Source organism: Flaviaestuariibacter flavus, from assembly GCF_004337505.1.
GTDB classification, from domain to species: Bacteria; Bacteroidota; Bacteroidia; order Chitinophagales; family Chitinophagaceae; genus Flavisolibacter; species Flavisolibacter flavus.
Genome location: NZ_SJZI01000044.1, coordinates 1 through 57,671, shown reverse-complemented (window position 1 = coordinate 57,671; position 57,671 = coordinate 1). Strand labels below are relative to the sequence as shown.

Here is a 57,671-nt window from a genome sequence, read left to right as displayed (position 1 = left end):
GGGTTGGCCAGGTAAGCATAGAGGCTGATGCCCGACGAGCCCGGGAAAAACTTGCTGAGTGCGTGCTGCAGCTCGCCTTCGAAACCGATCGTTGTAAAGAAGGTAAGCCCCTGCCCGATCGTCGACGGCAGGCGCGAGGGCGGGTTGGCCAGCTGCACCGACGGGTTCCGGATCGAAGAGATGATGATACCCGTCTTCTGAAAATTGATGTCCTTGCAGATAGTGCCGAAGGTGTCGGGCCATTGCTGCGCCGGCGACCAGGTCCAGTTGGTGGTCCAGGCGCCGGCCACCACGCCCCAGCCATCGGGACTTTTCTCCAGCTCGAACACCAACCCTACATCCACACCGTTGATCTGCACGGTAGACGTGATGCTGAAATCATAGGTGGTGCCGCTCACCTGGTTGGTGCTTCCCCTGGTGATGCTAAGTGTAACGGTGGTGTTTTTCAGATCGAGCGTAGGGAAGCCGTCCGGAAGGTAGAGCGACGCCGCGCCGGCAATCGACTTCGCCAGCTCGGTGAGGTTGATGTCGGGAAAGCTCCCTTGCAGCACAAAGCTTTTGCGGATGTCCCAGTTGACCATGAACGATGCGATCTCGTGTCCGTCATCACCGCCTTCGAAGGTGGCGACCGCCAGCAGGCTGCCGTTGGTAGCGGGATCCTTGGTGCCGTCATAAGTAAGCGCAAGCGTGGCCTCGTCGAGGCGGATAGTGCGGATGCCGGCGTTGATGTTCCAGTCGCCGGTGAGCCCCACCTGCAGGCCGTAGTTCTTCGAGCCCGGCTGTCCGCTCAGGGTGAGCTGGTTGCACACCAGCTGCGGAAAGCCGCTTGCGGCGGGATAGAACTTTTTAAATAGTTGCGACAGCGGGATGGTGCTGCCATCGTAAAGCTGCGCATCGAAGCTCGGGTTGGGAAAGCTCGCCGACACGGCCACCTTGGTTTGTTCAAACAGCATCGCGGTGCTGCGCACGAGCGTAAACACTTTGGGCGACGAGGTGATGCCATTGACCATGAAGGACGCCTGGAACGTATCAATATCGAGGTAACCGGGCAGGAGGTCCCAGTCGCTGGCATTGACCACATCGATGGCAACGGCATCGAAGGCTTTTGCGGGGCTCGTGGAAAGCGCGCCGGTGGCGAAGTAGAGTCGGATCGCCTTTACCGTCATGATGGTACTGAGCTTCGTCACGTACTGCTTCAGCTCCTCGCCGATAGGCACACCGTTGAGAAATGCGGCGAGCGACTGCAGCTCGTAGGTAACTACATGAGCGATATCCGCTTCGAATACGAGCAGCTTACCGGGATCACTGATGTCGACGCTGATGCCGATGGGCGGCTTATCGCCGATCGTCACTTCGCTCGCGAGCTTTACTGCGGTTTCCAGCTTTCCCTGCGCTCCCAGGTCGGTTTCGGCAAGCAGCCACACCGGCAGGTCGAGAAAGTCGGCAGGTTTGATGTGCTGTGCGGCGGTGGCGATGGCGACACCTGGCTTCAGAGCGGACAGATCGGCCACGGAGCCTTCCAGGATCCTTACCGGTCCCCATGCAGCAAGGGTAGTGCTGCCGCCGAGCAGGGATCCCACCACTTCGAGCAGGAGGCTGCGGGTATGCAGGGTACCCGAATAAAAGGTGAGGCCCGGCGTCAGCCCGGGGAAGTCACCGGCGGGACGCGGCGACGAAGACAGCAGAAAATGGGTGTCGGAAAAGGACAATTGCAACAGGTCGGTCCCGGCAAGTACCGGGAAGGATTTTTCAAGCCCCCAGCCGGCGGGCAGCACATAATCGATAAAGAGCGCCGGCGTTCCGTCGGCAACGGGAGTTCCCTTTGAATCCACCACCGAAAAGCTGATCCCGCTGACCTGCTGCGCGGGCACGCCCAACAAAGCCAGCTTGCCCGGTGCATGGATGGCGGCGGCATCCTTCTGAAGACCGCCGGTGATATTGGTGATCACCAGCTCGCTGCCTACCCAGGTGCGGATGAGCGTGGCAATGGGGCCGCCTTCGCCGTCTATTGCTGCAGCGGGAAGGGTCAGTTGCCCGTTCTGGAAATAGCGCGCGTCGGAAAGCTGCGTATAGAGTTGTTCAAGTGTCATGATCGGTTCGTTTAATCAGAGTCGGCTTACCTCCACCATATAGTTGACCCCGTCGCAGCGGAAGCGGATATCGCCCTGCGTGGCGGTCAGGAAAACACCGAGGTCGTTGTGCTCGAAGACGTAGTTACCCAGGTCGGAGCGCCAGCAATCGATCTGGTGCGATTGTATCGTAACGCCGTTCTTGCCGTTTGCATCCACGTAGCCCTGAACGTAGTTGAGCAGTTCGCAGCGCGGGTGGCCGTAGCCCATATGCTCGGCGCTGGCCGAAAAAACGCCGATGTTCGGGTTAACAGCGGTGATGAATTGCGGGCTGCTCGAATGGTTGGAACCGTGGTGGCCGAAAGAAAAGATGGTGGCAGCCACCGCCGAGGAAGCCCATTGCGACAGGATAAAATTCTCCGTCGTCTGCGTGGCATCGCCGGTGAGCAGGGCATTGTTCTTTCCATAGTCGAGCGATATCACGAGGCTTTGTGTATTGGCATCGCCGGTAACGTTGGCCGCCATCACGTACACGTTTACCATCGGGTCGCCGTCGATATTCGAAGAAGGCTTCGTGGATGAATAGTTGGGTCCGTAGGTGACCCAGGTGGTATTCTTCGGCAGGTTTTTTATCCAGCTGTCCAGCACGTCCTCGTAGTCGCTCTTCTGCCCGCTGATATGCACAAAGGTGGGCTTGGCGGCCTCCGTGATGTAGGGAAGAATGTTGATGTGATCGGCATCGGCGTGCGAGAGAAAGACCGTGCTGATCTGCGCGCCGCCGGTGATGGTTCGGATGCGGCCGGCAACGACGTTCTTGTCGATCTTCGAGGAAGTGGAGCCGGCATCATAGAGCATGAATTTGCCGTTGGGTAGCTTGATGAGGACGCAGTTGCCCTGTGCGACGTCGAGGAAATAAACGTCCATCATGTTGCCCGAGGGCGCGGTGGCGGTTGTGAGTGCCGTAACCTGCGTAAAGCCACCCAGCGAAGCCAGCAGCAGCAGGGCGAGCAGCAGGTGCCGCAGCAGCGTGCGCGCGGCAGTTGCGAATTGTTTCATATGGTGATTTTGGGTTTAGGAAACCTGGAGATTACCGGTGATGCGCACACGGCCCGGCACCGTATCCACCCGCTCTACCTGCGGGGTGAACTGCAGGGTGTGGCCCTGGATGCTCACCGAATAATCAGGCAGGCGATAGCTGGTGAAGTTGATATTGTGCAGGCTGGTGGTAACGATGGGCGCAACCACGGCGGTGATGGCCTGTGTGATGGGCCAGGTGATCGCCGAGAGGATCTTGTCGAGCACGCTGCCCGACGGCTTGAGCAGGAAGGTGAAGGCGTTGAGGCTGCGGGCCACGATGTTCATATTGCTGCCCGACGCCGGCCCCAGCGCGGTATAGGCGATCGGCGCCGGGCCGCCCAGCACGTCGTAGTTGACGCCGATCTTTACAAACAGCACTTTTACATGTGCCGACACATTGCCGTCGATGCCGAAATGGATCTCGATATTCGGTCCGCTGAAAGCGATCGTCGGGTTGCGGATGTTGATCGAGTAGCTGTAGTCGGCGCCGCCCACATCGGTGCCTACGTCGCCGCCGCCGGGAATATTCCTGGTGGTGCCGATGGCTGCGTTGGTAACGGCCTGCATCGCGTCCTGGCTCATTACGGCAAAGAAGCCGCCGCCGGGCCAGTCGAGCCCGTCGAAACTGGCAGGCCCCTTCCATCCCAGGTTGGCAAGACCGAGCACGTACCCGTTCTGGATGGTAGCGGTGATCGGCGTCAGCTGGATGCCGGGCATCTGCGGCGCCGGCACCTTGAGCCCGGCAAGCGTCTGCTTGACGGTTTCGAGCAGTTGCGGCTTTACGAGGTACTGAACAAAGAAGTCCTGCGTAGGATCGGATTGCTGCGGGATGGTGACGCTGTTGGCCACAAACTGCAGGTCGCCGCCGCTCACCTGCAGCAGGCAGGCAATGGTGGCGGGGATGTCGAGTGTTGTTTGCTCGCCGCCGGGCTGCTGCAGCACCACGTGCAGGTTGGAAAAGGTAAACTCGAAAGCCGGCATGTTGTTCAGTGCGGAAGCCACCAGCTCTGTTGTCAGCACATCGTGATGCGCATCGGTAAGCTGCCCGCGGGCGGCATCGTGCAGGCACTTCACCGTAGCCGCCGAGGGCGACAGGTTGAAGGTCGGCGCGGCGGAGGCCGACCAGGTCATCGTGATACCCGGGAATTTCGGGTTGCTGCCCTGTCCCTGGAAGAGGCCGGGCACACGGCTGTAAAGTTGCTGGCTGCAGGTATTCAGTTGCTGTTGCTGCACGCCGATAGCGATGTCGTAACTCATAAGCAGGGTTTTATTTTGGTTGAAAGGGTTATCCGAAAATTTTGCGGATGGCATCGTTGAGGCGGCCGCTCAGGTAGGTTTTCACGTCATTGGAATTGATGGCGTTTTCCACCTTCGTCTTCATCAGGCTTTGCATAAAGCCCGCGTTGGCAATGCCGTTCTGTACCCTGGTATTGAGGTCGGAGGCCTTGTCGGGCTGCAGCTCGATATTCAGGGCGCCGATATGGGCCTGTATATCGGATATGCTTACCGTCAGGTTGCCGCCCGTGGTGCTGATGCCGGCGATGAGGGTAACTGCAGGTATCGAAAAATTGTCGGTAAAGTGACCGGTAAGCTGTACGATATCGTTCACAGAAGCGAAGCGCGCAGTCGTATTTAGAAATTCCTCATGGCGGTCGTTGGCGATCCAGTCTTCATAATGCGCCTGCGCCGCGGCCCGCGCATCTTCGTAAAGCGATTGCTTCCGTTGCAGCAGTTCGGGTGCGATGGCGCGTGCCTGCATCCGGGCGGTGACACCGCCTTCTTTAACGTAGCCCATGAAGTCGCCCACGGAGCTGCCGGTATAGCCCTTTGCATGGTCTTCGAGCGACTCCGAACCGTTGGAGGAATTCGACTTGATGGAGTTGTAAAGCGCTTCCCCGCGCGGGTCGCCAAGATTACGCAGGTTGACGGCTTCGTACGTGAGCAGGGTTTCCATATAGAAGCCATGCGAATTATAATCGTCGTCGTTAAAGCCGGATCCGCCGCTGTCTGGATTTTTCGCAGCGTTGGAGGTATTGTTCATATAATAGGACGTATCCTGCCCGTTGGTGGTGTGCTTCAGCCAGGCGTTATGAAACATCCCGTTCGTCTTGTTGACCTTTCCGCCGACCATCGCGTTTTGCGCCAGCACCACTGTGTTGATGGTGTCGTTCTGGTCGTAAAATGTATTCACCAGCAGGTTGCCGTTGGGGTTGTCGGGCTGTGTCAGGCGGTCGCGGTATTGATACGCCAGGTTGATATTGGGATCATCTTCACCGGTGGCTTTGAGACTGCGGAACACGTTGAGCACCGAGTTGGCCGAAGCAATGGCGCAGCCGGTGACGCCGCCCGATGCGACTTCATAGCTGCCTTTGAACGACAGGCCGCCAAAGCCAACGGTGAGGCGCAGCGTTTTTGTGCCGTCATTGTAATCGAGCCCCCCGTCGGTGATTGACGAAAGTCCGCTTACCGTGTTGTTCATCATACGCACCGTGATGTAGCCGAGCACATCGTCCTTGAACAGGTTGATGGGACCGATATCGCCCACCGCAGCCCCTTCAAGCGCGGGGATGTTGATGTTGCCGGAATGAACGCCGTTCCGGAGTACGTCAGGCAGGTAATAGGGCGTATTGGGTGTCCAGACAAGCTTCCAGGCGGCGCGCAGGATGATTTCATCAGTGCTTTGTGACATGTGGCGGGTTATTTATGGTTAAGTAATCGGTGGATACAGGTTCGCGCAGGGGCACAGGAGCAGCCTGTCCGCTGCCGGCTTCGGTCCGGGCGGCTCAGCAGGATCTGCTGCAATGTTTTTCGAGGAAAAAGAGGTTAAGGAAAGACGTTAACGGGCCGGCGTCTTCAGCCCGGCGGCGCTGCCGGGTAGCCTGGTTTCGATCTCATAACAGTGGTTTGTAAGCCAAAGCTACTGTGCAGGAAGGACCCGCGCAATCCGTATTAATACTGAATTTTCAACCCCGTTTTGAGCGTATAATTACGGCAATTCACACCATCCGTAGCAGGCCGGGGCACGTATGTTTGCGGCTTGCCGGCAAGCCGCGGAAGACGCAGCCACCTGCATTGAGTTGAAACTGAATGCCGTGAGCTTACGGCGTAAAAAAGGAGGCCTTTCGTAAAAGTACGCGCTGCTTCAGCGACCGAAGGAATCATAGTATTTTTCGGCGTGTTGTTCATAGCGCTTGATGAGCGCGATGTTCTTTCGCTCCAGCGGCGTCAGCTCGCCGGTAACGTCTGCGGACACGGGCACGTACCAATCAACCGAGTGGTCAAAAGCGGTACGCATGCGCGGGTTGCGGAAGCTGTAGCCATGGCGGGCATAAATGGCGTTGCGCAGCAATTCGAGATCGGCCTTATAGAGGTTCTCGAGGTCGGATGGCTGCAGGGTGCGCGTGGAAGCGTTGAGGCGGAACACAGCGTCGCTGAAGTATTCGCCCACCAGTGCTTCTTCCTCTTCCCTTTTTTCGCCATTCCGGGTAGCGTACAGAAAGGCTTCGCGGATGGAGTTGTCGGGCATCAGCTTCGGATCGTAGCGAACCGTGCGTCGCGTGAGCTCGTACCTGCGCTTCGGAAATTTCACCCTGTTGTCGAAGCACTCCCAGCCGCCGTCGAGCACTTCCTTATCGATATAAGCGGTGAAGGCGCCGTCGTGGGGGTCGTCGCCGGGCTCGCGGGCTGTGAAGGTCCAGCCAGCGCCTTTGCGTGTGAGCGTACCTTGAAAAGGACGCAGGTTTCCGGCAACGATGGTGTTGCCAAATATGGTTCCCGCCCGCACTGAATCAATGCGGAAGGTGATGCGCGTGTTGCTCATCCAGTCAACGTTCTCACCGTCTGTAATGAAATCGCCCGAACAATAACCTTCGATGCCCGTTTCTACTTTCGGCTGGTAGGAGCCGGGAGCTTTCTTATCCTTTCTTGCCTGGGCCACCGGAGCCGGTTGCTCGGCACAGCCGGCGGCAAGCAGTGCGTCAAAGGAGCCGCGGCGCGCTTCCTGCACCGCGCGGAAGCTGCTGTACCACCAGAGCAGCGCCAGCCCGCAAAAGGAGATACGCGACGCCACGCCACCATTGGCAACAAGGCCAATCGCGAAGCCCGAGGGCGCCCCCACCGCAAGAATCGACACCACGTAGATGCGCCCCTGCCAGCGGTGCAGGGCAGGTAAGCGCCGGCGCAGCACGGCAAAAAACTGCGTGATCCCCGCGGGCAATGCCAGGACGGCGATAAATACATGGAGATAAAAAGCAGGGAGATACCAGGGCCGCGCTACATACTGCTGCTTGATGCCGAGGAAGGCCGTGTCGGTGCCGGCAGGAATATATTGCAGCACGATACCCGCCATGGGCACGCAAAAGGCTGCATACAGCAACACGAGCAACAGGGGCAGCGGACGGGGCAGGTATGAGGCGACGGCGGGCATACAGTCGGTTTACGAATATAGGCAAACCGGCGCAGCCCGTCAGCGCGCGAGCCGGGAGCGGCAGTGACCCACGATGCGGCGGGCTACCTGCTCCATGCCGTCGAACAGGAGCGGCTTTGTGATGAGCTCCACCTGCCACTGCGCGGCGAAGCGCAGGTCGAGCACGCTGTTGGATGTGGTGAACAGCACTACCGGGATACTGTTCCAGGCATCATTGGCGCGGAGCTGCATGAGGGTCTCCCGGCCATCGAGTTGCGGCATGTTGAGATCGAGCAGGATGAGGCAGGGCCAGGCGCCGGGCACGGTGCGCGCCAGCGTCTCGAGCAGCAGCTGCCCGTTGGCGAAATGCCGGAGCGACACCTCGGGATAAGCCTCCATCACCTCGCTCAGGATGTAGAGGTCGTCGAGGTCGTCTTCGGCATAATAGATCGTATAGGCTGCGTTCATAATGGTTCGGGTGGAAAAGGATTAAGGGCGGTCGTTGAGGCGGCTGTTCAGGTTGCGGAGCTGCTGTTCCAGGTCGGCGATGCGGCCGTACACCTGGCTCATCGGCGGGGCGAGGTTGGCGCTGATCACCCACTCTACCGACCAGAGCTCGAGGAGGTCTTCGCGGCGCACATTGGTGGGCGCCGAAGGCGGCACGGCGGTGGGATCGTCGGCCACCAGCTGCAGGCCGCCCTGCTCGGGCAGGCGGTTGAGCACGCGGCGCAGCCAGAGGCCAGCCTGCGTCACCACGAGGTAGGCATGCCCGTCGCGCAGGTCGTCGAGGCCGGCAAGCCAGCGGCATACGATGCGGTCGCCGGGCGTGAAGCGGGGACTCATGGCGCCGTCTGCCACCTCGAACATGCGGTGCGTCTCGGGCTGCAGGCCTGGCAACGCATAAAGCGGCAGGGAGCCGAGCCAGGCGCTTTCCTTACGTCGCTCGCTGTAGAGCACCGCTTCTTCTTTCGGCACGAAAACAATCTTCTCTTCGCCCTGGCTGTCTACAACAATGACGTTCGGCGTACCCATGGAATGATGCAGTTTTAGGGTGGTTTCGTAAAGCACCTGCCGGCGACGGACGAAGTCGGTAAGCGGCGATGGCGGAGGAGCCGCGGCCGCCGTTCGGTTCGGTGCCGCGTTGGAAAATGCCTGCGACAGATCGCGCGTCAGCAGTTCGTCGATCGAAACGCCGAAGACGTGCGAGAGGCGGATCAGCACCTCCGGGTCGGTAGGACTCGAAAAGCCGGCCTCGTAATTGGCGATCGTGGTGCGGCCCAGCCGGATATCCTGACCCAGCTGCTCCTGCGTTTTCGCAGACCGCTTTCTCAGATGCTTCAAATTTTGGGCGAAGTAGCTCAAACCGTTGCTTTTTTTGCTGGATTATGTCAACCTTTTTGACGTGCAGGCACAGGTAAATGTCAAATGGGTTGGACAAAGTTGCAGAATTATGGGTTCCGGCCGCTATATATTTCAAAATTGTGCAATAGAAACTGTCCGGATTGGCGAAAGATTAAAAAATTATTAGAAAGCGCCGGGCTTTGTTTTATTTTCACCTGCCCTTTCCCGTTATAATGTCAAGCTATGCAACAAAGCGCTCCCGGACCGCTCATTTCGGCCACTGATTTCTCCGAACTCATTTTGGAAAATATGGTGGAGCGCATCATCGCCTTTGATTGTAATTTCAAGGTGCTGCAGGTGAACCAGGCTTTTGCCCGATGGATGGGCAGCAGCGTCGATGACGCCGCCGGGCGTTCCCTTTTTGAACTGCTTCCCGAGCTCGACACACCGGCGCGGCGGGCCGTGCTGGAGCAGCTCTGGACGGGCGCCGCGCATTTCAGCAACGAGCGCTACCGCTCCGAAGAAGGTTTTTTTGAGTGGCGCGCCAACCCGCTGCGCAATCACGGGGGCACCATCATCGGCGGCCTGTGCCTCCTGCGCGACATCACGCCGGTAATGAAGCAGTTCAATGAGATCGGCAAGCTGCGCACGGCCCTGCACGAAAAAGACGTGCTGCTGGAAAGCAGGGCCCGCATCGCCGAAGCGATCCTCGACCACACCCACGACTATATCGCCGTGCTCGACACCGGCCTCGTATACCGCGCCGTCAACAAAGCTTTTCTGAAGTATGCCGGCAAAACCTCCGAAGAAATGATCGGAAGGCAGGTGCTCGAAGTCTTTCCCTGGCTGGAAACTTCGGTTTTCTATACCGGCATGCAGGAGGCGCTTACGGGAAAGCCGGTGGAGTACAAGAACATCCCCTTCTCGCTGAGCGGCGGCTATGCCAATGCGTATTTTATCCCGCTTACATTTGGCGATGGGCTCGTTTACGGGGTGATGCTGATGACGCAGGACATCACGGAGCTGGTGCAGCGGCGGCAGGAGCAGGAGGCGGCGGCAAACGCGATGCGCGGGCAGCTGCAGGCAGTGGTGCGCCACCGTTCGGCCCTCCGCTCGGTGTTCGATGCCAGCCGCGATGTGATCCTCGTGTTCAACCGCGAATACATCGTCCAGGAAGCCAACCAGCGCTTTATGGAGTATGTAGGTCGCAGCCGCGACGAGGTGCTGGGGCGAAGCGTATATGATATCTACGGACCCGGGTTCCGCGACAGCGACATCTTTCAGCAACTTGAACAATGCTGGACCGGCGAAGTGGTGGTGAGCGACAACTACCGTTTCCTGCAGGGTGAAGCCCGGGGGCGCGTCAGCCTGATGCCCCTGCACGATGAGCAAGGCACGATCACGAACGTTATGGTGGTTGCGGAAGACCACACGGAGCTGCTGCAGAAGAACGAAGAACTGGCGCGGGTGAACCGGGAGCTTGCCGAGCGCAACCAGGAGCTCGACAGCGTACTCTATGCCGCTTCGCACGACCTGCGCGCGCCGGTACGCAAGATCCGCTATTTCCTCAGCGCGCTTGGCGCGCTGGCACCCGGCAGCAAAACGGGCCCCGAGCTGCTCGAAAAAGCCGGACGCGCCGCCGAGCGTATGGAAAGCCTCGTGAACAGCCTCGCCGACTTCCAGAAAAACCTTCCGCAGGAATCGCGCAGCCCTACTGATCTTGACACCTTACTGCGCACGGAAGCAACGCGCCTTGGCCTTGCCGGCAATATTCATTGGACGTCCCTGCCGGAGATACGGGCGTACCCGGCGCAGCTGCGCCTGCTTTTTGAAGAACTGTTTACCAACGCGCTGAAATTCCGCCAGCCCGACCGGCCGCTCCGGGTGCAGGTGAGCGCCGAGGAGGTGCCCCGCGGAAACGGGCCGTCCATGCTGCTGCTAGCGGTGACGGACAATGGCAGCGGCTTCGACCCTGCCTGCAACGACCGGGTGTGCGATCTCTTTTTCCGGGCGCACGACGCGGGCTTCAGCGGCAATGGCCTCGGGCTGCCGCTTTGCCGCAAGATCATGCACGCCCACCAGGGAAGCATTTCCGTTGCGGGCCGCAAGGGCGAAGGAACCACTGTGTGCCTCCACTTTCCCTGCATTTCGGTTACGGCTGCCGGTTAGTGCCCTGCCCGACAGGCTTGCCATTTATTAAAGTGAAAGCACAGCCATAGCGTATTAACGAATCCTTGCTGCAGGCTCCGTGCAAAGACTGTCAATGCTTTCCGCGCCTTTCCGGCCCGGGTTTGTTTTCGGAAAGCCGGATTTTGTTAATTCTGGTTTCACCGCGTGCAGAAAGGCACCCCGTTTGCGCCACCGGCGACGAACGAAAAAGCGCGGCTATGAAAAATACTCCCCTTCACGGCACTTATGCCGTCCCTGAGTTTTTGCAAGGCATTACCGATCTCTGCTCGCTGCTGCTCGATGGCAACCCGGAACCCGTGCTGGCCATCGATAAAGAGTACCGCATCGCCGTGCTCAACAAAGCGGGCGAACGCTGGCTGGGCCGCACGCGCACCGCAGCGCTCGGCCAGCGCCTCTTCAGCCTGCTGCCGGCGATGGGCAACAACGGCCTGCTGGAAGCACTCGACGACGCCCTGCGGCGGGGACGCACCGCCAACCTGCAAACCTCTTCGGGTGATACGCATTACCAGTGGCGCATCCAGCCGCTCACCGACAAGTTCGGGGCCCGGCACGGCGCGCTTTGCCTGCTCCGCGATGTCTCGCGGCAGCACCGGGCCGAGCAGCATGCAAATCACCTGGAAGGACAATTGCAGCAAAGGGATTTCCTGCTCAGCAACCGTGCGCATATGGCCGAAACCATCATCGATGCCAGCAAAGACCTCATCGTAGTGCTCGACCGCGACCTGCGTTTTTGCGCCGCCAACAAAGCCTACCAGGAGTATTGCCGCCTGGAGCACAAAGCACTAATGGGAGAGCTGATCACCGATGTGTTCCCGCAGGCGCAGGGCAGCAGTTTGCTGCAAGCGGTTCGGCGGGCGCTTGGCGGTGGCGGCGCGGAAACACTCCGCGATGTTCCCTGTCTTTTGAAGGACGGCTACTGCGATATCGCGGTCACGCCGCTGCAGTACGCATCGCTCGTATACGGTGTGCTGGTGAACGCTTCCGTGCCGCAGCCCGGTGCCAACTAGCCCTGGCGGCGCACGTATTTTGTCAGGATAACGATTTGCTGGCCTTCCACGCGTCCCTCGATCTGTTCGGTGTTATCGGGCACGAGCCGGATGTTGCGCACCACGGTGCCCAGCTTCGCGGTGAGGGTGGAACCTTTTACATCGAGCGACTTTACGAGCACGACGCTGTCGCCATCAAAAAGCTGGTTACCGTTGGCATCGCGGTGCAGCTCCACGCTGCCGTCGTTCTCGTGGTCACCGGTGGCTTTGGCCCAGGCGAGGCGTTCCTCATCGAGGTAAAGCATATCGAGCAGGTCGGCGGCCCAGCTTTCGTTGCGGAGGCGATTGAGCATGCGCCAGGCCAGCACCTGCACACCGGGCACCTCGCTCCACATCGTATCGGAAAGTACGCGCCAGTGGCCCGGATCGAGCTCTTCTTTTTTATCGATCTGCGCACGACACTTGCCGCAAAGCAGTACGCTGTTGCCGGCGTCGGCGCTATCCTGCGGCGGCACGGCGTAAACCAGCAGTGCATCGGTGCCGCCACATAGCTCACAGGTTCCGCCGCTGCGCTGGCGGATCACTTCTTCTGATTTCATCTTCCGCGATTTAGGGTCCGAAGGTAATCTTTCCTCAGCGCTGCTGCCGGCGCCAGGCCCGGTAGCCCGCAATAGCTACCACGAGGGCGAAGAAAGACCAGAGGAGCAACTGCAGGCTCACCAGGTGCCAGCCGCCGGCATCCCAGCAGGTAACGCCCATCCAGGTGCCGATGGCGCCACCGGTAAAGATGCAGGTCATATATACCGTATTAATACGGCTGTGCGCCGACTCGTCGAGCGAATACACCTGCGCCAGGTTGTTGACCTGCGTGGCCTGCACCCCGATGTCCAGCAGCAGGGTGGTGACTATAAAGGCCGTCGCGGACAGGGGAAAGAAATAAACGCCGAGCAGCGAAACGATCACCAGGCACACGGTGAACAGCTGCAGGCGCGCCGGCGGCTGCTTATCGGCAAGCCGCCCGAAAAGCGTGGCGGCACCCGCGCCGCCGATGGCCAGGAAGCCAAAGAGGCCGATGATATCGGGACCATAACCAAAGGGAGGTCCGCTCAGGTGAAAGGTGAGCGTCGTCCAGAAAGAGCAGAATGTGCCGAATACGAGGGCGCCGAGCAGCACGATCCGCCGCAGGCGGGAGAAGCGCCCGAGCTGCGCTACCGTGGAGCGGATCAGCGAAGCATAGCTCCCCGCATAGGAGGGCACCACGCGCGGCAGGCCGGTTGCCACCAGGATTGTTGTGAGCACGAGCAGGCCGGCGGAAATAAAATAAACGGCCCGCCAGCCAAACCAGCCGGCGATGGCGCCGCTGAAAATGCGCGCGCCGAGGATCCCGACCAGGGCACCGGTGAAAACAATTCCAACGATCTTTCCTTTATCACGGCGGGCGAGCACAGCCGCCATCGGGATGAGCACCTGCGTTGCGGTAGCAAAGGCGCCGATGAGGAAGCTGAGGGTGTAAAGACCGGCGCGGCTGTTGGCGAGCCCCGTCATCGACAACACGATGATCAGGGCAGCCTGCAGGATCATGATCAGCGCCTTCCGGTTCACTTTGTCGCCGAGCGGCGTCAGCAGCAACAGCCCGATGCCATACCCGGCCTGGGTGAGCACGGGCAGGTAACCGGCCGCATTCTGGCTGATGCCCGTGTCGCGGGCGATGTCGGCCAGGATGGGCTGGTTATAGTAGATGTTGGCGACACAAATACCGGAGGAAACCGAAAGGATGGCGATCTGGGTGCGGGTGATGCCGGCGTCGTTCAAGGCTTGCATGGGGCGCAAAAGTACGGGCCCGCCAGGCGCCGCGCCCGCGGCTAGGAGGTAGCGGCGGCGGCTTCCAGGTCGGCCAGAACGATCTTACTCATCCCCATCATGGCCTGCATGGCGGCAGGATGGCGGATCAGCTGGGGAAGGCGCGAGGGCACCACCTGCCAGGAAAGCCCGAAAGGATCCTTCAGCCAGCCGCAGCGGCTTGGCGTACCGCCTTCTGCCGTAAGGCGGTCCCAGTAGTGATCAATCTCGCCCTGGTCCTTACAATCGATTACGAAAGACACCGATTCGTTGAAGGTAAACTGCGGCCCGCCGTTGAGTGCGGTGAAGCTTTGTCCCGCGAGCTCAAAGGCAACCACCATGGGCTTGCCGCCGGGGCCGGGCAGATCGCTGGTGATGCGGGCATCGGGAAAAATGCCGGTATAAAACCGGGCGGCCTCCAGGGCATTGCCATCGAACCAGAGAAAAGGCGTGATCTTTTGCATAGCGCTTGTTTGCGGTGAGCAGCAAACATAAGCTACCCGGGGCGGCTTTTGCGGGGGGCGGCGCGACGGAAAGCGGGTGCTTTGCGGCCCGTACCTTGGGCCATCTGTCCGATAGCGCTTATCTTTGCCCCCCTTTAGGAATATTATGAAATTCTACAATACCCTCATCCGCTACCGCCTCCCGATCGGCATCCTGCTTATCCTGGGCGGGCTGGCGCTGAACCTGACCATCAGCGGCTTCTGGCCGGTCTTCCCCCTCTATTTCGTGGGTGCCATTATGATCTTCGGGCACTTCTTCTTCGGCCCGCTGCGCCTTATCCAGGAACATATGGAGAGCGGCAATATGGAAGCGGCCCAGAAGGTGATCGACTCGGTAAAGTTTCCCAACCTGCTGTACAAGCCGATCCGCTCGGTTTACTATACGTTAAAAGGAAATATCGACATGATGAACCAGCGCTTCGACAGCGCCGAGGTAAACATGAAGAAAGGGCTCGACCTGGGCATGCCGATGAAGGAAGCTGAAGGCGCTTCAATGCTGCAGATGGGTATGCTGGCCCTCCAGAAAAACGACCTCAAGACCGGTGAGCGCTATATCCGCGAGGCACTGCGTAAAGGCCTGCAGGACAAGGAAAGCCAGGCGGCCGCCTACTTGCAGATGAGCAGCCTGATGATGAACAAGCGTGAGTTCCGCGCCGCCAAGGATTTCTTCCGCAAGGCAAAGGCCTGCAAGCCCACCACACCTCAGATCGTAGACCAGATCAAGCAGATTGAAAAGTACATTGCCCGGATGCCCGGATAAAATGTTTCGATCTCCGATATCGGATGTCTGATTTTATTAAAAATGGATCGCAAAGCGATCCATTTTCTTTTGGCGCATAGATCGGACATCGGAGATCAGAGATCGGAGATCTCCGCTACCGCATCCAGGTTCAGCGGACCGTAGATATGCGGGAATTCTTCGTTAACCGAAGGGGCAAGCTCCCACTTCAGCTCATGGGTGAGTTTCCGGGTATCGATGGTGAGCTTCACCAGGTCTTTCTGACCGGCGAAATAGCGTTGCAGCACGCCCTGCACCTGGCGCTCGTCGGCGCTGGCGTGGATAAAGCCTTCCACGGGAAGCGACGCCGCCCGGTAAGCGCCTTCCTGCTGTGCCCGCTCCCACTCGGCGCGGGTGGTTACATGATAGATGTATTGCATCCGGCAAAGATGACCTGCACCCCATCCGTTCCAAAAATTTTCTTCTATAACTAAAACTTTAGTTTGTCAACTAAAATATTAGTTGTAGGTTAGCGTTCAGGAGAAGGTTCTGAGGTTCTGGGGTTTTAAAGAATAGAACCAACAGCGGATTGCGGCATACGGCCTCCAATAAGAGCAGCCCGAACCGTAAGGTCTATACCCTTAGCAACCGCCTTCCCAATTAACCAATAGACCAATAGACTAATTAACTCTCTCACACATGAAGACACTCACCAAAGCAGAAGAGCAGGTGATGCAGGCACTCTGGAAGATCAGGGAAGGTTTCATCCGCGATATCCTCGAGGCACTGCCGGTGCCGAAGCCGCACCAGAACACGGTAGCCACGCTGCTCAAGATCCTCGTGGAGAAAGGCTTCGCCGCCATCCGCGTGGTGGGCCGCCAGCACCAGTATTACCCGCTCGTCACCAAGTCGGCTTATTCGAAAGCCTCTATTAAGAACATGGTGAAGAACTATTTCAGCGGCTCCTACACCGATGCGGTTTCCTTTATGGTACAGGAAAACGGCCTCAGCCTCGAAGAGCTGGAAGCCCTCGTAAAGCAAATCAAAAAAGAAAAGAAATGATCGCCTACCTGCTCAAATCGATTCTCTGCTCGGCACTGTTGTACGGCTATTACCATGTGGCGCTGCGCAACAAGGTGTTTCACCAGTGGAACCGCTTTTACCTGCTGGCCATTGTGCCCCTTTCGCTGCTCCTGCCGCTGGTGCGCATCCGGCTTGAAGCGACACCCGAAGCCGTTTCCGAAACGCCCATGCGCCTGCTGGAAGTTGTGAGCGACGGCAACGAGCGCATGGAAGCGGTGCAGCTCGGCACCGCCACCACCTTTGACTGGAGCACAGTTCTATACGGCATCTATGCGCTCATCGGCCTGCTCCTGCTGTTGCATTTCGCGCGCGGGCTCCTGCGCCTGCACGCGCTTTCGCGCCGCTACCCGGTGCACAGCGCCGACGGCGTGGAGCTGGTGCTTGCACCGGTGGCGGGAACTCCCTTCTCGTTCTTCCGCCGCATCTTCTGGAACCCGGAGCTCGACCTCGCTTCCGAAAGCGGCCAGCAGATCCTGCAGCACGAGCTGGTGCATGTGCGCGAAGGCCATACGTTCGACAAGCTGCTGCTGCAGGCAGCACTCGCGCTGTGCTGGTTTAATCCCGTCTTCTGGCTCCTGCGCAATGAGCTGCACCTGGTGCATGAATTCATTGCCGACGAGCGCTCCGTAAAGAACCGGGATGCCGGTGTGCTGGCGCGGCTCATCCTCCAGGCCGCCTACCCGCAGCAATACAGCCATCTTACCAATCCCTTTTTCCATCACGCCATCAAAAGAAGACTCCATATGCTCAACCAGTTAAAGCAAAACACCCGCGTTCGTTACCTCGGCCGCGTGCTGGCACTCCCGCTGCTGGCAGGTATCGGCTTCGCCTTCGCGGTGCGCACCGGCGCAAAAGCACAGGCGCCTGTGACCCAAACCAATGAAAGCAAATTCACCGTCGTTATCGATGCCGGCCATGGCCGGATGGAAAATGGCGCCTGGAATGGTGCTTCCTTTGGCGGTGTCAGCGAAGACGAGATCACGCTTGCCATCGCCCTGAAGATCTCCGAGCTTAATGCCGACCCTAACCTGAAGATCATCCAGACGCGCGGTGACGAAAAGATCGTTCCGCTCAGGGTGCGTCCTGTTGTCGCACAGGGGGCCGACCTGTTCCTGAGTCTGCACGTAAACGCTTCCGCCGAAGATGCCAGCGGCATGAAGCCGACAACGAAGTGGAGTGGCTTCAGCGTTCTGCTATCGCGCGACAGCACACGTTTTAACCAGAGCCGTGTGATCGGATCGGCAATCCTGGGCGCACTGTCCGGTATTTATACAACCGATGCAAAGCTCCAGTCGCGCAAGCAGGGCGTATGGGTCATCGACCAGGCCCCCTGCCCCGCCGCCCTGCTCGAGCTTGGGTACATCAATAATGAAAAAGACCGCGCGTTTATCCAGTCGCCCGCCAACCAGGAACGTATTGCAAAGAAGATTCTCAACGCCATTGCACGCTACCGGCAGCGCCTGGATAGTACAGCTGTCTCCCAGGCGCCTGCGCCGAAAGGCGTGCCCGGTGCGGGTATTGCAGCCGACGACACCGGCACTTTACGGCAAAAGATCGCCTTTGTCGACGCGCGCCTCGCCGCACTACGCAAAGAGCTGAAAGATGCCGGCCACCGGGAAATGACCGAAGAGTTGATCCGCTTTCTTGAAGACAAAAAAAGAGAGTTGCAGACACAGCTGCGCGACGAAGCAGCCGGCAATCCGATCAAACGCCTCGACGTAAAGCCCGACGGCACCGTGATTGCCATGCATGCCGACGGCACCCGGGAGCGGCTTTCACACAAGGCTGCCGAAAGCCGGCAGGGCATCAGCATCAGTGGTGACAGGATCGCAACAGATGCGCAGAAAGGCACTGCAGAAGCGACCACCATCGACCCCGCCACCGATCCCATGCTCCAGGCACTGACCGGACCGACGCGAACGCTGACACTTGAGGAGCTTGTTCAGACACCCGTAGAGAAGCTACTTTGCCCCGAGGGTGAAACGCTGGAAAGCGCGGTGTACAGCACGGATCTCAACAACAGGGACGTTTTTGAAGTTCCGGTTACCGATGGCCGCATCAGCCCGAAGATCGGCGAGTCGCTCCCGCAGGTGCTGCGCGGCGGAACCATCATCGTGGAAAAACGCATCGCCCGCACGAAAAACGGTGAATTTAAAAAGCTCCCGGCGCTTGCCTACCACATAAAGTAACCCATTAAAGCGTCCCGAACAGCTCGGTGATCTTTTGCTTCCTGTAGGCAAAGAGCTCATCGAGCTGTTTGCGTATAAAGCCGGCGCCGATCCGGCCCAGCGCACCGAAGGGGAGACGGTAGTGAATGATATCCGTCATCTCGGTGCCGCCTTCAACTTCCTTGAAATGGTGCTCGTGGTGCCACATGGCGTAGGGCCCTTTCCGCTGCTCGTCTACAAAGTAGCGCGGCCGCTGCACGTGCGTGATTTCAGTCATCCAGAAAAGCGGGATGCCGAAAAGCGGCTTCACTTTGTACGTAATGATCTGCCCGGGATAGGTCTCTTCATCGAAAAGCTCGTTGGTGAACTTCAGGTTGAGGTGTCCCGGCGTGATGACCGCAAGGTTCTTTGCATGAGAAAAGAATTGCCACGCCTCATCGCGGCTGATGGGCATGCGTTGCACCTGCTTCAATACGTAAACGCTCATAATGATTAAACAGCGGAGCAGCCAGATGGTTGAGAAAGAACGCTGATCCCGCGAGCGGGATACGCAGATTGGTTATGATTTTTTTATAATTGGCTTACGCCAGCAACGTTATCTGCGTTAATCATATAAATCATAAAAAATCTGCGTTCTTTCTCTCCACTACAGATCCTCCAGGTCGATCTGCTCCAGGTTGGCACGCGCCGGGCCGGTGAGCACATCGCCGGTAACCGAGTAGCGCGCACCATGGCAGGGGCAGTCCCAGCTTTGCTCGGCGCGGTTCCAGTCAACAACGCATTTCGCGTGCGTACACACCGGGTTGAGCGCAAACAGTTTCCCCGCATCGTTTTTATAAAGCGCGATGTTGTGCCCTTCGAACTTCACCAGACGCCCTTCGCCCGGTGCCAGGTCGGCGAGCTCGCGGAGCTTTTCTGTTTTGATGCGCTTACCCACGAACTGGGCCACTACGTCGGCGTTCTCCTTTACGAAGTCCATGAATCCGGCGACGGGCTTTACCCGGCCGGGAGCGAACAGGGATGCATAACCGCTATCGCCTTTTACAATGAGATCGGTGAGTGTCATTGCGGCAATATGGCTGTAGGTCATGCCGTTGCCGCTGTAGCCGGTGGCCACCAGCACCTTCTCCGGATTGCCCGGCAGGTGTCCGATATAAGGCAGGCCGTCGGCCGGCTCGTAGTATTGCGATGACCAGCGGAAGGCTACCTCGCCCACTGCGAAATGGTTGCGCACGTAGGCTTCCAGCGCAAAAAAGCACTGGTCGGTGTTGGTCACATGCGCGGTTTTATGGTCTTCGCCGCCGGCGATGAGGTAGCGTCGACCGTCTACTTCCTGGGTGCGGAAGTAATGGTACGGGTCGTAAAGATCGTAGGCCAGCCCCTCGGGATATTGGTCGTTGTCGAGCGTAAGTGCCAGTGCATAGCTGCGGTAGGGGGCGTTGCGGAAGTGCAGCAGGTTGATGCCCGGCGGGATGTGCGTGGCCCAGATGAGCCAGTGTGCCTGGATGTCGCCGCGCGAGGTGTGCACTGAGAGCAATTCACCCACTTTGTCGAACTGCTCCACCCGGCAGCCTTGCAGGATGCGGCCGCCGGCGGCCACGAAGGCTTTTGCCAACGCCATCACGTAGCGGGTTGGGTGGAACTGCGCCTGCCTGCGGTAAACGATGGCCTTGCGGAAAGGAAAAGGCACGGGAATCTGGTCGGTGTATTCCACTTCGGCACCGGCATTGACGGAAGCCTGGAACATCTTGTCGAGCTGATGCTCCTGATCCGCGGTTTGCGCATATACATAGCCGTCACGCTCCGAGTGGCCGCAGTCAATGCCGAGCTCGGCAATATTACGCTTCACCAGGTCGAGGGCGGAGCGGGCGGCGGTGTGCAGCAGGCGCGCCGCATCCTCGCTGAAGTCCGACTCCACTATATCATACGTGGTATCAAAAAAGGTATTGAGGTGGGCCGTTGTGCCGCCGGTGGTACCGTAGCACAACGAATGGGATTCGGCTACGATGCAGGACTTTCCCATTTGCTGCAGCCGCAGTGCAGTGCCAAGACCCGTAATGCCACCGCCAACGATGAGCACATCTACCGGCCTGTCGGGCATGCTGCCCGAGTCGGCGTGGTCGGGGACATTACTTTGCCATAGGCTTTGGGTAGCGCCGTCTCTTTGCATAAAATCCTGTTTGGCAGGATCTGCAAAAAACTTATGCCGCATGTTCCCGGGCATCTGCAATCCGGAAATCTGGAATCTGAAATGCAGCGGTCAACCACAGATTCCAGATCGAAAGATTCCAGATTCCCCGATGCTACCAACGCTCGTCTTCCGGGATATCCTCGTCGGGCATCCGGTAGCGCGCGCGGGAAGCAGCTTTTTCGCGCTCGCGCTCCAGCAGGAGACGGGCCAGCACGGTGCCGGCATCGGCATTGTTTTCGGCTAATGCAGCGCGGACTTTCTTTTCGGGTACGTCAACCCGGTAGAGGAGGCGCACCACCGACTCGAAATCGTGCAGGATGGCCTCGTTGAGCAGGGCCGCGAGCCGGTAAAAACGCGCGTCCTCTTCGGTCATCAGGGCATCAATCTTTTTGATTTGTTCCTCAAGCGGAGTCATATCAACGGAAAGGTAACCCGGAAAGCGTACGCACCGATTCCAGATTCAAAGATTGAAGGGGTTCCGGATCCTAAAAACGCTCGCCCACGCCCAGGCTGAACAGCGCGAAGTCGTACTTCACGGGGTCACCGGGATCGAAGTCGCGGAGCCGCGTGGTCAGCTCAACCGCCGCCGTCCAGTCGGTTTGCTGCCGCTCCAGCAGCCCGAAGCGGCGGGCTACACGGGCCACGTGCAGGTCGACGGGAATGATGAGGTCGGCGGGCTCCAGGCGTTGCCAGATGCCGAAGTCGACGCCCTGCCCGTCGCGGCGCACCATCCACCGCAGGAACATATTGAGGCGCTTGCAGGTGCTGCCTTTGAAGGGCGCGGCAATGTGCTTGCGCGTGCGCGGCGGCGCATCGGGGTCATCGAAAATATAAGTATGAAAATAGTTGAGTGCCGCTTCCATCCCTTCAAAAGCACCGGGCACGAAGGCGGTTTCGAGCGTATCGCTTTGGCCGTAATGTCGCCGGAAGAAATGGATCAGGTACAGGATATCCGTCGGGTTGAAGGTGCGGTGCCGGAAGTTGAGGAAGCGCTTTAGGTCGGCCTCGGCATGCTGCGTCACAAACTGGTGCGGCGCCCCATCCATGAGGTCCACCAGCTCATTGGCCTTGTTGATGATAGTGGTGCGGTTGCCCCAGGCAAAGAGTGCCGCAAAGAAACCCGCGATCTCGATGTCGGCGCGGTTCGTAAAACGGTGCGGCACCGAGATGGGGTCGGCGGGAATGAAGGAGGGGACGTTGTATTCGGCCACCTTGCGGTCGAGGAAAGATTTTATATCGAAAGTCGATGACAAATCAGCGGGTGTTGACCGTTGTAAAGTTATGGCCGCATTGACACCAAAGGCGTCGCTTGCGCGACGCCTTTGGTGCTTTTTGTAGCAATAATCTGCTTCTTACCCGATGGCCTGGTTCAGGTCTTCAATAATATCTTCCACATCCTCAATACCCACACTGAGCCGGATGAGCGAATCGTTCAGGCCGTTCTTGATACGCTCTTCCCGTGGGATGGAAGCATGCGTCATCGAAGCCGGGTGGTTGATGAGCGACTCGATGCCGCCAAGGCTTTCGGCCAGAGAAAACACGTGCGTGTTGGAAAGCACACGGCGTACCTCTTCCACGCTGTCGTTCTTCAGCTCGAAAGAGATCATGCCGCCGAAGTCGCGCATCTGCTTTTTGGCGATGGCGTAGCCCGGGTGCTCCTCAAAGCCCGGCCAGTACACGCGGGCCACCTTGGGGTGCTGCCGCAGCCAGTGCGCCACTTTGGCGCCGTTCTCGCAATGGCGCTGCATACGCACGTGGAGCGTCTTGATGCCGCGCAGTACCAGGAAGCAGTCCTGCGGACCGGGAACGGCGCCGCAGCTTTTCTGTATAAAATAGAGTTGCTCGCGCAGGGCAGGATCGTTCATCATCAGCGCGCCCTGGATAACGTCGCTGTGGCCGCCGAGGTACTTGGTGGCTGAATGCATCACGATATCGGCACCGAGGTCGAGCGGGTTCTGGAGGTAGGGAGAGGCAAAGGTGTTGTCGACGCAGAAAAGCACCTTGCGTTCTTTGGCAATGGCCGCTACTGCCGCGATGTCGGTGATGTTCATCAGCGGATTGGTGGGCGTTTCGGCCCAGATCAGCTTCGTCTTTTCATTGATCAGCGGGCGGATATTGTTCGCATCCTGCATGTTCACATAATGAAAGGTGATGCCGAAGCGGGCAAACACCTTGGTGAACAGGCGATAGGTGCCGCCGTAGAGGTCGTTGCCGCAGATCACCTCATCGCCGGGGTTGAGCAACTTGATCACCGCGTCGGTGGCGGCCACGCCGCTGCTGAAGGCAAGCCCGAACTTCCCGTTCTCGATCGACGCGTAAGCCGCTTCCAGCGCGGTTCTTGTCGGGTTCTGGCTCCGCGCATATTCATAACCTTTATGCTCAGCCGGTGCCGACTGCACATAAGTTGACGTCTGGTAGATCGGCGTCATAATAGCGCCCGTAGTAGGGTCCGGCTCCGCGCCGGCGTGGATGAATTTTGTTCCGATACGCATAAAAAATATTTTTCGATCTCCGATGTCTGATGGCCGATTTGAATCGTGTAAACAAATCCGACATCGGCGATCCGAGATCATTAGATGGACAAAGATGCTGATTTCCCACGCAAGCCCGCCCTCCCCTTTGCCGTTGCTCCCAATTAACGACGGCTTGTGTAACCTTTTTCGAATCCGGCACGACGATTCATCCGCCCTTTTTGCCCTTCATACTGCCGTTTGCCCACCTCGACGAAACTTATCGTAGATCAGAACCCGTTCACGAATGTTTAACAGGCCGGTCGTGTAGGACAACTTGACCCCGCCTGTTTGTACGAATACCTTCGTCTGGAAAAGCAATCGCAAACCTTTAAATCATAAACCATGAAAAAAGTAATTCTTGCCGTAGTTGTTGCAGTAGCACTCCAGGCATCCGCATTCGCAGCTCCCACACCCAATGTCACCGAGCGAGTAATGAAAGCCTTCTCCAGCACCTTCAACTCCGCATCAGACATCCTGTGGTCGGAAGTAGACGGTATCTATGAGGCCCGCTTTACTTATAACGACATCCTCACCCGTGTACGCTATGACGCGGACGGCAACTCGCTCATGACGATCCGCTACTATTACGAGCAGCAGCTACCGCTGAGCGTGCTCACCAAGGTGAAGAAAGAGTATTCCGCGCAGAAGGTACACAGTGTTACCGAGCTGACCATAGGCGACAGCACCGAGTTTCACATTACGCTGGAAGACCAGAAGAACTGGACAATCGTGATCGCCGACAATATGGGCGGCCTTCGCGAAAGCAAGAAGTTGATCAAGGCTTAATATAGATAGCTCAGCGACCAATATTTCCAATCCCGGTTCACAGCCGCATATGCACTATGCGGCTGTATTTTTTTCTGCAGCACCGAAGGTGCCAGCACGCCGGCGCCCACCAGCTTTTCCTTGGCCGCACGGATCGCCTCCTGCACGGCCGCCTGCTGCATCCACAGTTGCTGCGGCGGCTCGAAGCCGATCTTGCGGCTTTGCCACACGATCTCCGGCGGCAGCAGGTCTTCCACCGCTTTGCGGAGCAGCCACTTGGTGCGGCCTTCGCGGATCTTGAAGCGCGGGGGCAGCGTAAAGAGGAAGGCCACCAGTTCGGACGACAGGAACGGCAGCCGCACCTCGAGGCTATGGGCCATGCCGTTGCGGTCGGCGAGCCGCAACAATTCCTCCAGCCCGTTGGTGAACGTATTATAATGCAGCACCGCGTTGAGCGTGGGCTGCGGCGGCACCATATAATGCAGGTGTCGCTTTTGCGCCTGGGCCCATTCGGGGTTGAGGTCGGGGGCCGCAGCTGCCTGCCGGCTTCTGCTCCCTTCCAGTATTGCGGCACTGAAATACGGCAGGAGCGCAGACAGCTTTGACGCCGCCCCGAACGGCTCCTTTACACCAAGCTTTCGGGCGGCTTCCAGTTCGCCGGAAGATCCCAGCCGGCGCGCCGCATAGAGTTCCCGCCAATACCAGCGGTAATACTTGTCATAGCCTGCCAGCACCTCGTCGGCGCCCTGCCCGTCGAGCAGCACCGTGACGCCGGCGGCGCGGGCCGTTTCAAATACCCGGAACTGGGCCAGCGCGCTGGCGCTTCCTACCGGCTCCTCCTGGTACCGCATCACGCGGTCCATGAGCGCCGGCACTTCGTCCGGCCGTATTTCTACAAATTGCTGATCGATTCCCAGGTGCCGGGCAACGTGCGCCGACAGGGCGCGCTCATCGCGCTCGAAGCCCGGGAAGATGGCGGTAAAAGCCTTGTGTGTATAATGGGCGCCCCCCGCCTGCCGGCACAGGGCAGCAACGGCGCTGCTGTCGAGCCCGCCGCTGAGGCTGGTGCCGATGGGCACGTCGCTGCGGAGGCGGCGCCGCACGGAGGCCGCAAACAGCTCGCGGAAGCGGGCGATGGCGGTTTCGTCATCGATGCTTTCATCCACTTCGATATCGATCTGTCCGTATGCTTCAACGCTGTAGTGCGTTGCGCCCTGCTCCAGCCGCAGAAAGCTGCCCGCGGGCAGCTTTTGTATGTGCAGGAAGAAGGTCTGCGCTGCATCGAAGGGATTAACGGTATAGCCCAGCGACAAAAAGTTATATACCATGGCCGGGTCGGGCCGGCGCGGCGCGCCCAGCTTCCAGAGCGCCTTCATTTCGGAGGCAAACCCGAGATAACCTTCGTCGAAAAGAAAGAACAGCGGCTTTTCGCCAAAGCGGTCGCGGGCCGCATAAAAGGCGCGTTCCTGCTTGTCCCAGATACCAAAAGCAAAGGCGCCGTCGAGGCGCGGAAGGCAGGCGGGTCCCCAGGCAGCCCAGGCCGCGGCCAGCACCTCGGTGTCGGATCCGGTGTGGAAGGAGCAGCCCGAAGCGCGGAGCTCTTCCCGTAGTTCTACGTAATTATAGATCTCACCGTTGTATACCAGCACATAGCGGCCGCCATAATGAAAAGGCTGGTCGGAGCGCTCATCCGGATCGATGATACAGAGACGGGCGTGGCCGAGCAGCACCCTGCCGTTTTCATCCGACCATTGTCCCTGCCGCTCCGGTCCGCGATGACGGAGGCTGGCGACAGCGTCCAGGAGTTGCCCGGCCGGGAAGCTTTCCTGCCCATTGGTAATGGCGCCTACGATACCGCACATAGTCAGGATTTGAAGGTAAAGGGAAGACGGGTAAGCACGTCATCCCAGGCGATCACGAGCGATGCACCGCCGGGTGCGTTCTGGAATACCATGGTAAAATGCTCGAGCGGCGGATCCTGCTTTTGCACCGGTATATTAAAGCGGAAAGCATCCTGGCCCGGGTCGGGCTTGAGGCCCCAGCTGTAGAGGTTGCGGTTGAAAACGATGACCCACTCGTTGGGGCCGGGGATGCAATACAGGATGTAGCGGCCGGCGGGTACGGGCTGCCCGAGCACAGTGGCGCGCTGGAACAGCTCGAGCTCGGTGGCCTCGTTGGCACCGAGGCGCCAGGGCTCGCCCCATTTGAGGAGGCCGCCAAAGATCACGCGTCCGCCCTTGTGCGGCCGGCTGTAGATAACGCGGGCCAGGGGGCGCTCGGTGGGGTCGCCGGACGTGCGGCGCAGCGGGAAGTCAACAGGGAAATATGAAATGTCCAGCGGTGACACGTCAACCGGCGCGAGGCGGTTGACCGGAAGCCGGGGTGCAAGGGGGGCCGTATCGCGCTGGCGGGCGGCTGAGTCGGGCGACGTGTCGAAGGTCCCGGTTCCACCACCACAGGCAGCAAGCAGCAAGCAACAAAAAGCAACGGCCTTTTTCATGGCGAAAAATTACGGCTTTCCCGACATTCGCTTTACTTAAGCGCGATGGGCACCGATACGCGGGCCATATCCCAGGCGATCACGAGGCGGTTGGTGGCATCGGCCTTATCGAACAGGATGGTGAAGGGCTCCACGGGCGCGTCGAGCTTTTCCACCGGCACCGTCACCCGCGCCACGTCTTTCTTCTCATCATATTTAAAGGCGCCCCAGGTGTCGGTCTCCTTGTTGAAAATAACGGTCCACTGCGTGGGTGTGGCAATCGCGTAAAGGGTATACTTGCCCTTCGCCAGCTTTTTGCCGCCGATGCGTACCTCGCGGTAAAATTCCACCTCCGTGGCCTCGTTGGCACCGAGGCGCCATACTTCGTTATACGGTACAAGGTCGCCAAAGATGGTGCGCCCGTTCATGAGCGGGCGGCTATAGATAACACGGGCCAGGAGGGGCTCGCTTGCCTTGTCCTGGATCTTGAGCACGGGGTAATTGGCGGGGCAGTAGGCCATATCCATCGGCGACTTATCAAGCGGCGGCAGTGCGGGCTTCACGGAATTTCCCTGGGCGGAGGCGCCCAGTGTGGCAGTGACAAATGCGAGTGCGACGAGGAGTTTTTTCATATGGCTTCTTGAGTCAGCAAAAATACCGGGCATCTCCGCAATGCAAGAGACCGCTACGTTAAAATACGTTGTAATTCTGCTTTTGCGAAGTCCTTAACAGGCCCCACAATCAGGGTATAGCAGTGACGCAGCTCCGCATAATGGGCATCGACGATCGCCTCGGCAAAATGCACAGGCGGCATATAGACTGCGCGGCGGAAGAGGCCGCCGAGGCTGCGCGTGAGCCCGTCGCGCTCCTTATAATGATAGAGCCAGTTGTTCTGCTCCATATGGGGCAGCATGGCCGCGAAGCGGGGCGGCAGCCATTCGGCCTGGCTGTGCAGGCGGCGGTAGACGTCTTCCGAAAAGGCCAGCAGGGCGGCGTCGGTGTGAATGCCGGTGTCAGCCGCCAGGAAATGATCGTACACAACGTCGACGATCGGCGCGGCATAAAGCCGGTAATGCGGCCGGAAATACTCCTTTGCCATGGCTGTGGCCGCGTGGGTGTCGGTAAATTCGTCGATGCGACGGTGGAGCTCGATCCCGGCCCGGATGCCGGCCGGGAACGCGTAGCGCGCCTTTCCCTTTACAAAGTCGGCGATCATATTGCCCACAAGCACTTCGGTGTTGCCGAAAGAAAGCCAGGCATGGGCGAGATAATTCATACAAGCAAGTTAGGAAGCGGGAAGTGAGGAAGTCGGATCTATTTTCCGGTTTCCCTTCAGATCCGACTTCCTCACTTCCGACTTGTCAAATTTATCTCCCCGCCGTTCATCCATCAATTTCTGCAATTCATAATCCAATAGCCCCGCACGCCTTTTTCGAAAGCACGGCCGGCAACCGGGGCGTTCATCAAAAGGAGGCGTCTGTTCATACCCGGAAAGCGACAGTTCGTCCCCCGTTAACATATGAGTTAAAGCCCAAATGCGCGGCTGTAGCGCGTTCCGTTAATCCTATTTGGCTTGCCCCCGGGTGTAACGGATTCTACTTTTGAACCGTCAAACCAAACGAACAAATCAATCAAAACATTTAATACAACCGTTATGAAAAAGTTTTTCCTCATCCTCTTCGCCTCGCTTACCACGCTGCTTAGCAATGCTACTGAAACCCCGAACGCCGTGCTGAAATCCTTCCAGAGCACTTTCAGCGGCGCCCGCGAGGTTCGCTGGAACGAAAACGGCCAGTACTTTAAGGCCAACTTCGTGCTCGACGGCCAGCACATCAACGCTTACTATAACATCGGCGGCGAGATGGTTGCCCTCACCCGCAACATGACCCTCAGCCAGCTGCCCGTAATGCTGCAGGCCGAGCTGAAGAACAAAGCCGGTAAAGACAACTGGATCACCGATATCATGGAATATACTACCGATGAAGGCACCACCTTTTATGCTACCATGGAAAATGCCGACCTGAAAATCACCCTCCGCTCCGAAAGCAACAGCGAGTGGATGATCCACCAAAAGATCGAAAAGATCTGAATGTCGTTTTAGTGTGTGTTTTGGCGGCCCTGGTTTCAACTGGGGCTTTTCTTTTAAATCTTTCGATCTCCGGTGCCGGATGTCTGATTTAGCTGGCGCCTGATAATAAAGAACGTCCCGCTTTTGGCGGGACGTTCTTTATTACCGCGCATCGCGGATTCACGATTGCCGATTCACGATTGCCGACCCGATATACTCCTCCATCGGTACAAAATCGCAGCTACCGGAAAACTCGCGGATCAGCGTATTCAGGCGCCGCTGCAGCACCGGCCCGGCATGGCGCTTCGCATAGCCGGGGATCCTGTAGGCGTCGAGGTTGATAAATTCCCAGGGATGAAAATACAGGCAGGCATATCCATCCGCTTTCAGGCAATCCCGCAACAGCTTTCGGAAAAGGGGCCACGGAAAATTCTTGAACGAGAGCCAGAACAGCGGAATGCGGAAGCGCGGCGTTACCGAGGCGGGAAAACGCAGCATGCCTTCCTGCACGTAGGGATTACGCGGCAGGTGGCGGTTGTCGTAGCGGCCCGGCAGCCAGCAGGGGTTTACCGATGAATCGTATCGATAACCGGCGGCGAGCACATCGCTCATCGCCACCGGCCGCATCCGCGGCATCCGCAGCCCGGTCACCGGCTTGCCGGTGATCTCCTCGAGGGTAGTTCTCGAAGCCAGGAGGTCGGGCACTTCGAAGTGTGTGTGGTAAAAGGTATGCGAGGCCACTTCATTGCGCTCCGCGAGGGCGCGCACCGCTGCGGGAAAATGCTGCGCGAAGTTGGCCGTGGTGAAATAAGTTCCGCGCACCTCCGGGTACCGGTTCATTACCGACATCAGTGCCTCCAGGCCACGGGCACCCACCTCCATCTGCTCGGCTTCGCCGATCGGCTGTGCGTATTCCAGCGGCATATCGAACTCCTCCACATCGAAGCTCAATAGGATTACGGGGCGGCTCATAACGACTGCTCCTTTACAATATACAGGGGCCGGTGCTTGCTCTGCATGAATATCTTACCGAGGTAAAGGCCCATGATACCCAGGATACACAGCTGCAGGCCACCGAAAAAGGTGATGGTCACAATAATGGAGGCCCACCCGTTAACGACGTGCCCGAAGTAATACGAGATCAGCGCGTAGGGCAGGTAGAGCACCGAGGCGAGCGCAAAAGCAAACCCGAGGTAAGCGGCGAAGTAAAGCGGCTTCGTGCTGAAGGAAGTAATGCCCTGCAGCGCAAAGCGCAGCATCTTGCGCAGCGTGTATTTCGACTTGCCCGCGCGGCGTGCCGCGGGCTGGTACTCCACCGCGATCTGCCTGTAGCCGATCCACTTCACCAGGCCGCGGAAGAAGAGCTCGTGCTCCTCCATGCTTTGCAGCACCTGCACGCATTTGCGGTCGATAAGCCGGAAGTCGGCGGAGCCTTTCTCGAGGTCGAGATCGGCCATGCGGTTCATGAAATTGTAAAACTGGTCGGAGCTCCAGCGCTTGAAGGTGGAAGACTGCTTGTCTTCGTCCTTGCGCAGCGTATACACCACGTCGTAGCCTTCTTCCCAATGGCGGATCAGCGTGGGCAGCAGCTCGGGGGGATGCTGAAAGTCGCCGTCGAGCGAGATGGCGGCGTCGCCGGTAGAGGCATCGATGCCGCATTTGAGCGCGGCCTGGTGGCCGAAGTTGCGGCTGAACGAACGGTAGTGCACACGCGGATCGGCCACCGAAAGGCCCTTGAGCACCTGGAGGGTGGCGTCGGAAGATCCGTCGTCTACGAGGATAAACTTGTAATCATAAGGCTGGCCGGCCATGGCTTCGTGCACGGCCTGCACCAGGGCGGCAATGTTTTCCGCTTCGTTATAAACCGGTATGATGATGTCGATCTGCTTCACGCTGCTTCAAGATTAGGAGCTGTGGCCGAAAAGTTTTTGCGGAACAACTGCACGATGAGCCAGCACCACACCAAAAACACCGGGAGGCACTTGAGCGCATAGGTCCGCACGAAATGCTCGCGCACATAGCGCGGGAAAAGGTCGGTGGGTGAAAGGCTGGTCAGCAGCAGGGCGAACAGCAGCAGGGCCAGTGCCGCCTTCGGGTGATCGCGCCGCTCCAGCAGGTACCAGACGCCGACGCCGATCATGGGGATGACATAGGTAGACGACTCGGCCGAGGAGCTGAAGATGACCACCGAGATGAGCACCACGGCGAGGTAAGCGAGCCGGTACCCGAGGTTTTTATACTGCCCGATGCGCAGCAGCGGCGCTGCTATAAGCAAGGCTGCGGGCGCCATCACCAGCAGGTTGTCGATGGGCACGCCGGTAATTCTGCGGATCATGCCCATCACCGAAATATCCTGCATGGCACCGCGGCCGATGTCCATGTTCTGCGCGTTCTTCTCCACCAGGCTCGTAAACCAGTCGTGATAACTCTGGAGCACAAAACCCGGCGACGACAGGAGCATCGGCAAGGCAAAGAGCACGAGGCACCAGAAAAGGAAGGAGGCGCTGAACTTCAGCCTGTGTTTCGAGAAAAGAAAAAACAGCAGGGCCCCGATACCGTACAGTTTGATGAGGAAGCCGAAGGCGATGGGCAGGGTGGCCCAGAAATCCTTTTCGCGCTCCACACCCACGTAGGCCAGCACGATCAAGGCCGCCAGCATGGTATTGAACTGCACGTTGTGCGTGGCGGTCATCATCTCCACGGCGCCGATGGCCAGCACCAGCAGGCGGCCGCGCTCCGGGAGCGGCAGCAGCGTCACCGCCCACCACAACAGGGCCGCGTTGGCCATGCACCACAGCGATACACCAAGCGGGTCGGGCAGCACCGCGAAGGGCGCGATGAGCGGGCCGAAGGAAGGACCGTAGTGATTGGAGTCATTGTATTCGCCCGGGTAACCAAGGTATAGGTTGGTAGCCGCCCGCAGGTGTACAAACACCCCTTTGTAGATAAGGTAGTTGTTATAGGAATGCCGCGACACCTGGGCCAGCGTGGCGATGAGCGCCAGGCCGAACCAGAGGAGCGTGGCGACGGCCACACGGTATTTGCCGAGACGGACTTCCTTGTACAGAAAATTCATAGCGCGCGGACGGCTTCGGTCCGGTGAAGGTTAATGAATGTTAATGGGTGCAGAGTTACGCTTTTCCGCAGAAACGGGCAAGGGCCTCCGGCAGAGGCATTCAACGGGCCGACGGGCCCTGAAATCCGGTCGGCCGAAGGATGCAATGCGCTACTTTTGTGCCCTAAAATCGCTTGTACACATGAACAAAGGACCCGTTTCGCAATTCATCACGCACCATTACCGCCACTTCAACGCCGCCGCCCTCGTGGATGCGGCCAAGGGTTATGAGACCCACCTGCTGGAAGGCGGCAAGATGATGGTGACCCTTGCGGGCGCCATGAGCACCGCCGAACTGGGCATTTCACTGGCAGAAATGATCCGCCAGGATAAAATTCACATCATCTCCTGCACCGGCGCCAACCTGGAAGAGGATATCATGAACCTCGTGGCGCACGACCACTACGAGCGCATCCCCAACTGGCGCGACCTCACCCCGCAGCAGGAGTGGGACCTGCTGGAGCGCGGCCTCAACCGTGTTACCGACACCTGCATCCCCGAGGAAGAAGCCTTCCGCCGCATCCAGAAGCACATTGCCAAGCTATGGCTCGATGCCGACGCTGCCGGCGAACGCCGCTTTCCGCACGAATACATGTACGAGCTGCTCAACAGCGGCGTCATGAAAGACTACTACCAGATCGACCCGAAGAACTCCTGGATGATCGCCGCGGCTGAGAAGAACCTGCCCATCGTGGTAGGCGGCTGGGAAGACAGCACCATGGGCAACATCTTCGCTTCTTATGTATATAAAGGAGAGATCAAGGCTTCGACCATGAAGAGCGGCATCGAGTATATGGTGTGGCTCGCGGAATATTACAAGCACAACTCCGACGGCAAGGGCATCGGCTTCTTCCAGGTAGGCGGCGGCATCGCCGGCGACTTCCCCATCTGCGTGGTGCCGATGATGTACCAGGACCTGGAGATGCACGAGATCCCCTTCTGGAGCTATTTCTGCCAGATCTCCGATTCCACCACCTCCTACGGTTCTTACTCGGGTGCGCATCCCAACGAAAAGATCACCTGGGGCAAGCTCGACATCCACACGCCGAAATACATCATCGAAAGCGACGCCACGATCGTTGCGCCGCTGGTGTTCGCGTACGTGCTGGGCTGGTAACCCGGCCCCGGCCCTCCCCAGGCGGGGAGGGAGCAAAGGCTTCAAAACAAAAGCCGGATCGCTTTGCGATCCGGCTTTTTCATATAGCAGCTTACGAATTACGAACTAATCTTCGCCCGTGAAGGGGCCAACGATGATCAGCATGACCACCATGGCCAGGAATTGCAGCAGTGTTTTCATAAGTGCATGTTTAAAGGTTATTGCAACGGCGTTCCGGCGTCCAAGGTAACTTGGGGCACCGCCGCCGTAGGTTAATGAACGTTAGAGATATTCCCTCTAATCTTTCTCTAATAAAAAGCCTGTCTCTTGTGAGACAGGCTTGAAGAATAAACGTTTAATCGACCAGCGCGGTTTTTTACCGGCGCATCGCCGGCAGCTCGATATCGCGCTTCAGCATCGAATCGCGGTTGGCCATTTCCCAGCCTGTGTAGAACACCAGTTGGGCACGCTTGGCGGCCAGCTCGTAATGGATCTTGTCGGGCGTGTCGGTAGGACGGTGGTAGTCGGAGCCCAGCATACCGTCGTAGTAGAAGATGATGGGAACGCCTTTGCGGGCGAAGTTGTAGTGGTCGGAGCGGTAGTAGATCTGGTTGGGATCGTTGACGTCGTTGAACTTATAATCCAGTTCCAGCTTGGTGTACTGCCTGTTGGCAGCCTCCGAGATCGGCTTCAGGTCGGAAGAGATCTTGTCGTCGCCCACCACGTAGATGTAGTTGGTGGTGTCGCCCTTGCGGGTAACGTCGCTGCGGCCGATCATGTCGATATTGAGGTCGGCGGTGGTCTTCTCCAGCGGGAACAGCGGGTGGTTGGAATAGTATTCCGAACCCCAGAGGCCTTTTTCCTCGCCGCTTACGGTCATGAAGACGATGGTGCGGCGCGGGCCTTTGCCGGCTTTCTTGGCCAGAGAGAAAGCCTCGGCCAGCTCGAGCACGCCTACCGTGCCGGAGCCGTCGTCGTCGGCGCCATAAAAGATCACGGAATCGCCGCGCTTGCCCAGGTGGTCGTAGTGGGCAGTGATGAAGAGGTATTCATCTTTCAGGTCGGTACCGGGAAGTACGCCTACCACGTTGCTCGACTGGAGCACAGTGCTGTTCTTGGTGGTTTCCAGGAGCACTTCGCTGCTGATGGTTTTGGCAGTGATGCTGCCGTTTTTCAACGCGTCGAAGTCAGCACCCACGATGGCCCTGGCTACCGCTTCGGAGATAGAATATTGCTGCGGGTCAACGGTGCGGCGGAAGCTGTAGATCGATTGTGCGCCCGCGCGGTTGCCGGCATTGCGCGGGTAGGTGGGAGAAACCGTCAGTATGGCGGCGGCACCCTTGGAGCGGATCGTGGTGGCGATGGCGCGGGTAACGATGCGGCCGGCACTGGAAGAAGGATAAAGAATCACGAGGCGGCCGGTGAGGTCGGCGGCCTTTACCGCGTTGGTATCGGCGGGCAGGGCCACCACTTCGCTGAAGCGGAAGGTGCCGGAGATATTGGAGGCTGTTTGCGGGTTGAAGTCTTTATCGATGGTGAACGACTGGCCGTTCACTTCGAGGCGGGCGCTTTGCAGCGCGTCCTGGTAGACGTTGAACACCTGCTGGTACGATCCGTTGGCGCCGGGCTCGAGGCCGAGCGTGCGGAAGTGGTTCTCGATGTACGCCGCGGCCTTCTTCTGGCCCGGGGTGGCGGTTTCGCGGCCTTCCATTTCGGGGCCGGCAATAATGTAAAGGTGCTTCTTCAGGTCGGCGGGCAGGATGCTCGCGGCGAAGAGCTTCGGGTTAGCGGCGGCCTTCTTCTTCTGTGCCTGCACAGAGCAGCACGCAACCAGAAGGGCGCTGGCAAGGAATAATCGTTTCATAGCCCGGAAATATACACGTTGTTTCAATGCGGCAATGCGGTAATGTGGTAATGTGTCGAAAAGCTCCGCCAGTGGCAGCACTGTTTTTGTCATATCTGTGCGGCCAGAATTACCGCATTGACACATTACCGCATTATCACATTAACAAGCGATTTTATCCACGCGGTTCTGGTGGCGTCCACCCTCAAAGGGAGTTTCCAGGAAAAGACCGGTCATACTTTTCGCCGTATCGAGGGTCACGAAGCGGGCGGGGATGCACAGTACGTTGGCGTTGTTGTGCTGCCGCGCAAGCGAAGCGATGGCGTCCTCCCAGGCGATGGCGGCACGGACGCCCCTGTGCTTGTTGGCTGTGATGGCCACCCCATTGGCCGAACCGCAGATGAGGATGCCGAGTGCAGCCTCTCCGGTTTCCACGGCGCCCGCCACGGGGTGCGCGAAGTCGGGGTAATCTACCGACTCGGTACTGTAGGTGCCATAATCTTTTACCTGCAGGCCACGTTCCTGCAGCCAGGGAATGAGCGCTTGCTTGTATTCAAAACCGGCGTGGTCGGAGCCGATGGCGAGAGGTTTCGTGAGGTCGAAAAGGGGAGCGTGCATAAACGGGTGGGTTTTCGCAAAGCTACAGGAAGGACGGAAAGGAGGGAAGATTACATGAATACATGAGTACATGATTACATGAAGGGGGAAGGCTGTCTGGCCACTTTTGATTTCAGGATCCGGAATCTGGCTGCGAAGCTCCTGCCCAATCAGACATCTGACATCCGATATCAACCCTGCCCTCTTCGGCTCATGTATTCATGTAATCATTTGCTCCGCCTTCAACTCCATTCGGCCTTCTCCTCCTTCGCCCGCTCCTTCTCTACCCTTCTCGCCAGCAGGATCGAGATCTCGTACAGCAGCAGCAGCGGAAGCGCTACGGTCATCTGGCTCACGATATCCGGTCCGGGCGTGATGACGGCGGCGATGATGAAGATGATGACGATGGAATACTTACGCACCTTTGCCAGGTAAGTGCCCGACACGATGCCCACCTTGGCCAGGAAGAAAAGCACCAGCGGCAACTGAAACGCCAGCCCCGCGCCGAGCACCAGCGGGATGATGGTATCCATATAGCTGGAGATGGTCCAGCGGTTCTCGATGTTTTCGTCGAGCTGGAAGCCCGCGAAGAACTTGATGGTGTAGGGCGCGATAACGAAGTAGCCGAAACAGACGCCGAGGAAAAACAGGAAGGAAACCCAGAAGATGACGCCCCGCGTTTTGCTCCGCTCCCGCTGCGTGAGCGCCGGCTTCACAAAAGACCAGAATTCGTAAAAGATATAGGGAAAGGCGATGATGATGCCGCCGATGAGCAGCACGGTAAAAAACATGCTGAACTGCGCGCCCACCTGCGTGCTTTGCATCTTGATGCCGATTCCGTCCATACAGAGCGAGCCTCCGAGGTTGAGCGCCTTGCCGATGCGGCACAGCACGCCATAGGTCGGGAAGTCGGCATGCGTGGGACCCAGCAGCACATCGCGGATGAAGAACTTATTGAAAACGGCAACCACAATGGCGCCGATAACAATGGCAATCACGCTGCGGAACAGGTGCCCGCGCAGCACGTCGAGGTGATCGATGAAAGACATCTCCGCCCGCTCCGAATCACCTCCTCTTTTAAAGATCCCTAAAGCCATGTAGCGTTTTTAGTGCGACAAAGATAACAGGGAGCATCTACTGATCTGGAATCTCGGAATCTGGAATCTGGAGCCATCGTGCAACAATAGAGATATTGATGAAGTGATATACGCAATAAGCTTCTTCCCGGATTTATCCAAAAGATTCCAGATTCAAAGATTCCAGATCCGGGAACTGCTATTTAGCATCGAGTGCTTTCTTGATCTGGTACACGAGGCTCGCGCGGTGTGCCCTGGTCTCGGCATTTGGCGACGGCGCGCTTTCCTCCATCCGGCGGATGCGCTGCACCGCGTCGAGGGCGGCGGCCTGCGCAATGGCATCGTACTGGCTGAAGCGGTCGGCCACCACCTCCAGCAGGTAGCGCACGTACTCGGTCTGCAGGTTCTGACGGAACACGTTCACCGCGCCGGCGCGGTCGGCGGCGAAGATGCCCTGCTCCAGGTCCTGCAGCAGGTCGGCGGGCGCGTACTTATTGCCATACAGGCGGCTGTTGGTGAGGCGCTGCAGCGTGGCCGGGTGCAGCAGGTGCGCCAGCGCGCCTGCTATTTGCTGCGACAGCACCACGTTGGAGATCTTGTAGTCATCGCCGTAAACGCCCTGGTTAAAACCGCGGCGCTGGGGCTGCAGCCAGGCCAGGATCGCCGTATCGGCACTGAAGGCCGAGGGCGCAAACACGTATTTGTTGAGCACCTTCACGGCGCGCTTCTGCTGGTCGAGGGGCACCGGCGTAAAGGGACGCGGGCGGGGCGCGCCTTCAGCGGGGAAGCTGCGGTCTACATATACGCCGCCCACATAACGGCTCACCGCGCCGATCATCTGCTGGCGCTGCGCCTGCAGAGCATTGTAGCGCTGGCGCAGCTCGGCAAAGGACTGGCCCGGGCGACCGTAGCGGTCCACCAGCTTCGGTATGAGCCCGTTGACCAGTTGCAGGCGGGTGGCCGCGTAGCCGATGGCATCATTACTCAGGTCGTTGATCTGGGCGCGGGGATCCATGCCCTTGCCCGGGTTGCGCATATCGTCGCCGTCGTTGCCGAAGGCAAGCTTCGGGTCGCCGCTGCGCGCCAGGATCCTGGCCACGCCTTCCGCTTCCTCACTTTCCGCAAAAGGCGTATAGCCAAACTGGATCGCCCAGTCGTCGTAAGGCCCCTGCTTCGTCGTATAGAAATCGCCCTGCTTCGCAGGATCGGCAGCGATGTTGATGGCCGGGTAATCCATCACCGAGCCAAGAAGACCCCATTTGCGGGTAAGCTCCTTGTTATTGATCTCGGCCGGCGACCAGAGCTGGCTGCCTTTCATATTGTGGTTGAGTCCGAACACATGCCCGGTCTCGTGCATTACGAGGTAGGTGAGAAACTGCTGGTGCATCTCCGAGATCGCCTTCGGCGAGCCACCGGCGGCATCCACCAGCGTGCTTCCTGTAATGAACTGCGCTTTCAGCTCGTCGGCCAGGCTGCACAGGGTATGATTGGCTTCGGCTTCGCTCAGCCTGACAGTATGATTGTCATCCTGAGCCTGTCGAAGGATGTCAGCCTGAGCGTAGCGCAGCGGAGTCGAAGGCTGACCCGTGAGCAGCTCCCCCACCACCGGTGCGGCCGAGCCCGTGTACCATTCGATGGTGACGTCGGCGCCCAGGATCTGGCCCGTGCGCGGGTTGGTGGTGTACTGCCCGATGGCGCCATAGGGAGGCTGTGCCGACGACACCCAGCGGATCACGTTGTAACGGAGGTCGGAAGGATCCCAGCTGGCGGTATCGGGCATCTGCTCCACGCGGACGGCGTTGCGGAAGCCGGCCTTTTCAAAAGCGTCGTTCCATTTGAGCACAGCGGCACGTACCGTTTCGCGGTATTCCAGCGGCGTCGTGTTTTCGATCCAGAAAGTGATCGGCTCCACTGGCTCGCTCACCGGGGCCGCGGGATCTTTCTTCACCAGGTTCCAGCGGTCGATGATGTCGCGCCAGGGCGTAGCCGACACGGAGGTCTGGTCGTTCACCTGGTGGATAAAATAGCCGACGCGCGGGTCGTCGCGGCGCGGGCGGAAATCGTTCTTCGGCAGCTCGATAAAAGAATGCTGCAGGCGCACCCGCACATAGCGCGGGTCGGTGATATCGGTGCCGCCACCTGCGGGGGCACCCGGGTTGTCGTACGAAAGATCTACCACCACGTCGGTATTGCCGGTGAAGGTTTTGACGCCGACATACTTGGATTTGAATGGGTTCAGGTTGCCGAGCCCGAAAGAAGGCCCGCCGATAACGAAGGCACCCGGCTGAACCGGCGGGCGCACCGGGTCGAAGCGCTCGCTCAGGTAAATACCGTCGGCGTTGATGAGGTAGCCCGCCGAGTCTTCACCCGCGATCCGCTCCGAGGTGAGCACCGCTTCGGGCTTGTCGATATCCCGGGTACGGCTGATGGGGTTGGCGGGATCATAATAAAAAGCGGTGTTGACGCGTGTGAGCTCGATGCGGTCGAAGGACTTTTCGATGCGGAAGATGAAGTTGGAGCGGTAGATGCTCTGGTTGAGCAGCAGCGACGTTGGCCCGCTCAGCGCAAAGCTCTGGTAGATATATTCCTTGCCCAGCTGGTCTTTGCGGATATAGAGCTGCATGCCGCCAGTGGCCGTATCCTGGTACAGGGTAAAGAGGCCGTCGCTACGGCGCGTGCCCTTTGTTTTATCGGCCAGCGGCCATACCGGCTTTTTCACCGGGCGGGCAGTATCCAAAACAGGAAGCGGCATCGGCGCCTTGCCCTTTTGCTGGGCGGCGGCGCCAATGGTGATCAGGACAAAAGAAATGGTTGCAAAGACGGTCCGGGCGGAGCTTTTCATCGTCCGTGAAATTACGCACGGATGCAACTAAGGCTTTGTGAAAATGAGGAGCGGTCGGAAGAGAAGGAACGCTGATCCCGCGGGCGGGATACGCAGATTGGTTATGATTGTTTATGATGGGCTGACGCACGCGATCTTATCTGCGCGAATCATAAGGATCATAAAAGATCTGCGTTCTTCCTCATCCGGTCATCCGGTCACTTCAGCACCTTCAGCTTCACCATCTCGATCCGGGTATCGCCCACATTGATGATATCAAACTCGTAGTTGTTGATAATGATCCGCTCCTTTTGCTTGGGGATCGTTTCGTGGTGGTTGATGATATATCCGGAAAGCGTTTCGGATTCCTCATCGCCTGGGAAGGTGAGGTCGAACTTATCGCAGAGGTAGTCGAGCTCAAGGCGGCCCGAGAGAATGTATTCGTTTTCGGAGATCTGGCGCTCCACGAACTCCTCGGAGTCGTACTCGTCCTGGATCTCGCCGAAGATCTCTTCCAGCACGTCTTCCATGGTCACGATGCCGGCGGTGCCGCCAAATTCGTCTACCACCCAGGCGATGCTCTTGCCTTCGCGGGTAAACTTGTTGATGAGGTCGGTGGCGCTCATGCTCTCGGGCACCGCGGGGATGGGCAGCAGGATGTCCTGCACCGTATCGGGGCTCTTGAACAGGTCGAGCTGGTGCACATAGCCCACGATGTGGTCGATATTGCCCTCATACACCACCAGCTTGCTCAGCTTGGTCTCCACCAGCTTGTGCCGCACCTCTTCCATCGACGACCGTAGTTCTACGGCGATGATCTCCTTGCGGGGCACGAGGCACTGGCGGATCTTGGTTTTGGGCAGCTCCAGCGCGTTTTCGAACAGCTCGGTGTTGACATCCTCGGGCTCGTAGTCGTCGTTGCTTTGCTGGAAAAGGGTTTCAAAATCAGCACCGGAGAAGAGCCCTTTCTTTTCGTCCATCCGCACGTTGAACACGTATTTGAGCACCCACTCCGACAGGGCGATGAAGCCTGCGGCGAGCGGCTGCAGCACTGCGTAAAAAAGATTCACCACCCACACGAGGCGCGACAGCAGCGTCGTTTTGGCGCGGAACCAGGCTTTGGGAATGAACTCGCCAAATACCAGCACAATGAAGGTAGCCAGCGCGATATCGACGAATAGCCGCAGCACGTCCATCCGCTCAAACTGCTGCGGCGTACGCAGCGCGAAGCGCCACAGCGGCTCGGTAACGGCGCTGAACAGCAGCACAAAGAAGACCAGCGACAGCGTAAAGCCGATCACCATGACGCTCACGAAGATCTCGGGCGTCTGGATAAAGCGCGAGATGAGCTGCGCGCCGGGCCGGCCCTGCTTTTTCTTCAGCTCCACCCCGAAGCGGTTGACGCTGTAAAACGCCATCTCGATGCCGGAGAAGAAGGCCATCATAAAGATGGTTACGAAGAACCAGGTCATGACGGTAGTATCGATCATAACTCTAAGATAAGAGAAGTGAGATTACATGAGTACATGAGCATATGATTACATGAGCCGGAGAAGGAATGGCTGATGCCGGATGTGCGATGTCTGATTGATTTCAGATCCGAGATCCAGAGATCCGAGATGATCAGATAACCCTCTGCCCTCATGTACTCATGTAATCATTTGCTCGTCCTTCTATTCGAAAGTCACCAATTATCCTTCACCAATAAACCCTAACACCGCTTCCTCGGCGTCCTTGCACGCCTGCTCGAGGTTTTCGTTGATGATCTCTTTGTGAAAATGCTCTTTGAAGGAAAGCTCGTAGGCGGCTTTATTTACGCGGGCCTGCAGCGACTCGGGGCTTTCGGTGCCGCGGCCGGTAAGGCGGCGCTGCAGCTCCTCGATGGAGGGTGGCTCGATGAAAAGCGACAGGATGTTCTCGGGGTATTGCTGCTGGATGTGGATGGCGCCCTTGACGTCGATGTCGAGCACGGGCGTCTTGCCTTCGTTCCAGATGCGGCGCATCTCCGACTTCAGGGTGCCGTAGTATTTGCCTTCATACACCATCTCCCACTCCATGAACTCGTTCTTGTGGATGCGGTCCTGGAATTCGGCCACGCTCATGAAGTGGTAGTCGACGCCGTCCTTTTCGTTGCCGCGCGGCGGGCGTGTGGCCGCGGAGATGGAGAAGGCGAGGCGGTCGGGATACTTGTTCAGCAGGTAACGGGTGATGGAGGTTTTGCCCGCGCCCGAAGGAGCGGTGAGGATAATGATCTTGCCGAAATCTGCTGACATGAGACGAAACGTTTTAGTGGGCTGATGGCGGCGAAGATAACGAACCGCCCCGACTGCGCCGGTCGCAGCTTCCGGCGCGCCAGGAGCGGCATCAAAAAGGCCAGGCATCGCTGCCTGGCCTGCTGCTTATTTTTTCTTGCTGCGCGGGTCGTCGGCCGGGTTGATATAATTGATCGCAAAGGGGCCCATCCCGTGTACCTGCACCTGCGCCCTGCCCTGCGAAAACGCGTAGTGGGCAAAGTTGGCCGGCATTACCGCGTAGCCGCCCCGGTTCAGCTTCATGGCGCCGGCGCGGTCGAGGCTTTTACCCGCACCCATGAAAAAGTCTCCGTCGATCACCGTTACGTGCTCGATGGTGGGGTGCGTATGCGGCGGTATCGTGTAATTGGCGGGCATCATGAGGCGAACGGTAAACGGACCTTCTTTGGATGGATCGCCTTCGAGCACCGCCATTTTCACGCCTGCGGGAAGGAAGGGCGGGCCGGCCATCCACTTGACGTTGGCGCTATTGACCATAACATGGCCGCTGTGCATCGAAGAATCCCCATGATGTTGCGCGAAGACGAGGGAACCGGAAAGCATCATTACTCCGAGCAACGAAGCTTTCATGCTGCTTGCATCCATAAGATTCGATTTTGGGTGAAGAAATGTACTTATAAGTTACGCCGCTTTCCCGGCTCCCGCAAGGGGAAAATACAGTGCCGGGATAAGGGTAACTATAGCGCCGGGCTTGCTTTTGGAAGGGTGTGCAACACCCGGATCCCATCCGTATCTCTTCAACGCCAGCCGGCTCAGCAACCCAGCGGGCGACCGAAAATATCCAGCAGGCGTCCCCGGTCGTCCTTTATGTGCACCTGGCGGAGAAACGGGTAGCGGCGCAGGAGCGAATCCTGCTGCGCGCGGATCACCGATTGGTACGGCTGAACGGTATTGTAAACCGAGTCGGAGGTCGCCGGCTTCAGCGCGGCCGCCTGTGCCGGCGGGGTGCTGTTGACAGCGATGAGGACACCGGCTGTAAGCGCGGCCCCGATGCCGAGGAAGCGGAGGCGGCGGACAATGCGTTTGTTGGAAATAGTCATTTTGATTGTTTTGATCAAGGTACGCGCGCCGCTAGCCGGACCCCGTAAACCGGGTGTAAATAGATTGTAAACGCGTGTAAATATTGGCTTCCGGCCGCCCGTTGCGGGCAAATGGCGGTACCTTTAAAAGATGAAACGGGCCTCCCTTCTCTTTGCCGGCGCGGCCTTGCTGCTGGTGGCCCTGCTGGGCTTCACCGGGGCCGCACCGAAGACTTCCTTCGACGAGGCACGGGCCGCCATTGCCGTGCGGCGGGTGGGCCACGAGCTGCTCCGCGCTGCCGGCGACAGCACTACGCCCCTGCCGCCGGTGACGCAGCCGGCGCCGGCTACTTACCTGCTCACCTTCCCGGGGGCGTTCCGCTTCCGCACCGACTCGCTGGTGGCCGGCATCGACCGGGTGCTGGGCAGCAGCCTGCCGGGCGCCGATTATATCGTCAACGTCCTGGAGCAGCCCTCGCAGGGTGTCGTATTCGGCTACGCGATGCTGCCTTCGGGTCAGCAGTCCATTGTGCCCTGCCTCGGCCGGGTCCAGCCGGAGGGGCCTTACAGCATCTCCATCCAGTTTCGCACGCCGGCTCCCTTCTGGACGGGCAAGCGCCTCCTCGGCGCAGGAGCGGGTGTGCTGGCGCTTTTGCTGCTTGCAACCGGGGTGCGTAGCGTTCGTCGGAAAACAAGCCCGGTTATGGAGGAACCACCAACCACCGATGCGGTGCCAGCCATGCCTTCAGCGCCGGCTTTACCCGGACTTGCCCTGGGTCGCTACTGGTTTCTGCCGGAGCAACAGTGCTTATTGTTTGAAGAAGAACGCATCGCGCTTACCGGAAAGGAAGCCGCCCTCCTGCAGCTGTTCGCCGCCCGCCCCAATGAAGTGATCGACCGCGCGGAGCTGCAAAAGATCTGGGAGGATGAGGGCGTGATCGTAGGGAGGAGTCTGGATGTGTTTGTGTCGCGGTTAAGAAAGAAGCTGGAGCAGGATGCTTCGCTGGCAATTGTGAATGTGCCCAGGAAGGGGTATCGGTTGGAGGTGGTGTAGCTCTTTGCTGAAAGCATCGATACCGGGAATAAATCAATCCGCTGACGCATGACAGTAATGAGCGCTCCGGATGAAGGAACACGAACGGTGCAGGTACATGCCGTGATTTATAATAGTGGCCTTCTCAAGGAAGGTGACACATCCCTCCGGTATGAAGTGCTGATGTTGCCCTTTACCTGATAGCAGGCGGGTATCGTTAATGAAGCGGTGCAGGTGTGCGGGGTTAGCGACGGTGGCGTAAGCGGGCCTGCGTCATCCGCTCACGAAGACCGCCTTCCGACAGGAAATCTTGCTCGAGCTTTGAAAGTTGCCTTCCTAACAAATTAATGGTGATTCGTAGCAGGCAAAGGATAGCATTGGCGCAGATCGCCGGGTCCTCATGCTCAAATGCCCGCTGATAGGTAGCATAGGAAGCACCAGGCGTGCGATTGAGCTCCCGGAAGCGAACAGCAAGGCGGTCATTCTTATCCCAGATGACATGGCCGCGCGTCCGAAGGAAGTCTTCGTAATCAATAGCCAGTTCTTCCAGCGAAGCACGGGCGACATTGGTAAGCTTGATCTCGGTTTCTTTAGAAGTTGCCGATGCCATGCTCCCTTCAGCGATGTTTTGTTTGCCGCTGCGCGCCGCTTGCACCATCTGATCTACGGTGCGGTCGTACTTGCCAAAGAAGCGTCGGGTGAAATGGTAAGTAGCGTCGTAGATGATCTCCGCTTTTTGATAGGTAATCAGGTTGCGGTAGCCCCCGTGCGGAGGGATAAACCCAGGTGTTTTCTCATTAGGCATAAGTTAGCGGTTTGTGGGACCTGTAGGACTCGTGCGACTTCATTAAATGTCGCACGAGTCCTACGGGTCCCAGTAACCCCTAATTTACAACAAAGCACTAATCTAGCCCTTAATCCACTCCACCTTCTGCTCCAGCGGCGCACGCTCCTTCGCCGGGCTGGGAACGGCCACCACACCCACATAAAAGAATCCCATCAGCTTGTCGTCTTCACCAAGGCCGAAGAATTCCTTTGCGCTGCCCTTGTAGGTAACACCACCGGTGGTCCAGTAACCGCCGAGGCCGTAGGCCGTTACGGTGAGGTACATGTTCTGTACGGCGGCGGCCACCGCAGCTATCTCTTCGATCTCGGGGAACTTCTTATTGGGGTCGCGCTTCAGGCAGAGGGCGATCACCGCGGCGGCCTTCAGCGGGTTGGACGCGAGGCCGTCATAGGTAGCCTGCTTGAAGTTGTCGCCGGCTTCGGCCTTGTATAACTCCGACTGAAACTGGGCGAGCTTCTCGCGGCCCGCGCCGGTGAATACCACGAATTTCCAGGGTTGCAGGTTGCCATGGCTCGGCGCCCAGGTGGCATTCTCCACGATCTGGCGGAGGATGTCTTCTTCCACCGTTCCGGCAGGGTCGTATTGCTTCGGAAAGGTGGAGCGGCGGTTGCGGATGAGGGCGTTGATATCGGCGATGGGATAATTCATGGGCGCAAAGATCGGGTACGGCAAGGCCCGGCGCGCAAGCCCGTAACAATCAAGGCATAGAAGACTGCATCGGCCTACGGCCGCCCCGCATCCCCAATGTAATTTTCGGACACGACCATTTTCGTAGATGGAGCCATTGTTCCATTGACGGAAGCCCTGCGCCTTACGGTCCGAATTGGCTAGGAGCGCAGCACCGAACCCTATTGTTTTGCTGAAAATGTATGTTATGAGGAAGATCTACCTGGCCCTGATGCTGAGTGCCGCTTCACTGGCCGCCGCGGCCCAGGGCGGCAAAGGCTCCGTCTCCGTCACGGTTACCAACGAACAGAAGGCACCGCTTGAAAGCGCTACCGTCGAAATATTACGTGCGAAAGATTCCGTCCTTGTGAAGACCGCGCTGAGCGACCGGGGCGGCACGGCGCTGGCCGAAGGCCTGCCCGCCGGCCGCTACCTCCTCCGCGTATCCATGACCGGCCATGAGCCGCGCTACGCGCCGGCCTTCGACGTGAGCGAAGGCGCGGTGCAGCAGCTGCCCGCCCTCAGCCTCGCAGGCCGCCGCAGCAACGAGCTCAAAGGCGTTACCGTAACGGCGCGCAAACCCTTCATCCAGAAACTCAACGACCGCATCGTGGTCAACGTGGAAAACAGCATCGTGTCGGCCGGCTCCACCGCCATGGACGTGCTCGAGCGCGCCCCCGGCGTCACCATCGACAACAACGACGCCGTCTCCCTCCGCGGCCGCGCCGGCGTCATCATCATGATCGACGGCAAGCCTTCGCCCATGACAGGCGCCGACCTCGCCAACTACCTGCGCGGGCTCAACTCCAACGCCATCGAGCGGATCGACATCATCACCAACCCCTCTTCGAAATATGATGCCGCGGGCAACTCGGGCATCATCGACATCCGCCTGAAGAAAGACCAGCGCCTCGGCACCAACGGCACGCTCACCGCGGGCTATGGACGCGGCTACCTGCCAAAGGCCAACGCCGGCGCCACCATCAATCACCGCAACAGGAACATGAACCTCTTCGGGTCGTATAACTACGGTAACCGCGAGTTCCTCAACCACCTGTTCATCAACCGGAACTTCTACAGCGGTCCCACCCTGACCGGCACCGACGACAAGGACAACTATTCCGAATTCAAGGTGCAGTCGCATGCGATCCGTGCCGGCGCCGATTTCTTCCTTTCGAAGAACAGCACCCTCGGCTTCCTGGTCAACAGCAACCTGGCCGGCATCGACCGTCGCGGCGACGTGATCACCAATGTGGGCACCAGCCCCGGCAAGCCCGGCTACTTCTTCAACACCATCGCCACCAACGACGACTACAACCGGAACGTAGTCGGCAACATCAACTTCAAAACGCGGCTCGACAGCGCCGGCTCGGAACTCACTGCCGATGCCGACTTCGGCCAGTACAACTCGGGATCGCTTACCCGCACGGCCTCTTCTTTCTTCAACCTCGACGGGTCGCCGAAAGCCAATCCCGATATTCTCGACGGCGACCAGAAGGGGCGCCTCTCGCTGGCCACCGCCAAGGCCGACTACACGCATCCGCTGGGCAAGGGCGCCCGCTTCGAAGCCGGTGCCAAAACCTCCTACGTGCGTTCTGATAATGACGCGCGCTTTTTCAACGTGGTGGGAGCCGCCAGTTCGGTTGACAGCACGAAGACCAACCGCTTCTACTACGAGGAATACAACAACGCCGCTTATGTGAACGGCAGCAAGGAATGGAGCAAGTGGTCGCTGCAGCTGGGCCTGCGCGGCGAGCTCACCAACGTGCGCACCCTGCAGACCAAAAGCGGCGCGCGCTTCCGTAATGATTACTTCCAGCTGTTTCCCTCGGCATTCCTCAACTACAAGCTGAAAGATGACCAGACCATCGGTCTCTCCGTAAGCCGGCGTATCGACCGACCGGGCTATTCGCAGCTGAACCCCTTCCTGTTCCAGATCGATGCGACCATCTATGCCACCGGCGCGCCGCTGCTGCGCCCGCAACTCACCTGGAGCTACGAGGCGAGCTACACCGTGAAGCAGCTCAACTTCACCCTCGGCTACAGCCACACCACCGCCCCGCAGACCTCGGTGCTCTCACGCATTCTTGACGTCATCCCCGAATTCGAGATCAAGCCGGGACAGGATTCGAATATTACCGTGCAGATCCCGGTGAACCTGGAGTCGAGCGACTATTTCGGGCTGACGGCTACCCTGCCCTGGCGCGTGAAGCCCTGGTGGAACCTGATGGGCAACGTGAACATTTTCTATAATCATTTCAACGGCAACATCGGCGGCGCCGCACTGGCCAACGGAAGCCCCGCGGCCAACCTGCGGGTGAACAACACCTTCACATTCGCGAAGGGCTGGGGCGCCGAACTCAACGGCAGCTATAATTCGGCCGGACGCTATGGCTACTCGTACAATTCCGCGCAGTGGGGCATCGCCGCAGGCGTGCAGAAGAATATCCTGCAAGGCAAAGGCACGATGCGCCTCAACGTCACCGACATCTTCTTCACCAACCTGCCGAAGGCAACCGTTACCTACACGGGCCGTTACGTGGAGAACTGGCATGCCATCCGCGACTCGCGGGTAGCTACACTCAGCTTCACCTACCGCTTCGGCAACAGTAAGGTGCAGGCTGCCCGCAAGCGTACGACGGCCTCTGAAGAGGAGCGCCAGCGTGCGGGCGGGTAAGGCATAACAAACTGATGAACCTATACCCAAAGGCGTCGCTTGCGCGACGCCTTTGGCGTCATTGCGAGCGTAGCGAAGCAAGCTCCCCGACCTTAGGACAGGTTGAAGTCAAAAGACTTTAAGCCGGAACTCTTTTAGTTGCGGACCACCCTGCGTAAGTTAGGAGTTTGCTTCGCTGCGCTCGCAATGACGGGCTGTGCCCGTCTGCTGACGCCTGCTAGCCCAAGCGCAGCAACTGCAAATGCGGCTTCACCAGGTGCAGGTGCGCGCCGTCGCCGAAAAACTCGCGGAGGTGTTTGTAGAAATGGGAATGGTCGTAATAGCCGAAGTCGGCGTAATTGAATTTGCCCGGGTGGGCAGACAGTAGTTCTACGGCATTGCGGATGCGCAGGATCTGGAGGGCCTGCTTGCCGGTCATACCGGTGGTGGCGAGAAAGTAGCGCTGCAGGGTGCGCGGGCTCACGTTGTGCCGGGCGGCCAGGTCGGCGATCGACGCTGCGTACAGCCGCTGCTCGCTGACGGTCTTCAATATGCCGGTCACAAGCGCCACCGGTCTGCGCGCGCCTTCGTGCTGGTCGATCATCCGCTCATAATATTCCGATAAGATGGCCATGCGGCGCGCGAATGTGGGCGCCGCCTTCACGCGCTGCACCAGCTCCCTGTCGATCAGGTAAGACAGGGGATGCACGGCGCCGCGGTATTCGGAAAAGTTGACGTCCTTCTCAAGCACGATCGGCGACACGCGAAACTTGATACCGAAGATGCGGTTGCCGGGCTGGTGGTGGCACACGAGGCATTCCTGCCGCGGCAGGAAGATGTCCTGCTTCACCGGGTAGCGCGTGTCGGCGAGCTGCATTACGAAAGGCGTGCCCAGGTTGAGCATGTAGGTGTAGCCTACATTCGGAAACAGCGCATCGGAAAACCCCTGCGGGTGCGCCTTCCAAAGGGTATCGAAATCGGTTTCCCAGAAGAAGTCGATGAACGCCGCAAGCCGGCGCGCCGGCTTCTGCCGGTGATAGCGCTCTGCGAAATGCGCGCGGTCAAAAAACTCGATGTGCTGCATGGGTTACAGGCGCCGGATCGAGGCGCCAAGCGCGTTGAGCCTTTTGTCGATATTCTGGTAGCCGCGGTCGATCTGCTCGATGTTCTGGATCGTGCTTTTGCCGTCGGCACTCATAGCGGCGATAAGGAGCGACACACCCGCGCGGATATCGGGCGAGGTCATGCTGATGCCACGGAGACGGTGATGGCGGCCAAGCCCGATGACGGTGGCGCGGTGCGGGTCGCAGAGGATGATCCGCGCGCCCATGTCGATCAGCTTGTCTACGAAAAAGAGGCGGCTTTCAAACATCTTCTGGTGCACCAGCAGCGAGCCGCGGGCCTGCGTGGCCACCACCAGGATGATGGAGAGCAGGTCGGGCGTAAGGCCGGGCCAGGGGTGATCGTACATGGTGAGCACACCGCCGTCCATATAGGTTTCGATCTCGTATACGTCCTGCGCCGGGATGTGAATGTCGTCGCCCGTGATACTCAGCTGGATGCCCAGCTGGCGAAAGCGGTCGGGAATCACACCGAGCATGTCGGCACGCACGTCTTTGATGGTGAGCTCGCTTTGCGTCATGGCGGCCAGCCCGATGAAGGAGCCGATCTCGATCATGTCGGGCAGCATCCGGTGCTCGGTGCCGTGAAGCACCTCCACGCCCTGGATGGAAAGCATGTTGGACGCGATGCCCGAGATCTTGGCGCCCATGCTGTTGAGCATGAGGCAAAGCTGCTGGATATAAGGCTCGCAGGCCGCGTTGTAAATGGTGGTGGTGCCTTCGGCCATCACGGCCGCCATGATGATGTTGGCGGTGCCGGTTACCGAGGGCTCATCGAGCAGCATATAAGTACCCTTGAGGCCTTCGGTGGTGAAATAGAAAAAGCCGTCTTCGGGAAAGTAAGTGAATTCCGCGCCCAGCTTTTCGAAGCCGAGGATATGGGTGTCGAGGCGGCGGCGCCCGATCTTGTCGCCGCCCGGCTTCGGGATGAAAGCCTTTTTCCAGCGCGCCAGCATCGGGCCGGCAAACATCACCGAGCCGCGCAGGTGGCCGCTCTTGGTCTTGAACTCCTCGCGGCGCAGGTAGTTGATGTCCACATCGTCGGCCTGGAATTCGCAGGTCTGGCGGTCGATGCGGTTCACCTTCACGCCCATGCCGGCAAGCAGGTCAATCAGGTTATTGACGTCGAGGATATCGGGGATGTTATGGATCGTGACTTTCTCGGAGGTCAGCAGCACGGCGCTGATGATCTGCAGTGCCTCGTTCTTGGCGCCCTGCGGAACGATCTCGCCCTTGAGGCTGAGGCCGCCTTCTACTTCAAATGAAGCCATGTGTGCGTGGGGGTTTATGCGGCAAGATACTCGTGAAACGGCAATCGTGAATGCTGCCGCCTGATTACGAAGAAAGGATGCCAAAGGCATCCTTTCTTCTTTACCGCGGATTGACGATTCACGATTGACGAATCACGTTTAGTACCGCTTCTTGCCGTATTTATTGTTGTTGCGTTTGCCACCACCACTGCCCTGGCCGGGCTGCGACTGCTGGCCGCCACCACCGCCGCGCTTGTAGCGGTTTTGTTTGCCGTAGCGCCCTTGGGGCTGGTTTTCGCGGTCCTGCGAGGGACGGTATTGCTTCACGTAACCCGAGTTGCTGAATTCGAGCTGGCCCTTGGTGAGGTTCGCCAGCTCCTGCTGGATGGCGTCGTCGTGCACCGCGTCTTTGTGCCAGGTGTTGTACGCCAGCTTCATGTAATAAGCGATGGCATTGGCGAAGCCCTGGCGTTTCGCGGGTTCTTCTTCCTTCAGCGCTTTGTCGATCACCAGCTCGAGGTTTTTGCCGAGGTGGTAGTAGCGCGGGTTGCGGCGGGGGTAAGGGATCGGGTCGGGCCTGGCGGCCATCTCCTCGCGCGTCGGCTTCGGGTAGGGTGAGTCGACGTCGAGCTTGAAATCGGTGATGAAGAAAAGGTGGTCCCACAGCTTCTGGCGGTAGTCCTCGATCGTTTTCAGGTGCGGGTTGAGGAAGCCCATGAGCTCCACGATATAGTTTGCCTGCCGCTGCCGGTGGGCGCGGTCTTCAATGGTAAGCAGGTGTTCGACCATCTTCTGGATATGACGGCCATATTCACGTATAATAAGGGCAGGTCTGCCGGTATTGTATTCCATGTAGTAAAATGAAAGTAAGTGTAAAGAATTTGCTGTCTGTAGTTCGAAGTCTGCAGCCGGAGCCGGTTGCGTCGCTAAGGAGGGGAACTACCGCGGGGAACAAATGTAATGTTCAATATGCAATTTTCAATGCCTAAGGTTCAGGTTGCACCAATCGGAGCAGGGAACGCTGCGTATGAAAACTGAAAATCTGCGTAATCAGAGCAAATCGGGTAGTGGTTGGCATCACCTGAAATCAGACATCCGACATCGGCGATCGTAAAATAAAAAAGAAAGGGGCCCCGAACCAAGGCCCCTTTTACAAGCCACCATCCTCTTCCACCTAAGAGGCTCTTTATTACAAGGTTTGTAAGATTAAGGGTGAAGCACCAAAACTTCTGGGAGGGTTAAAACAAGGACCGGGCCAATTTCATTTTTAACGTAAAAGCGTACCTCGAAGTCTTTAAACTGGACAATAAATGGGGAAATTCCGGTACAAACGGGGAAATAACGGGGCAGCACTTTGTTGCCGCATCCCGCGTAACAGGCTGATTTTTAATGCAGTTTTAATCCGCTTGGATAGTTTTGGCAAAGCCCGACGGGTCATTTTTCCAGCACAAACGCAACAAGAGACCGCTCCAATAGCCAATACTTTGTTCGCCTGGGCGGGTGGCTCAGCGTTGAAGGCCACCTTCCCGGCTGACGCATCGCACCCGTGATTCCCGATCTTTGCCGTCCCATGAACATCGCCGTCAATACCCGCCTGCTGCTTAAAGATTACCTCGAAGGGATCGGGTATTTTATCCAGGAAGTGTTCCGGCGGCTGGCGGCGGCCCACCCCGAACACCACTTCTTTTTCCTGTTTGACCGCCCTTACGACGAAAGCTTTGTATTCGGCCCCAACGTCACGCCCATCGTGGTGTCGCCCCAGGCCCGCCACCCCTTGCTCTGGCGTATTTGGTTCGATGTACAGGTGCCGCTGGTGCTGCGCCGCATCAAGGCCGATGTTTTTGTGTCGCCCGACGGCTACGCATCGCTCACCACGCGGGTGCCGCAGTGCCTGATCGTGCACGACCTGGGCTTCCTGCACCAGCCCGAGGCTTATAAAAAGATTCATCTCGGGTACCTGCGCCGGCAGCTGCCGCTGTTTGTACGCCGTGCAAAGCATATCGGCACCGTTTCGGAGTTTTCAAAAAAAGATATCCAGCAGCACTACCGGGTGCCCGACAGCAAGCTCACCGTTGTGTACAGCGCCGTCAAGGAAGGCTTTCGCCCGCTGGAATGGGAAGAACGCGCCGCGGTGAAGGAAAAGTATACCGGCGGACAGGAATACTTTATCTATGCCGGCGCCCTGCAGCCGCGCAAAAACCTGGTGAACCTGCTCAAAGGGTTTTCGATCTTTAAAAAGCGTCAGAAAAGCAGCTGGAAGCTCGTGCTCGCCGGGCGCCTCGCCTGGAAGAACGACGAGTTCCTGAAGCTGCTGGAAACCTATAAATACCGCGACGACGTGGTGCTTACCGGCTATATCGACGAAGCCGAGCTGAAACGCCTCATGGCTTCCGCGTATGCGCTCGTCTATCCCTCCTTCTTCGAAGGCTTCGGTGTTCCGGTGCTCGAGGCAATGCAGTCGGGTATTCCGGCGCTGACCTCGGAAAACACGTCAATGGCCGAGATCTGCGGCGATGCCGCGCTCTATTTCAATCCGAAAGAGCCCGCCTCCATCGCGGGCGAGCTGATGCACATTTATAAAGATGAGGACGGCCGGAAGCTGCTGGTTCAAAAAGGCTTTGAGCGGGCCGCGCAGTTTAGCTGGGAGCGAACGGCCGACCTGGTGTGGAGCTGCATCGAAAAAGCACTCGCGAAGCCCAAGTGACCGGGGTTCATTACCCCGGAAGACTGAAGTCGCCACCACGGTTTTTTTCTCGCAGAGGAGGCAGAGCGTTTCGCAGCGGGCACAGAGGCTTGTTCTACAACTACAGTTTTGGGAGACAGTTTTACTGGTCGGGTAATGTCCGGTGATTCAGGTCAATGAGTTACGAGAGTTTGCCTGCCTGCGGCAGGACTCCAATAATTAACGCGCAACGGCACAGAATCAGCATCGGGCATTGATGCCTTTACCCAAAAGAGCACACCGGGTGCCCCCGGGCGCCCGGCCCCGCTTAGCGCGCCTTCCGGATCTACGAACTATAAAATCTCACCACTTCAAAAAGCAGCAGAGTGATTGCTCCCAGGTCCACCTCCCTAAAAAAATTCTTCGCGTAAAAACTCACCGCCGTCAGGCAGATCCGACATCAGCGATCCGAGATCCGAGATTCCATCAGGCTTTATCCTTGCATACTGCTTCCTTCATGGAGAAAAAGCCTTTCGACCTCAAGACAATGCTTGCCCGCATCGAAAAGGCCATCGCGTCCTATCCCAAAGCGGCCATGTTCGAATTGCACGGGCGCGGCTACACCACGGTGTTCGAGCAACTGCTTTCCTGCCTCATCTCCATCCGCACGCTCGACGAGACGACCATCCCGCTTTCCGAAAAGCTGTTTGCCGTGGCCCGCACACCGAAAGCGCTGCTACGGCTCTCGCATGGCGAGCTTGCCGACCTTCTGTACGGAACCCAGTTCCCGGGACAAAAAGCGGCAACGATGCTCGAGATCGCGCGTATTGCCGAAGAAGAATATGGCGGTAAGCTGCCGGCCGACTTCGAAAACCTCACGGCCCTGAAAGGTGTCGGGCCCAAGTGCGCCAACCTGGCCATCGGCGTGGCCACGGGCAGTGCGGGCATCTCGGTGGATGTCCACGTACACCGCGTTGTCAACCGCTGGGGCTACGTGGACACGCGCACCCCGGAAAAAACCATGGCGGCACTGGAAACAGTGGTGCCGCAAAAACGCTGGGTCGACATCAACCGCCTGCTGATGCCCTTCGGCAAGCATATCTGCAAGGCAATACCGCTTTGCGCTACCTGCCCGGTGCTGGAATATTGCCGGCAGGTGGGGGTAACGAAACACAAATGAAAAGGGTCCTGAGTTTCCAGGGTTTTGAGGTTGGTTAAACCCCGGAACCATAGAACCTCAGAACCCCAGAACCATAGAACTTCAGAACCTTTTACTTTATCGGCTCGTAGTCTTTAAACAGGTTCACCTTCGTGGCTTCGTATTGCTGGCGGTATTGCTTCCACAGCGTTGCGTAGAAGCGGTTGACACGCTCCACCGCGGAGTCGATCAGCTTGCCGGCGTTGGCTACGAGCTGGCGCTCCTGCTCGCCGGGCGCGAGGCTTTTGCTCATGATATAGCCCTGTGCCAGCTGGATGCCGCTGAGCACATTGATATCGTCTTCGCGCGAAAGTCCCTGCTTCTCTACCTTCTTTCCGCCGATGAACTCGCGCAGCACCTTGATGCTGTCCTGCATCCGCGTGGTGGTTTTGCGCAGCGAGTCGTAAGGCTTGCCTTCCAGGCCGCGCAACTCTCCGGAGATCTTGGTGAGCGCCTCTTCCGATTCGGTAAGGCGGTCCATCGCTTCGGTGAGGCGATCCGTAGTTTTACGGAGCTGCTCCAGCAACGCGCGCTGCGCCTCTGTTACCGAGGCCGGCTTGTTCAGGCGCGGGTCGTCTTTCAGCGTCACCATCGTGGAATCGCTATCCTTGCCCAGCGTCAGCACCACCTTGTAAGTGCCGGGCAGCGCCTGCAGGCCGGGAATTTCCGGAGCGCCGGGCCGCGGCTTTGGCGAGCCGGGCGATCGGTAGCCGCGCTCCTCCATGCCCCAGGTGCGGCGGTTGAAACCGGTGTCGGCCTTCCACTTCATGTTGCGTATGAGCTCTTTTCGGTCGTTGTAAATCCGGACCGTAAGCGAATCGGGCACCTTCACCGAAGTGTCGCGCGACGCGTTGATCCAGTAGGAAATAGTAGCCCCGCGCGGACGGTTGGGTGCATCGTACAGCCCATAGGTGCTCCACTCGTAGCCGTTGGCGGCGCGGTACTGCGCCTGGATGGCCTCGGGTGCGCCGTAAGCCATGAGACGCTTCGCGGGTGCCCCGCCGGCGGCGGCCAGCTGGCGCAGCGGGCGGATATCATCGAGCACCCACAGCGATCGGCCAAAGGTGGCGATCACAAGATCAGCCTCGCGCTCCTGGATGGCAAGATCATACGTAGAAACGCTTGGGTAGCCATTCTTCCATTGTTCAAAGGTGGCGCCGTTGTCGAGCGACACCCACAGGCCACCTTCCGTGCCTACGAAAATGAGGTTGGGCTGGGTCGGGTCCTGGAGGATGCAAAGCGCATAGCCATGCACTTTCTTTTCATCCACAAGGCGCGTCCAGGTTTTTCCATAATCGGTGGTGCGGAAGACATAGGGCCGGAAGTCGCCGCGACGGTAGTCGTTGGTGACCACGAAAGCCTCTCCCGCGTTGTAGCGCGAGGCGCGGATCTGCGGCACCCAGGCACCCACGGGCATACCGGGGATCTTGCCACGGAAGTTGGTCCAGGTCTTTCCGCCGTCACGCGTCAGCTGCACGTTGCCATCGTCGGTACCCACCCACACCACGCCGCGGTCGAGGCGCGAAGGCTCGATGGCAAGGATGGTATTATAGTTCTCGGCGCCGGTTACATCAAGCGTCAGACCGCCGTTCTCGTCCTGCTTTTGCTGCTCGGCATTATTGGTGGTGAGGTCGGGCGAGATGGTGCTCCACGAAGCGCCCTTATCGGTGCTCTTGTGCACGAACTGCGATCCGAAATAGATCGTTTTCGGATCAAACGGATCCTGTGCAATGGCGGCGTTCCAGTTGAAGCGGAATTTCTGTCCGAGCTGCGTTGCCGGCGGGCGGAGAAACCAGCGCTCACCGGTTTTCCAGTTGATGCGGTTGAGGTAGCCCTGCTGGCTTTCGCTGTACACCCAATCAGAATTTTCCGGGTCGGGCATGACGTCGAAGCCATCGCCGCCGCCTACGTTATTCCAGTAATAATTGCGGATGCCGCCGTTGGTCCAGGTATAGGCCGGGCCATGCCAGGAGCCATTGTCCTGCAGGCCGCCCATCACATTGTAAGGCTGCTCGTTGTCGACGTTGATATGATAGAACTGGCCGATCGGCAGGCCTTCGGGGAAGGTCCAGCTGCGGCCGCGGTCGCGGGTGATGCCCATGCCGCCGTCGTTGCCATCGAGGATGAAGTTGGGGTCGGTGGGCGAGATCCACCAGGCGTGGTGGTCGGGGTGGATGCCGGCATAAGGCAGCAGTGTGCGGAAGGAGCGGCCGCCATCTTCGCTCACTTCCACGATGTCGTGCACGGAGTAAATCCGGTTCTCATTTTTCGTATCGACGCGGATATCCTGGAAATAAAAAGGTCGGTTCGTTACGATGCGCGGCTCGGCGGTGACGAGCTCCCATTTCAATCCGCCGTCATCACTTTTATAGAGACCGTTCTTTTCAGCTTCGATAAGTGCGTATACGCGGCTCGGCTGGCTCATGGAGAAAGCGATGCCACAGCGTCCGAGGTTGCCACCCGGGATACCGTCTTCCTTGCCCAGCTTTTTCCAGTTGCGCCCTCCGTCGAGGGTAATGTAAAGGCCGGAGCCCGGCCCGCCGCTTTTGAACGACCAGGGCGTGCGGCGGTGCTGCCACATGTTGACGATGATCTTGTTGGGATTGGACGGATCCATCACCATATCGCCAACGCCGGAGGTGTCGTTGGTGTAGAGGATCTGCTGCCAGGTGAGGCCACCGTCGGAGGTCTTGTACACGCCGCGCTCCTTGTGCTCTGCATAAGGGTTACCGATAACGCCGGCATACACCACGTCGGGGTCGGTGGGGTCGATGAGGATGCGGTGGATGTTGCGTGTTTTCTCCAGCCCCATACGCTTCCAGGTGCGGCCGCCGTCGAGGGTTTTGTAGATGCCCTCTCCGATGTTGATGGAGTTGCGGGGGTTGCCTTCGCCGGTGCCCGCCCATACGATGTTGGGGTTAGACTGCTGGATGGCGACGGAACCGATGTTGAGGGTGGGCTGCTCGTCGAACACGGGTGTCCAGGAGCCGCCGGCATTGGTGGTCTTCCACACACCGCCCGAGGCGGCACCGATATACCATACGTTCTGGTCGGCGTTGACCACATCGATACTGGTCACGCGGCCGCTCATCGAGGAAGGTCCGAAGTTGCGGGGCTTCCAGTTCTTGAATTGGTCGAGGCGGGCCTTCTGCGCGCCCGCGGAGGCGCACAGCAGCAGCCCGGCCAGGGCAGGGAAAATTCTCATGGCAAAGAGTTAGAGGCTAAACATAGTAAGAAAACGGCGGAGTTGATGGGAGAATGGATGAGGGGTCCGGGACGAAGGGTGAGTAGAGGTAAGATTACATGAATACATGAGTACATGATTACATGAGGGCAGAAGGAAAACTGGCTATCTCGGATCTCAGGATCCCGGATCTAAATCAAATCAGAGATCGGAGAGGTAGTGCTCAGTTAAGTGTGTCATTTATTTATTCAGCCTGTCTGCGTACTTCAAAGTTAGCTCTGTACGGACGGTTGTCCATCCGAACATGGTGCCTTGCCACCTGGTGTTAGCATTTATGGTGGCCAGGTAGATTTGCTTGACGATAGCATCTTCGGAAGAGAACGCGCCTTTTGTCTTGGTGACTTTGCGCACCATGCGGTGGTAGCTCTCAATGGGATTGGTGGTATAGATGATTTTTCTGATAGCAGGCGAGTAGTTGAAGAACGTGCGGAGCCGCTCCCAATTGGTTCGCCAGCTCTTGAAGATGACGCTGTATTTGCTACCCCACTTCTTCTCGGCTTCCTCCAGGTAATGCAGGCCCATGGCTGCATTGACGGCCTTATAGATCTGCTTCAGATCGCGCACAAAAGGCTTCAGGTCCTTCCAGTTCATATACTTCATCGAGTTGCGCATCTGGTGCACCAGGCACAACTGCACTTCGGTCTGAGGGAATAAGTCTTCGACGGCCTCCGCAAAACCCTTGAGGTTGTCGATGCAGGCAATCAGGATGTCCTGGACACC

General features: G+C 58.5%; 50 protein-coding genes (1 of these 50 running past the window's edge). 12 read left to right on the top strand and 38 right to left on the bottom strand.

All coding sequences use genetic code 11. The features are described 5' to 3' along the window. From EPD60_RS12290 to EPD60_RS12260, 7 genes are all read right to left on the bottom strand, one after another. Positions 1–2,090: the 5' portion of a hypothetical protein gene (locus tag EPD60_RS12290; RefSeq protein ID WP_131449770.1), read on the bottom strand. 2,041 nt of this gene lie to the left of the window's left edge; 2,090 of the gene's 4,131 nt are visible here — the first part of the coding sequence; its start codon is at positions 2,088–2,090; its stop codon lies off the left edge, out of view. Positions 2,091–2,105: 15 nt separating this feature from the next. Next, complete coding sequence (locus tag EPD60_RS12285) at positions 2,106–3,125, bottom strand: ComEC/Rec2 family competence protein (RefSeq protein ID WP_131449769.1); 1,020 nt, start codon at positions 3,123–3,125, stop codon at positions 2,106–2,108. A 15-nt stretch (positions 3,126–3,140) separates the two neighbouring features. Then, positions 3,141–4,403, bottom strand: a complete 1,263-nt coding sequence (locus EPD60_RS12280; RefSeq protein ID WP_131449768.1) for a hypothetical protein — start codon at positions 4,401–4,403, stop codon at positions 3,141–3,143. A 28-nt stretch (positions 4,404–4,431) separates the two neighbouring features. Then, a complete protein-coding gene (locus EPD60_RS12275; RefSeq protein ID WP_131449767.1) occupies positions 4,432–5,835 on the bottom strand; it encodes a hypothetical protein in 1,404 nt (467 codons plus the stop codon). Positions 5,836–6,288: 453 nt separating this feature from the next. Further along, positions 6,289–7,572: a YARHG domain-containing protein gene (locus EPD60_RS12270; protein WP_131449766.1), complete on the bottom strand. Its 1,284-nt coding sequence runs from the start codon at positions 7,570–7,572 to the stop codon at positions 6,289–6,291. A 39-nt stretch (positions 7,573–7,611) separates the two neighbouring features. Further along, the gene (locus EPD60_RS12265) at positions 7,612–8,019 is read right to left on the bottom strand and encodes a response regulator (RefSeq protein ID WP_131449765.1); all 408 of its coding nucleotides are present in this window, start codon (positions 8,017–8,019) and stop codon (positions 7,612–7,614) included. A gap of 21 nt (positions 8,020–8,040) precedes the next feature. Then, entirely contained in the window at positions 8,041–8,892 is an 852-nt protein-coding gene (locus EPD60_RS12260) for an XRE family transcriptional regulator (protein ID WP_165871530.1), read from the bottom strand. Positions 8,893–9,135: 243 nt separating this feature from the next. Here EPD60_RS12260 and EPD60_RS12255 point away from each other — a divergent pair, with 243 nt between their 5' ends. Together EPD60_RS12255 and EPD60_RS12250 are read left to right on the top strand one after the other, a co-directional pair. Further along, positions 9,136–11,061 (top strand): PAS domain-containing protein, encoded by a 1,926-nt coding sequence (locus EPD60_RS12255; protein ID WP_131449763.1) that lies wholly within the window; start codon positions 9,136–9,138, stop codon positions 11,059–11,061. A gap of 218 nt (positions 11,062–11,279) precedes the next feature. Further along, positions 11,280–12,089 carry a PAS domain-containing protein gene (locus tag EPD60_RS12250; protein ID WP_131449762.1) on the top strand — a complete coding sequence of 270 codons (810 nt, stop codon included), beginning with the start codon at positions 11,280–11,282 and terminating at the stop codon, positions 12,087–12,089. Here the strand turns inward: EPD60_RS12250 and EPD60_RS12245 are convergent. The 3 genes from EPD60_RS12245 to EPD60_RS12235 are packed head-to-tail and all read right to left on the bottom strand — an operon-like array spanning position 12,086 to position 14,371. Beyond that, entirely contained in the window at positions 12,086–12,667 is a 582-nt protein-coding gene (locus EPD60_RS12245) for a PhnA domain-containing protein (RefSeq protein ID WP_131449761.1), read from the bottom strand. The genes EPD60_RS12250 and EPD60_RS12245 overlap by 4 nt on opposite strands. 34 nt (positions 12,668–12,701) lie before the next feature. Beyond that, positions 12,702–13,889, bottom strand: a complete 1,188-nt coding sequence (locus EPD60_RS12240; protein WP_207896642.1) for an MFS transporter — start codon at positions 13,887–13,889, stop codon at positions 12,702–12,704. Positions 13,890–13,930: 41 nt separating this feature from the next. Beyond that, complete coding sequence (locus tag EPD60_RS12235; protein WP_131449760.1) at positions 13,931–14,371, bottom strand: VOC family protein; 441 nt, start codon at positions 14,369–14,371, stop codon at positions 13,931–13,933. Between the two features lie 145 nt (positions 14,372–14,516). On the opposite strand from EPD60_RS12235, the gene EPD60_RS12230 reads away from it, so the two are divergent. Beyond that, positions 14,517–15,170 carry a tetratricopeptide repeat protein gene (locus EPD60_RS12230; protein WP_131449759.1) on the top strand — a complete coding sequence of 218 codons (654 nt, stop codon included), beginning with the start codon at positions 14,517–14,519 and terminating at the stop codon, positions 15,168–15,170. A 95-nt stretch (positions 15,171–15,265) separates the two neighbouring features. Here EPD60_RS12230 and EPD60_RS12225 read toward each other — a convergent pair whose 3' ends face one another. Then, a complete protein-coding gene (locus tag EPD60_RS12225; RefSeq protein WP_131449758.1) occupies positions 15,266–15,568 on the bottom strand; it encodes a DUF952 domain-containing protein in 303 nt (100 codons plus the stop codon). Between the two features lie 259 nt (positions 15,569–15,827). Between EPD60_RS12225 and EPD60_RS12220 the strand changes: the two genes are divergently transcribed. Continuing rightward, positions 15,828–16,190 (top strand): BlaI/MecI/CopY family transcriptional regulator, encoded by a 363-nt coding sequence (locus tag EPD60_RS12220; RefSeq protein ID WP_131449757.1) that lies wholly within the window; start codon positions 15,828–15,830, stop codon positions 16,188–16,190. Beyond that, entirely contained in the window at positions 16,187–18,400 is a 2,214-nt protein-coding gene (locus EPD60_RS12215) for an N-acetylmuramoyl-L-alanine amidase (protein WP_131449756.1), read from the top strand. The genes EPD60_RS12220 and EPD60_RS12215 overlap by 4 nt, the downstream gene beginning before the upstream one ends. Positions 18,401–18,404: 4 nt before the next feature. Here the strand turns inward: EPD60_RS12215 and EPD60_RS12210 are convergent, their stop codons facing one another. From EPD60_RS12210 to EPD60_RS12190, 5 genes are all read right to left on the bottom strand, one after another. Next, the gene (locus EPD60_RS12210; protein WP_131449755.1) at positions 18,405–18,866 is read right to left on the bottom strand and encodes an SRPBCC family protein; all 462 of its coding nucleotides are present in this window, start codon (positions 18,864–18,866) and stop codon (positions 18,405–18,407) included. 159 nt (positions 18,867–19,025) lie between these two features. Then, positions 19,026–20,549 carry an FAD-dependent oxidoreductase gene (locus EPD60_RS12205; RefSeq protein WP_131449754.1) on the bottom strand — a complete coding sequence of 508 codons (1,524 nt, stop codon included), beginning with the start codon at positions 20,547–20,549 and terminating at the stop codon, positions 19,026–19,028. A gap of 133 nt (positions 20,550–20,682) precedes the next feature. Further along, entirely contained in the window at positions 20,683–20,943 is a 261-nt protein-coding gene (locus EPD60_RS12200) for a hypothetical protein (RefSeq protein WP_131449753.1), read from the bottom strand. 112 nt (positions 20,944–21,055) lie between these two features. Further along, a complete protein-coding gene (locus EPD60_RS12195) occupies positions 21,056–21,823 on the bottom strand; it encodes a TIGR02757 family protein (protein ID WP_131449752.1) in 768 nt (255 codons plus the stop codon). A gap of 99 nt (positions 21,824–21,922) precedes the next feature. Beyond that, a complete protein-coding gene (locus EPD60_RS12190) occupies positions 21,923–23,062 on the bottom strand; it encodes a cystathionine gamma-synthase (protein WP_131449751.1) in 1,140 nt (379 codons plus the stop codon). A gap of 363 nt (positions 23,063–23,425) precedes the next feature. Between EPD60_RS12190 and EPD60_RS12185 the strand changes: the two genes are divergently transcribed. After that, positions 23,426–23,869, top strand: coding sequence for a PepSY-like domain-containing protein (locus EPD60_RS12185; protein ID WP_131449750.1), 444 nt, complete (start codon positions 23,426–23,428; stop codon positions 23,867–23,869). Here the strand turns inward: EPD60_RS12185 and asnB are convergent. Genes asnB through EPD60_RS12165 form a run of 4 tightly spaced genes read right to left on the bottom strand, consistent with a single transcriptional unit; the run spans position 23,866 to position 27,603 of the window. Then, on the bottom strand, positions 23,866–25,710 hold the full coding sequence (gene asnB / locus EPD60_RS12180; RefSeq protein WP_131449749.1) for an asparagine synthase (glutamine-hydrolyzing): 1,845 nt from the start codon (positions 25,708–25,710) through the stop codon (positions 23,866–23,868). The genes EPD60_RS12185 and asnB overlap by 4 nt on opposite strands. Positions 25,711–25,712: 2 nt before the next feature. Next, on the bottom strand, positions 25,713–26,348 hold the full coding sequence (locus tag EPD60_RS12175; protein WP_131449748.1) for a DUF2911 domain-containing protein: 636 nt from the start codon (positions 26,346–26,348) through the stop codon (positions 25,713–25,715). A 32-nt stretch (positions 26,349–26,380) separates the two neighbouring features. After that, positions 26,381–26,959, bottom strand: a complete 579-nt coding sequence (locus EPD60_RS12170) for a DUF2911 domain-containing protein (RefSeq protein ID WP_131449747.1) — start codon at positions 26,957–26,959, stop codon at positions 26,381–26,383. Between the two features lie 53 nt (positions 26,960–27,012). Beyond that, positions 27,013–27,603, bottom strand: coding sequence for an acyl carrier protein phosphodiesterase (locus EPD60_RS12165; RefSeq protein ID WP_131449746.1), 591 nt, complete (start codon positions 27,601–27,603; stop codon positions 27,013–27,015). Between the two features lie 378 nt (positions 27,604–27,981). Between EPD60_RS12165 and EPD60_RS12160 the strand changes: the two genes are divergently transcribed. After that, positions 27,982–28,416, top strand: coding sequence for a hypothetical protein (locus tag EPD60_RS12160; RefSeq protein WP_131449745.1), 435 nt, complete (start codon positions 27,982–27,984; stop codon positions 28,414–28,416). 159 nt (positions 28,417–28,575) lie between these two features. On the opposite strand, the gene EPD60_RS12155 is transcribed toward EPD60_RS12160, so the two are convergent. From EPD60_RS12155 to EPD60_RS12145, 3 genes are read right to left on the bottom strand one after another with little or no spacing between them, the layout of a single operon-like run. After that, positions 28,576–29,367, bottom strand: a complete 792-nt coding sequence (locus EPD60_RS12155) for a polysaccharide deacetylase family protein (protein WP_131449744.1) — start codon at positions 29,365–29,367, stop codon at positions 28,576–28,578. Further along, complete coding sequence (locus EPD60_RS12150; RefSeq protein WP_131449743.1) at positions 29,364–30,287, bottom strand: glycosyltransferase family 2 protein; 924 nt, start codon at positions 30,285–30,287, stop codon at positions 29,364–29,366. The genes EPD60_RS12155 and EPD60_RS12150 overlap by 4 nt, the downstream gene beginning before the upstream one ends. Then, positions 30,284–31,471 (bottom strand): glycosyltransferase family 87 protein, encoded by a 1,188-nt coding sequence (locus tag EPD60_RS12145; protein ID WP_131449742.1) that lies wholly within the window; start codon positions 31,469–31,471, stop codon positions 30,284–30,286. The genes EPD60_RS12150 and EPD60_RS12145 overlap by 4 nt, the downstream gene beginning before the upstream one ends. 181 nt (positions 31,472–31,652) lie before the next feature. On the opposite strand from EPD60_RS12145, the gene EPD60_RS12140 reads away from it, so the two are divergent. Further along, positions 31,653–32,627, top strand: a complete 975-nt coding sequence (locus tag EPD60_RS12140; protein ID WP_131449741.1) for a deoxyhypusine synthase family protein — start codon at positions 31,653–31,655, stop codon at positions 32,625–32,627. 355 nt (positions 32,628–32,982) lie between these two features. On the opposite strand, the gene EPD60_RS12135 is transcribed toward EPD60_RS12140, so the two are convergent. The 8 genes from EPD60_RS12135 to EPD60_RS12100 all read right to left on the bottom strand — a co-directional run bounded on the left by EPD60_RS12135 (position 32,983) and on the right by EPD60_RS12100 (position 42,295). Continuing rightward, a complete protein-coding gene (locus tag EPD60_RS12135; protein ID WP_131449740.1) occupies positions 32,983–34,470 on the bottom strand; it encodes a M28 family peptidase in 1,488 nt (495 codons plus the stop codon). A gap of 141 nt (positions 34,471–34,611) precedes the next feature. Then, a complete protein-coding gene (gene rpiB / locus EPD60_RS12130; protein ID WP_131449739.1) occupies positions 34,612–35,067 on the bottom strand; it encodes a ribose 5-phosphate isomerase B in 456 nt (151 codons plus the stop codon). 221 nt (positions 35,068–35,288) lie between these two features. Then, positions 35,289–36,143 carry a twin-arginine translocase subunit TatC gene (tatC, locus tag EPD60_RS12125; protein WP_131449738.1) on the bottom strand — a complete coding sequence of 285 codons (855 nt, stop codon included), beginning with the start codon at positions 36,141–36,143 and terminating at the stop codon, positions 35,289–35,291. Positions 36,144–36,321: 178 nt separating this feature from the next. Then, complete coding sequence (locus tag EPD60_RS12120; protein WP_131449737.1) at positions 36,322–38,964, bottom strand: zinc-dependent metalloprotease; 2,643 nt, start codon at positions 38,962–38,964, stop codon at positions 36,322–36,324. Positions 38,965–39,161: 197 nt separating this feature from the next. Then, positions 39,162–40,433, bottom strand: coding sequence for a hemolysin family protein (locus EPD60_RS12115; RefSeq protein ID WP_243647824.1), 1,272 nt, complete (start codon positions 40,431–40,433; stop codon positions 39,162–39,164). A 201-nt stretch (positions 40,434–40,634) separates the two neighbouring features. Then, positions 40,635–41,216 carry a guanylate kinase gene (gene gmk, locus EPD60_RS12110; protein WP_131449736.1) on the bottom strand — a complete coding sequence of 194 codons (582 nt, stop codon included), beginning with the start codon at positions 41,214–41,216 and terminating at the stop codon, positions 40,635–40,637. Positions 41,217–41,342: 126 nt separating this feature from the next. Further along, the gene (locus tag EPD60_RS12105) at positions 41,343–41,840 is read right to left on the bottom strand and encodes a cupin domain-containing protein (RefSeq protein ID WP_207896641.1); all 498 of its coding nucleotides are present in this window, start codon (positions 41,838–41,840) and stop codon (positions 41,343–41,345) included. Between the two features lie 167 nt (positions 41,841–42,007). Beyond that, the gene (locus tag EPD60_RS12100; RefSeq protein ID WP_131449735.1) at positions 42,008–42,295 is read right to left on the bottom strand and encodes a hypothetical protein; all 288 of its coding nucleotides are present in this window, start codon (positions 42,293–42,295) and stop codon (positions 42,008–42,010) included. Between the two features lie 130 nt (positions 42,296–42,425). Between EPD60_RS12100 and EPD60_RS12095 the strand changes: the two genes are divergently transcribed. Beyond that, on the top strand, positions 42,426–43,328 hold the full coding sequence (locus EPD60_RS12095) for a helix-turn-helix domain-containing protein (RefSeq protein ID WP_131449734.1): 903 nt from the start codon (positions 42,426–42,428) through the stop codon (positions 43,326–43,328). A 223-nt stretch (positions 43,329–43,551) separates the two neighbouring features. Here the strand turns inward: EPD60_RS12095 and EPD60_RS12090 are convergent, their stop codons facing one another. Together EPD60_RS12090 and EPD60_RS12085 are read right to left on the bottom strand one after the other, a co-directional pair. Beyond that, positions 43,552–44,112, bottom strand: coding sequence for a four helix bundle suffix domain-containing protein (locus EPD60_RS12090; RefSeq protein WP_131449733.1), 561 nt, complete (start codon positions 44,110–44,112; stop codon positions 43,552–43,554). Between the two features lie 102 nt (positions 44,113–44,214). Continuing rightward, on the bottom strand, positions 44,215–44,802 hold the full coding sequence (locus EPD60_RS12085; RefSeq protein ID WP_131449732.1) for a nitroreductase family protein: 588 nt from the start codon (positions 44,800–44,802) through the stop codon (positions 44,215–44,217). Between the two features lie 226 nt (positions 44,803–45,028). On the opposite strand from EPD60_RS12085, the gene EPD60_RS12080 reads away from it, so the two are divergent. Next, entirely contained in the window at positions 45,029–47,497 is a 2,469-nt protein-coding gene (locus EPD60_RS12080) for a TonB-dependent receptor (protein WP_165871528.1), read from the top strand. Positions 47,498–47,714: 217 nt separating this feature from the next. Here EPD60_RS12080 and EPD60_RS12075 read toward each other — a convergent pair whose 3' ends face one another. The 3 genes from EPD60_RS12075 to EPD60_RS12065 form a co-directional block, all read right to left on the bottom strand. Then, complete coding sequence (locus EPD60_RS12075) at positions 47,715–48,560, bottom strand: helix-turn-helix domain-containing protein (RefSeq protein ID WP_131449730.1); 846 nt, start codon at positions 48,558–48,560, stop codon at positions 47,715–47,717. A gap of 3 nt (positions 48,561–48,563) precedes the next feature. Next, complete coding sequence (gene murA, locus EPD60_RS12070) at positions 48,564–49,868, bottom strand: UDP-N-acetylglucosamine 1-carboxyvinyltransferase (RefSeq protein ID WP_131449729.1); 1,305 nt, start codon at positions 49,866–49,868, stop codon at positions 48,564–48,566. Between the two features lie 138 nt (positions 49,869–50,006). Further along, the gene (locus EPD60_RS12065) at positions 50,007–50,699 is read right to left on the bottom strand and encodes a DUF4290 domain-containing protein (protein ID WP_131449728.1); all 693 of its coding nucleotides are present in this window, start codon (positions 50,697–50,699) and stop codon (positions 50,007–50,009) included. 718 nt (positions 50,700–51,417) lie between these two features. Here EPD60_RS12065 and EPD60_RS12060 point away from each other — a divergent pair. Together EPD60_RS12060 and EPD60_RS12055 are read left to right on the top strand one after the other, a co-directional pair. Beyond that, positions 51,418–52,551 (top strand): glycosyltransferase family 4 protein, encoded by a 1,134-nt coding sequence (locus EPD60_RS12060; protein ID WP_131449727.1) that lies wholly within the window; start codon positions 51,418–51,420, stop codon positions 52,549–52,551. Positions 52,552–53,026: 475 nt separating this feature from the next. Beyond that, positions 53,027–53,689 carry an endonuclease III domain-containing protein gene (locus EPD60_RS12055; RefSeq protein ID WP_131449726.1) on the top strand — a complete coding sequence of 221 codons (663 nt, stop codon included), beginning with the start codon at positions 53,027–53,029 and terminating at the stop codon, positions 53,687–53,689. Positions 53,690–53,780: 91 nt separating this feature from the next. Here the strand turns inward: EPD60_RS12055 and EPD60_RS12050 are convergent, their stop codons facing one another. After that, positions 53,781–56,912, bottom strand: a complete 3,132-nt coding sequence (locus tag EPD60_RS12050) for a WD40/YVTN/BNR-like repeat-containing protein (RefSeq protein ID WP_131449725.1) — start codon at positions 56,910–56,912, stop codon at positions 53,781–53,783. A gap of 219 nt (positions 56,913–57,131) precedes the next feature. Continuing rightward, a partial coding sequence (locus EPD60_RS12045) for an IS256 family transposase (RefSeq protein ID WP_131449724.1) occupies positions 57,132–57,671 on the bottom strand: 540 nt, incomplete at its 5' end.

Coding starts and splice junctions, on each gene's coding strand:
- EPD60_RS12285 (WP_131449769.1), bottom strand. CDS start 3,125: ATGAAACAATTCGCAACTGCCGCGCGCACGCTGCTGCGGCACCTGCTG.
- EPD60_RS12280 (WP_131449768.1), bottom strand. CDS start 4,403: ATGAGTTACGACATCGCTATCGGCGTGCAGCAACAGCAACTGAATACC.
- EPD60_RS12275 (WP_131449767.1), bottom strand. CDS start 5,835: ATGTCACAAAGCACTGATGAAATCATCCTGCGCGCCGCCTGGAAGCTT.
- EPD60_RS12270 (WP_131449766.1), bottom strand. CDS start 7,572: ATGCCCGCCGTCGCCTCATACCTGCCCCGTCCGCTGCCCCTGTTGCTC.
- EPD60_RS12265 (WP_131449765.1), bottom strand. CDS start 8,019: ATGAACGCAGCCTATACGATCTATTATGCCGAAGACGACCTCGACGAC.
- EPD60_RS12255 (WP_131449763.1), top strand. CDS start 9,136: ATGCAACAAAGCGCTCCCGGACCGCTCATTTCGGCCACTGATTTCTCC.
- EPD60_RS12250 (WP_131449762.1), top strand. CDS start 11,280: ATGAAAAATACTCCCCTTCACGGCACTTATGCCGTCCCTGAGTTTTTG.
- EPD60_RS12245 (WP_131449761.1), bottom strand. CDS start 12,667: ATGAAATCAGAAGAAGTGATCCGCCAGCGCAGCGGCGGAACCTGTGAG.
- EPD60_RS12240 (WP_207896642.1), bottom strand. CDS start 13,889: ATGCAAGCCTTGAACGACGCCGGCATCACCCGCACCCAGATCGCCATC.
- EPD60_RS12235 (WP_131449760.1), bottom strand. CDS start 14,371: ATGCAAAAGATCACGCCTTTTCTCTGGTTCGATGGCAATGCCCTGGAG.
- EPD60_RS12230 (WP_131449759.1), top strand. CDS start 14,517: ATGAAATTCTACAATACCCTCATCCGCTACCGCCTCCCGATCGGCATC.
- EPD60_RS12225 (WP_131449758.1), bottom strand. CDS start 15,568: ATGCAATACATCTATCATGTAACCACCCGCGCCGAGTGGGAGCGGGCA.
- EPD60_RS12220 (WP_131449757.1), top strand. CDS start 15,828: ATGAAGACACTCACCAAAGCAGAAGAGCAGGTGATGCAGGCACTCTGG.
- EPD60_RS12215 (WP_131449756.1), top strand. CDS start 16,187: ATGATCGCCTACCTGCTCAAATCGATTCTCTGCTCGGCACTGTTGTAC.
- EPD60_RS12210 (WP_131449755.1), bottom strand. CDS start 18,866: ATGAGCGTTTACGTATTGAAGCAGGTGCAACGCATGCCCATCAGCCGC.
- EPD60_RS12205 (WP_131449754.1), bottom strand. CDS start 20,549: ATGCAAAGAGACGGCGCTACCCAAAGCCTATGGCAAAGTAATGTCCCC.
- EPD60_RS12200 (WP_131449753.1), bottom strand. CDS start 20,943: ATGACCGAAGAGGACGCGCGTTTTTACCGGCTCGCGGCCCTGCTCAAC.
- EPD60_RS12190 (WP_131449751.1), bottom strand. CDS start 23,062: ATGCGTATCGGAACAAAATTCATCCACGCCGGCGCGGAGCCGGACCCT.
- EPD60_RS12185 (WP_131449750.1), top strand. CDS start 23,426: ATGAAAAAAGTAATTCTTGCCGTAGTTGTTGCAGTAGCACTCCAGGCA.
- asnB (WP_131449749.1), bottom strand. CDS start 25,710: ATGTGCGGTATCGTAGGCGCCATTACCAATGGGCAGGAAAGCTTCCCG.
- EPD60_RS12175 (WP_131449748.1), bottom strand. CDS start 26,348: ATGAAAAAGGCCGTTGCTTTTTGTTGCTTGCTGCTTGCTGCCTGTGGT.
- EPD60_RS12170 (WP_131449747.1), bottom strand. CDS start 26,959: ATGAAAAAACTCCTCGTCGCACTCGCATTTGTCACTGCCACACTGGGC.
- EPD60_RS12165 (WP_131449746.1), bottom strand. CDS start 27,603: ATGAATTATCTCGCCCATGCCTGGCTTTCTTTCGGCAACACCGAAGTG.
- EPD60_RS12160 (WP_131449745.1), top strand. CDS start 27,982: ATGAAAAAGTTTTTCCTCATCCTCTTCGCCTCGCTTACCACGCTGCTT.
- EPD60_RS12155 (WP_131449744.1), bottom strand. CDS start 29,367: ATGAGCCGCCCCGTAATCCTATTGAGCTTCGATGTGGAGGAGTTCGAT.
- EPD60_RS12145 (WP_131449742.1), bottom strand. CDS start 31,471: ATGAATTTTCTGTACAAGGAAGTCCGTCTCGGCAAATACCGTGTGGCC.
- EPD60_RS12140 (WP_131449741.1), top strand. CDS start 31,653: ATGAACAAAGGACCCGTTTCGCAATTCATCACGCACCATTACCGCCAC.
- EPD60_RS12135 (WP_131449740.1), bottom strand. CDS start 34,470: ATGAAACGATTATTCCTTGCCAGCGCCCTTCTGGTTGCGTGCTGCTCT.
- rpiB (WP_131449739.1), bottom strand. CDS start 35,067: ATGCACGCTCCCCTTTTCGACCTCACGAAACCTCTCGCCATCGGCTCC.
- tatC (WP_131449738.1), bottom strand. CDS start 36,143: ATGGCTTTAGGGATCTTTAAAAGAGGAGGTGATTCGGAGCGGGCGGAG.
- EPD60_RS12120 (WP_131449737.1), bottom strand. CDS start 38,964: ATGAAAAGCTCCGCCCGGACCGTCTTTGCAACCATTTCTTTTGTCCTG.
- EPD60_RS12115 (WP_243647824.1), bottom strand. CDS start 40,433: ATGATCGATACTACCGTCATGACCTGGTTCTTCGTAACCATCTTTATG.
- gmk (WP_131449736.1), bottom strand. CDS start 41,216: ATGTCAGCAGATTTCGGCAAGATCATTATCCTCACCGCTCCTTCGGGC.
- EPD60_RS12105 (WP_207896641.1), bottom strand. CDS start 41,840: ATGGATGCAAGCAGCATGAAAGCTTCGTTGCTCGGAGTAATGATGCTT.
- EPD60_RS12100 (WP_131449735.1), bottom strand. CDS start 42,295: ATGACTATTTCCAACAAACGCATTGTCCGCCGCCTCCGCTTCCTCGGC.
- EPD60_RS12095 (WP_131449734.1), top strand. CDS start 42,426: ATGAAACGGGCCTCCCTTCTCTTTGCCGGCGCGGCCTTGCTGCTGGTG.
- EPD60_RS12090 (WP_131449733.1), bottom strand. CDS start 44,112: ATGCCTAATGAGAAAACACCTGGGTTTATCCCTCCGCACGGGGGCTAC.
- EPD60_RS12085 (WP_131449732.1), bottom strand. CDS start 44,802: ATGAATTATCCCATCGCCGATATCAACGCCCTCATCCGCAACCGCCGC.
- EPD60_RS12080 (WP_165871528.1), top strand. CDS start 45,029: ATGAGGAAGATCTACCTGGCCCTGATGCTGAGTGCCGCTTCACTGGCC.
- EPD60_RS12075 (WP_131449730.1), bottom strand. CDS start 48,560: ATGCAGCACATCGAGTTTTTTGACCGCGCGCATTTCGCAGAGCGCTAT.
- murA (WP_131449729.1), bottom strand. CDS start 49,868: ATGGCTTCATTTGAAGTAGAAGGCGGCCTCAGCCTCAAGGGCGAGATC.
- EPD60_RS12065 (WP_131449728.1), bottom strand. CDS start 50,699: ATGGAATACAATACCGGCAGACCTGCCCTTATTATACGTGAATATGGC.
- EPD60_RS12060 (WP_131449727.1), top strand. CDS start 51,418: ATGAACATCGCCGTCAATACCCGCCTGCTGCTTAAAGATTACCTCGAA.
- EPD60_RS12055 (WP_131449726.1), top strand. CDS start 53,027: ATGGAGAAAAAGCCTTTCGACCTCAAGACAATGCTTGCCCGCATCGAA.
- EPD60_RS12050 (WP_131449725.1), bottom strand. CDS start 56,912: ATGAGAATTTTCCCTGCCCTGGCCGGGCTGCTGCTGTGCGCCTCCGCG.